47 protein-coding genes and 1 pseudogene (2 of these 48 cut by a window edge) are annotated in these 57671 nt (G+C 65.7%); 2 read left to right on the top strand and 46 right to left on the bottom strand.

The features are described from left to right. The 19 genes from ABID97_RS09030 to ABID97_RS08940 form a co-directional block, all read right to left on the bottom strand. Positions 1 to 374: the 5' portion of a type VI secretion system protein TssA gene (locus tag ABID97_RS09030; RefSeq protein ID WP_354398176.1), read on the bottom strand. 712 nt of this gene lie to the left of the window's left edge; 374 of the gene's 1086 nt are visible here — the first part of the coding sequence; its start codon is at positions 372 to 374; the stop codon falls past the left edge of the window. Positions 375 to 397: 23 nt separating this feature from the next. Continuing rightward, positions 398 to 1564 (bottom strand): type VI secretion system baseplate subunit TssG, encoded by a 1167-nt coding sequence (tssG, locus tag ABID97_RS09025; RefSeq protein ID WP_354398175.1) that lies wholly within the window; start codon positions 1562 to 1564, stop codon positions 398 to 400. After that, complete coding sequence (gene tssF, locus ABID97_RS09020) at positions 1564 to 3444, bottom strand: type VI secretion system baseplate subunit TssF (RefSeq protein WP_354398174.1); 1881 nt, start codon at positions 3442 to 3444, stop codon at positions 1564 to 1566. The genes tssG and tssF overlap by 1 nt, the downstream gene beginning before the upstream one ends. A gap of 33 nt (positions 3445 to 3477) precedes the next feature. Beyond that, complete coding sequence (gene tssE, locus ABID97_RS09015; RefSeq protein ID WP_354401709.1) at positions 3478 to 3975, bottom strand: type VI secretion system baseplate subunit TssE; 498 nt, start codon at positions 3973 to 3975, stop codon at positions 3478 to 3480. 97 nt (positions 3976 to 4072) lie between these two features. Then, a complete protein-coding gene (locus tag ABID97_RS09010) occupies positions 4073 to 4867 on the bottom strand; it encodes a type VI secretion system accessory protein TagJ (protein ID WP_354398173.1) in 795 nt (264 codons plus the stop codon). An 80-nt stretch (positions 4868 to 4947) separates the two neighbouring features. After that, positions 4948 to 6057, bottom strand: a complete 1110-nt coding sequence (locus tag ABID97_RS09005) for a TagK domain-containing protein (protein ID WP_354398172.1) — start codon at positions 6055 to 6057, stop codon at positions 4948 to 4950. 99 nt (positions 6058 to 6156) lie between these two features. Beyond that, a complete protein-coding gene (tssM, locus tag ABID97_RS09000; RefSeq protein WP_354398171.1) occupies positions 6157 to 10347 on the bottom strand; it encodes a type VI secretion system membrane subunit TssM in 4191 nt (1396 codons plus the stop codon). A 22-nt stretch (positions 10348 to 10369) separates the two neighbouring features. Beyond that, the gene (gene tssL, locus ABID97_RS08995; RefSeq protein WP_354398170.1) at positions 10370 to 11722 is read right to left on the bottom strand and encodes a type VI secretion system protein TssL, long form; all 1353 of its coding nucleotides are present in this window, start codon (positions 11720 to 11722) and stop codon (positions 10370 to 10372) included. A gap of 128 nt (positions 11723 to 11850) precedes the next feature. Next, on the bottom strand, positions 11851 to 13989 hold the full coding sequence (locus ABID97_RS08990) for a T6SS phospholipase effector Tle1-like catalytic domain-containing protein (RefSeq protein ID WP_354398169.1): 2139 nt from the start codon (positions 13987 to 13989) through the stop codon (positions 11851 to 11853). Then, positions 13989 to 14564, bottom strand: a complete 576-nt coding sequence (gene tli1a, locus ABID97_RS08985; protein ID WP_354398168.1) for a Tli1a family immunity protein — start codon at positions 14562 to 14564, stop codon at positions 13989 to 13991. The genes ABID97_RS08990 and tli1a overlap by 1 nt, the downstream gene beginning before the upstream one ends. Continuing rightward, positions 14561 to 15844 (bottom strand): hypothetical protein, encoded by a 1284-nt coding sequence (locus tag ABID97_RS08980; protein WP_354398167.1) that lies wholly within the window; start codon positions 15842 to 15844, stop codon positions 14561 to 14563. Before ABID97_RS08980 ends, tli1a begins: the two co-directional genes overlap by 4 nt. An 84-nt stretch (positions 15845 to 15928) precedes the next feature. Continuing rightward, a complete protein-coding gene (locus tag ABID97_RS08975; protein WP_354398166.1) occupies positions 15929 to 16867 on the bottom strand; it encodes a DUF4123 domain-containing protein in 939 nt (312 codons plus the stop codon). Next, the gene (locus ABID97_RS08970) at positions 16867 to 19446 is read right to left on the bottom strand and encodes a type VI secretion system Vgr family protein (protein WP_354398165.1); all 2580 of its coding nucleotides are present in this window, start codon (positions 19444 to 19446) and stop codon (positions 16867 to 16869) included. Before ABID97_RS08970 ends, ABID97_RS08975 begins: the two co-directional genes overlap by 1 nt. A gap of 79 nt (positions 19447 to 19525) precedes the next feature. After that, positions 19526 to 20881 carry a type VI secretion system baseplate subunit TssK gene (tssK, locus tag ABID97_RS08965; RefSeq protein ID WP_354401708.1) on the bottom strand — a complete coding sequence of 452 codons (1356 nt, stop codon included), beginning with the start codon at positions 20879 to 20881 and terminating at the stop codon, positions 19526 to 19528. Positions 20882 to 21009: 128 nt separating this feature from the next. Further along, entirely contained in the window at positions 21010 to 21495 is a 486-nt protein-coding gene (locus ABID97_RS08960; RefSeq protein WP_354398164.1) for an Hcp family type VI secretion system effector, read from the bottom strand. 129 nt (positions 21496 to 21624) lie between these two features. Continuing rightward, positions 21625 to 23121, bottom strand: a complete 1497-nt coding sequence (gene tssC / locus ABID97_RS08955; protein WP_354398163.1) for a type VI secretion system contractile sheath large subunit — start codon at positions 23119 to 23121, stop codon at positions 21625 to 21627. 43 nt (positions 23122 to 23164) lie between these two features. Further along, positions 23165 to 23701 (bottom strand): type VI secretion system contractile sheath small subunit, encoded by a 537-nt coding sequence (tssB, locus tag ABID97_RS08950; protein WP_354398162.1) that lies wholly within the window; start codon positions 23699 to 23701, stop codon positions 23165 to 23167. 144 nt (positions 23702 to 23845) lie between these two features. After that, positions 23846 to 26560: a type VI secretion system ATPase TssH gene (tssH, locus tag ABID97_RS08945; protein WP_354398161.1), complete on the bottom strand. Its 2715-nt coding sequence runs from the start codon at positions 26558 to 26560 to the stop codon at positions 23846 to 23848. A gap of 398 nt (positions 26561 to 26958) precedes the next feature. Further along, positions 26959 to 27219 carry a hypothetical protein gene (locus ABID97_RS08940; RefSeq protein WP_354401854.1) on the bottom strand — a complete coding sequence of 87 codons (261 nt, stop codon included), beginning with the start codon at positions 27217 to 27219 and terminating at the stop codon, positions 26959 to 26961. Here ABID97_RS08940 and tssJ point away from each other — a divergent pair. Next, positions 27173 to 27856, top strand: coding sequence for a type VI secretion system lipoprotein TssJ (gene tssJ / locus ABID97_RS08935; protein ID WP_354401707.1), 684 nt, complete (start codon positions 27173 to 27175; stop codon positions 27854 to 27856). The genes ABID97_RS08940 and tssJ overlap by 47 nt on opposite strands. A 32-nt stretch (positions 27857 to 27888) precedes the next feature. On the opposite strand, the gene ABID97_RS08930 is transcribed toward tssJ, so the two are convergent. The 22 genes and pseudogenes from ABID97_RS08930 to ABID97_RS08825 form a co-directional block, all read right to left on the bottom strand. Continuing rightward, positions 27889 to 28353, bottom strand: a complete 465-nt coding sequence (locus ABID97_RS08930) for an acyl-CoA thioesterase (protein WP_354398160.1) — start codon at positions 28351 to 28353, stop codon at positions 27889 to 27891. A 2-nt stretch (positions 28354 to 28355) separates the two neighbouring features. Next, positions 28356 to 28883 carry a MarR family winged helix-turn-helix transcriptional regulator gene (locus ABID97_RS08925; protein ID WP_354398159.1) on the bottom strand — a complete coding sequence of 176 codons (528 nt, stop codon included), beginning with the start codon at positions 28881 to 28883 and terminating at the stop codon, positions 28356 to 28358. Continuing rightward, positions 28883 to 29659 (bottom strand): SDR family NAD(P)-dependent oxidoreductase, encoded by a 777-nt coding sequence (locus tag ABID97_RS08920; protein ID WP_354398158.1) that lies wholly within the window; start codon positions 29657 to 29659, stop codon positions 28883 to 28885. The genes ABID97_RS08925 and ABID97_RS08920 overlap by 1 nt, the downstream gene beginning before the upstream one ends. Positions 29660 to 29747: 88 nt before the next feature. Beyond that, a complete protein-coding gene (locus tag ABID97_RS08915; RefSeq protein ID WP_354398157.1) occupies positions 29748 to 31349 on the bottom strand; it encodes an ATP-dependent acyl-CoA ligase in 1602 nt (533 codons plus the stop codon). Next, positions 31339 to 32070 (bottom strand): ABC transporter ATP-binding protein, encoded by a 732-nt coding sequence (locus tag ABID97_RS08910; protein ID WP_354398156.1) that lies wholly within the window; start codon positions 32068 to 32070, stop codon positions 31339 to 31341. The genes ABID97_RS08915 and ABID97_RS08910 overlap by 11 nt, the downstream gene beginning before the upstream one ends. 82 nt (positions 32071 to 32152) lie before the next feature. After that, positions 32153 to 33952 (bottom strand): branched-chain amino acid ABC transporter ATP-binding protein/permease, encoded by a 1800-nt coding sequence (locus tag ABID97_RS08905; RefSeq protein ID WP_354398155.1) that lies wholly within the window; start codon positions 33950 to 33952, stop codon positions 32153 to 32155. After that, positions 33949 to 35004, bottom strand: a complete 1056-nt coding sequence (locus tag ABID97_RS08900) for a branched-chain amino acid ABC transporter permease (RefSeq protein ID WP_354398154.1) — start codon at positions 35002 to 35004, stop codon at positions 33949 to 33951. Before ABID97_RS08900 ends, ABID97_RS08905 begins: the two co-directional genes overlap by 4 nt. Positions 35005 to 35047: 43 nt before the next feature. Next, positions 35048 to 36211, bottom strand: coding sequence for an ABC transporter substrate-binding protein (locus ABID97_RS08895; protein ID WP_354398153.1), 1164 nt, complete (start codon positions 36209 to 36211; stop codon positions 35048 to 35050). Between the two features lie 40 nt (positions 36212 to 36251). Further along, positions 36252 to 36719, bottom strand: a complete 468-nt coding sequence (locus ABID97_RS08890) for an aromatic-ring-hydroxylating dioxygenase subunit beta (protein ID WP_354398152.1) — start codon at positions 36717 to 36719, stop codon at positions 36252 to 36254. Beyond that, a complete protein-coding gene (locus ABID97_RS08885) occupies positions 36716 to 38041 on the bottom strand; it encodes an aromatic ring-hydroxylating dioxygenase subunit alpha (RefSeq protein ID WP_354398151.1) in 1326 nt (441 codons plus the stop codon). Before ABID97_RS08885 ends, ABID97_RS08890 begins: the two co-directional genes overlap by 4 nt. 19 nt (positions 38042 to 38060) lie before the next feature. Next, positions 38061 to 39203, bottom strand: coding sequence for an ABC transporter substrate-binding protein (locus ABID97_RS08880; RefSeq protein ID WP_354398150.1), 1143 nt, complete (start codon positions 39201 to 39203; stop codon positions 38061 to 38063). Position 39204: 1 nt separating this feature from the next. Beyond that, on the bottom strand, positions 39205 to 40374 hold the full coding sequence (locus ABID97_RS08875) for an ABC transporter substrate-binding protein (RefSeq protein ID WP_354398149.1): 1170 nt from the start codon (positions 40372 to 40374) through the stop codon (positions 39205 to 39207). Positions 40375 to 40420: 46 nt separating this feature from the next. Then, complete coding sequence (locus ABID97_RS08870) at positions 40421 to 41152, bottom strand: SDR family oxidoreductase (RefSeq protein ID WP_354398148.1); 732 nt, start codon at positions 41150 to 41152, stop codon at positions 40421 to 40423. Continuing rightward, a pseudogene (locus tag ABID97_RS08865) lies at positions 41149 to 41962 on the bottom strand (cyclase family protein). Before ABID97_RS08865 ends, ABID97_RS08870 begins: the two are co-directional and overlap by 4 nt. A 16-nt stretch (positions 41963 to 41978) precedes the next feature. Next, a complete protein-coding gene (locus ABID97_RS08860; RefSeq protein WP_354398147.1) occupies positions 41979 to 43232 on the bottom strand; it encodes an SDR family NAD(P)-dependent oxidoreductase in 1254 nt (417 codons plus the stop codon). Next, entirely contained in the window at positions 43229 to 44401 is a 1173-nt protein-coding gene (locus tag ABID97_RS08855; protein WP_354398146.1) for a thiolase family protein, read from the bottom strand. Before ABID97_RS08855 ends, ABID97_RS08860 begins: the two co-directional genes overlap by 4 nt. Further along, on the bottom strand, positions 44398 to 46035 hold the full coding sequence (locus ABID97_RS08850) for an AMP-binding protein (RefSeq protein WP_354398145.1): 1638 nt from the start codon (positions 46033 to 46035) through the stop codon (positions 44398 to 44400). Before ABID97_RS08850 ends, ABID97_RS08855 begins: the two co-directional genes overlap by 4 nt. Before the next feature lie 7 nt (positions 46036 to 46042). After that, positions 46043 to 46531 carry an aromatic-ring-hydroxylating dioxygenase subunit beta gene (locus tag ABID97_RS08845; protein WP_354398144.1) on the bottom strand — a complete coding sequence of 163 codons (489 nt, stop codon included), beginning with the start codon at positions 46529 to 46531 and terminating at the stop codon, positions 46043 to 46045. Beyond that, the gene (locus ABID97_RS08840; RefSeq protein WP_354398143.1) at positions 46531 to 47844 is read right to left on the bottom strand and encodes an aromatic ring-hydroxylating dioxygenase subunit alpha; all 1314 of its coding nucleotides are present in this window, start codon (positions 47842 to 47844) and stop codon (positions 46531 to 46533) included. Before ABID97_RS08840 ends, ABID97_RS08845 begins: the two co-directional genes overlap by 1 nt. A 20-nt stretch (positions 47845 to 47864) precedes the next feature. Continuing rightward, positions 47865 to 48857: a PDR/VanB family oxidoreductase gene (locus tag ABID97_RS08835; protein ID WP_354398142.1), complete on the bottom strand. Its 993-nt coding sequence runs from the start codon at positions 48855 to 48857 to the stop codon at positions 47865 to 47867. 13 nt (positions 48858 to 48870) lie between these two features. Beyond that, positions 48871 to 50379 (bottom strand): indolepyruvate oxidoreductase subunit beta family protein, encoded by a 1509-nt coding sequence (locus tag ABID97_RS08830; RefSeq protein WP_354398141.1) that lies wholly within the window; start codon positions 50377 to 50379, stop codon positions 48871 to 48873. A 4-nt stretch (positions 50380 to 50383) separates the two neighbouring features. Further along, entirely contained in the window at positions 50384 to 52576 is a 2193-nt protein-coding gene (locus ABID97_RS08825) for a thiamine pyrophosphate-dependent enzyme (protein WP_354398140.1), read from the bottom strand. Positions 52577 to 52735: 159 nt separating this feature from the next. On the opposite strand from ABID97_RS08825, the gene ABID97_RS08820 reads away from it, so the two are divergent. After that, the gene (locus ABID97_RS08820) at positions 52736 to 53212 is read left to right on the top strand and encodes a MarR family winged helix-turn-helix transcriptional regulator (RefSeq protein ID WP_354398139.1); all 477 of its coding nucleotides are present in this window, start codon (positions 52736 to 52738) and stop codon (positions 53210 to 53212) included. Here ABID97_RS08820 and ABID97_RS08815 read toward each other — a convergent pair. The 5 genes from ABID97_RS08815 to ABID97_RS08795 form a co-directional block, all read right to left on the bottom strand. Continuing rightward, positions 53209 to 54087, bottom strand: coding sequence for a quinone oxidoreductase family protein (locus ABID97_RS08815; protein WP_354398138.1), 879 nt, complete (start codon positions 54085 to 54087; stop codon positions 53209 to 53211). The genes ABID97_RS08820 and ABID97_RS08815 overlap by 4 nt on opposite strands. Then, positions 54084 to 54884, bottom strand: coding sequence for an alpha/beta fold hydrolase (locus ABID97_RS08810; protein ID WP_354398137.1), 801 nt, complete (start codon positions 54882 to 54884; stop codon positions 54084 to 54086). Before ABID97_RS08810 ends, ABID97_RS08815 begins: the two co-directional genes overlap by 4 nt. Further along, positions 54881 to 55885: a 3-hydroxybutyryl-CoA dehydrogenase gene (locus ABID97_RS08805; protein WP_354398136.1), complete on the bottom strand. Its 1005-nt coding sequence runs from the start codon at positions 55883 to 55885 to the stop codon at positions 54881 to 54883. Before ABID97_RS08805 ends, ABID97_RS08810 begins: the two co-directional genes overlap by 4 nt. Next, entirely contained in the window at positions 55875 to 56948 is a 1074-nt protein-coding gene (locus tag ABID97_RS08800; protein ID WP_354398135.1) for an NAD/NADP octopine/nopaline dehydrogenase family protein, read from the bottom strand. Before ABID97_RS08800 ends, ABID97_RS08805 begins: the two co-directional genes overlap by 11 nt. Before the next feature lie 217 nt (positions 56949 to 57165). Then, positions 57166 to 57671 carry the 3' portion of a DEAD/DEAH box helicase gene (locus ABID97_RS08795; RefSeq protein WP_354398134.1) on the bottom strand. 1432 nt of this gene lie beyond the right edge of the window, so the window shows 506 of its 1938 coding nt (coding positions 1433-1938); its start codon lies off the right edge, out of view — the gene reads right to left on this strand; its stop codon occupies positions 57166 to 57168.

The raw sequence follows: 57671 nt of genomic DNA, 5'->3' as shown, positions 1-57671 counted from the left end.
TGAATGGCTGCAGGCCATGCTTGCAGCACGTCCGCAAGGATGGCCAGCACCTGCACCAGCCCGGCGGCCTGCGCGAGCCGGGTGCGGGCACGGCACAGCCACAGATAGAGGTTGATGTCCTTGGTACGCAGCAACAGGCGGCGGCAATCGCGCTCGATCTCCGCCCAGTTGGGCATCTCGGATGTGCCGACGAACTTGCCATATTGCGCTTCACCGCGCGGCGTCATGCTCGAAAGAAGCACGGCGTATTCCGCGTCGTATTCGAGGCTGGCGCCGCAAGGCTCCTCGTCGCTGATGGGCAGGAGCCAGTCGGGCGTGGGACCCGCTGACAGACGAAAATCACAAGATGGGATGGGACGGGCAATGTGGGTCATAGTCGCAAAGGTATGAAGCGGATTCAACAAGCGGCTGTTCGGGCTGCGGCACTGGTGCGGTAGCGCGTGCCCATGTATTCCTCGGGCTCGAACACCATGCCCACGGCATAGTCGCGGGCATTCGCGGCTGGCCGCCTTGCATCCACGCCCAAGCCTGCGCTTTGGGAACCGCCCAGCCAGGTCGACCACCCGAGCTTCTCCTTGTCATCCAGGCGCGCCGGTGGCGCGCTGTCGTTGCGCACGCGCAACTCGACCTCCCAGACGAACTCGTAGCCGACGAAGCCGCGCACCCATTCGACCAGCAGCGGAAGGTCTTTGCCCTGTGGCGTGAAGCGCAGGTATTGGTCGAGATGAAGCGGCCCGAGCACGAGCCGGAACTTGTTCTGCCGGTCGGGCACTACTTCACCGGCAATCGCGCCCACGCCCATCACGCTGGAGGTGCGTGCCTTCCCCAGATGGCTCTGGTCTTCGTCATCGATGCGAATCCAATGCATCACGAATTCCTGCAACTGCACAGGCACCGCGAAGAAACGCGCCAGCGTGGCGGCCAGGCCATCGGGGTTGCGCGCCTCGCGGCTCAGATGGGTCGACGCAGCCAGCCGTGCATGCGAAGGCAGCACGGAATCGTGGATTTCCAGCGGGTCATGGCCCGTCAGGCGCGCAATGTAGCGGCTGAAGGTCTCGTCATCCTTGCGGTCGAGCCCGGCCGCGGCCTGACTTTGCGCCCACGCGCGGTACATGTGCGTGAGGTAACGGTGATGAAAGATGTCTAGAAAGTCGGCGAGCGTGCTGTCGTGATGGTTCTCGGTGCGATCGCGCACCAGCTCCGTGTAATGCAGCGGCAGCGGCCCGTTGGGGCCGAGCAGACCAAGCCCAAAAAGACGCACTGTCGGGACCCGCGGGTTGTTGCCGTGCCGGGCCGGTGGGCTGCCGGTGCCCGGCGAAGGAACGGTCTCGCCGGGCAACACCGCTTCCGCAATCTCACGCGGCGCAAAGGTGAGCGCGGCCGTCTGGCCCAGTCGAAACGCCTCTTGCTGCGGCCGGCTTGCAAGGCCGATGCGCGGTTGCGCCGTGTGCAATGCGCCAAGCCGCCGCATCAGCACCGTGAAGCCGAAATTCCACGGCGCCTTGCGCAAGCGAACCAGCAGTACCTGCAAGCCGAATGCGGCAGTTTCGCGATCGCGCTTCATCAGGCAATTCCCCGGCCACCCATGCGCACCGGCCAGCGCGCCACGGTGCCCCGCTGCATGGACTCCAGCACAGTCTGGGTAAAGACGTTGATGCTCACGTGCCGGGCGAGGTAGTGCTCCAGCACCAGGCCGAACAGGTAGGGACTGGTACCGGAGAAGCCTTCTTCGTCCACGCTCAGCGTGCATTGCACACCGCGGCCGTAGATCAGCGGACCCGCGCCAGGCAGGCGCCGCGTGGCAGGCGTGATGCGCGAGCCCACCAGGCTCTCGATCTGCCGCAATTGCACGTCGTTGTCGGTGGTGACGAACAGACGCAGCATGTCGCGCAGTGCCTGCGCGCCCGGACGATGCGGCATGTCGGCCAGTGGCAGGTGGTTGAAGCCGAGCTGGCGAATCAGGCGCCAGGCGATTTCACGTTGCGCGAAGGGCGACTTTGGCGTGCTCGGCGGACGGATCAGGCCGACACCGGAAACGGGGATCGAATCGGCTACGGCCAGATCGGTCTTGCCATTGCGCGGCACCAAGCAAGGCAGATCGCGATTCGTCAGAAGCGCTTTCACCGACAGATAGCGGATGGTGTCGGCATAGGGCGCCTCGTTCTGGTCTACCAGCGAGACGAACACCTCGGTCCCGATGTAAGGCGTCCGTGTCCCATATTTGCGTGCGGTGTCGGAGGCCAGGCGTGGCTCGCGGCGCACCGAGAAGTAGCGGCCGTAGTTGCCTTCGTCTTCGTTGAGCGTCTGATAGAGCGGGCGAAACTCCATGGCGGCGGTGGTCTGCGACTGTTGCCCCGACAGGGCTTTGACCGCATACACCTCGAAGTCGAGCGGGCGCGAGCGGTCGGGCACCATGTGGAACTCCGGCTGTGCGGTGTCGAGTTCGATGCGATCGGTGCGGCGCTCGAAAAGGTTGACGACCGGCGTGCAGAACAACGCAAACTGCCCGACGTCGACCAGGCCGCCAAGCGGACCAGGCGGCTTGGTCAACAGAATCAGAATCTCGGCCTCCTTGCCGGCCACGCGCGACAGGCCGGCTGCCAGTTGCGTCAGCGTGAAGAAATAGAAGCGTTCGGGGCAGGCAAAGTACTCGTGCAGCAGGTTGTGACCATGGAAGGTGTTCCACTCCAGCGGCAGCAGGCCCTGCCCGGGCGCCAGCCCCTCGTGCACCAGCGCGCCCTCGGTCACCACGTGTGGCCGATGCATCAGGTTGCCCGGCTCGCCTGTGAAGGTGGCAACCGCGGAGGTGTGCAGCAGCTCGAACAGGTGGGAGGCCACCTGCTCATTGCCTTGCAGGTACACCGGCACGCGGTCGAGCCCCACCAACGCGCTGAAGTTCAGCTCGCCCATGGTACGCAGCCGCAAGCGCAGTGCGCCCGTGACCTGCACGTGCGGCGGCACGTAACGTTCGAGCGCAGGAATGTCTGGCGGCGCACCCGTCAGCCTGGCGTCGACGATTTCGATCGGCCACATCATGACGTCCTGGCTCGAGCGGAACTCGCAAGGCGTCTGCTCGCCGGCCGGCACTCGCGCATGAAAGGCCGTGTCGCGCGGGACCACGAAACCGCGCGTGAAATCGCCCTCCTTCACGCTCGGGTTCAATTGCGCCACCGCCATCGATGGCGTCGGGCTCAGGTAGTTTGGGTACAGCACCTCGAGCAGGCGCTGCGTGAAGCGCGGGAACTCGGCATCGAGCTTGATCTGCATGCGTGCAGAAAGAAAGCTGAACGATTCGATCAGCCGCTCTACGTAAGGATCGTCGACCTCGATACCGCGCATGCCCAGCCGGCGCGCGATCTTGGGATGCGAGGCGGCAAACTCGCCCGCCATTTCGCGCATGTAGACCAGCTCTTTGTTGTAGTAGGCGAGAAGTTGAGGATCCATGGAAAGCCTTTTTGAGACGTGCGGCGCGGTGGGTCAGCGCAGCGCGCGGGTCGGCCCCCGCGACATGCGGGTGATGTTCATGCGGTTGGTCTCCAGATCGACCGAGCTTTGCACCGTAAGCTCCAGCGGATAAGGCCTTAGATTGATCATGGCTCGGATCTCGAACAGCAAGACGTTGTACTCATCGCTCGCGCTCTCCCTCATCAGCGGCCGCACGGTGACGGTGTCGGGCAGCAGGCGCGGCTCATAGTCTGTGATGGCGCGGCGAATGATGCGTTCGATGTCCGCCCACTTGCGCTCCGACAGGTAGCTGCCCGCCAGCGGCTTCACGCCAAAATTCACGGTCGATGAAGCGGCCTCGGGATACCGCTCGCGGTCGATCAGGTCTTCAGCGTTGGTGGTGTTCAGCAGAAAAGCCAGATCGCGCTGGATGATGTCGCGCAATTGCGAAGGCGAAACGGTGTATTCGGACGGCGCCTCGTTGGCGCGGCCAGGCGCCTCGTCCAGAAGGCGGTCGAATAGCGTTGGCATCAGTTGCGCATTGGCGCGTTGCACGTTCTCGTCCACCGGCCGGGGCGACCGGATGCCGGCGTAGACGCCATGCGGTGCTGCGCCGGAATCGATTGCTTCAGCCTGCGACATGGGGCTGGAACTCGCAGTGGCGCACATCGAGCAACGCAATGTCGCCGCTGTCGGTCGTCCACATCTTCTGACCACGCGCCGTCACACCCGTACGGCCGACGTCGGTCCAGACCGTTTCGCGTGCCATCAGCAGGGCATCGCGATCGCCCACATGCACGGGGTAGCGCACTGGCATGTAGCCCTTGAGAGCCGTGCCGTCGCGAAGCACCAGATCAACCTGCGCCCAGACCAGGTCGAGCAGCCCGGCCGGCGCCGCCTTGGTCACGCTCGCCAGATCGGCAAGCGCCAGCCACCGGTAGGCACCGATCAGGAAGACCTCGCACACGGGGCCGAGGCGCGAGTCGGAATCGGTGATCCATGCGAAGGTCTGCGGTCCGCACCTGCCGGGCGTGTCCGGCGCTTGCGCAAGCGCTGCTTCGCGCGCCAGATCGCTCGCTTCGAGGGACTCCACTGCGCCTGGCCCGCTCGCACTGCCCAATTTCAATGCTTCGCTCAAACCCGAAATCCATGAAGATGCCTGCATCGAGTCGGCCGTGACGGTCGCGGGATCAGCACGACCTGCGAACACTTCAATGCGCTGGTGCTCGCCGCGGATCAAACCGCGCATCACATGCGCCGTTCCGTCGTTGTCCTTGGAGAGCTCGGCCCATGTCTGCAATTGCTTGAGAGCGCGCTCCCATTGGCCGAGGATGCACAGCAGTTCGAACAGCAGCCAGCGCGCCGATGCCTTCTGCGGCTCTGCTCGCACTGTGGCTTCGCTGCGCGCCAGTGCCTCGCTCAACGGCCTGGCATGGGCCCAGTCTCGAAAGGATTGGCCGGTGCTTGGAGGGAGCCCTGGGCCAGTGGGTGTTCCGGGTGAGCTCATCGTGATACGTCCTCGTCCCTGGAATAGGCCCCGCCCATCTGGACGTGACTGTCGGGTGAAAGCTCATGGTGTTCGCGCCGCGTCAAGCTGGGGACGGAGACCCTGGTATTGCGGGCAACTTCGGGCGCGAACAAGCGCAGCACGTCGCCGGGTTCATCGACGTCGAGCAGATTCGACCTGCCAAGCGGATCGAAATCATCGATCACCTGGTCGATGTCTTCGCCCATCGGCAAGATGCCCTGCAGCAACCGGCAGAGGCTTCCCGCCTTCCGGCTCGACTCCTCCCCGTCTGCAGTCCGTTCTCCGCCGGGCGCCAGAAACCCTTCCCAGTCGGTCCGCCCGGCAAGTTGTGTCGGATCACGTACGACGCGTTCGAACTCGTCGTGCAGCTCGTCGAACAACGCCGCGTCGGAGTGCTTCGGATGGCGAGCGATCCTCCCCCAACCTGCATGCACACGCGGAATCGGAAGCGCAGGCGCCTCTTCCAACAGCCCCGACAGGATCTCGGTCGGAGGCCGGGCCCCGGCGCCATCGATATCGAGTATGGCGAAAGGGTCTTCCTGCGTACTCAACAGCTGCTCTTCAAGATCGGTCCGAGGAACCAGGTCACGCAGATCGAAGAAGGCATCGTCGCCCGCGCTGCCGCTCGGCTGAAACGGCAGTCGGTCCGGAGGGTCGGCGAGGGAGCCACTGTGGTGGGGTGCATCTCGACGCTCCCTGCCGGCGAACTCACTTTCTTCGGCCGCTTCAACTACGAATCGGAGAAGTCCCAACTCCAAGACGTCACCAGGCGCGATGTTCACAGGGCCATGGGGCATGACCCGGGCGCCGTTCAGCGCGCAAACGAGCGTTCGGCTGCCATTCGAGAGTTGCCAGCTGTTGCCGAGGCCTTGCCAAGCGATGCGGCAGAGGTTGACGGCGCGCCATTGCATGTCATTCAGCCGCTCGCCGCCGAGTTCGAGAGCATCGGCCATGCCCACACCGCCCGCGGCGAGCTGAAGGACCCCGTCCCGTGCATTGCCATGACTGCGGACCAGCCGCAGCTGCAGCGGCACCATGCCATTGGCGCGATGGCGTGCGCCAGTTGAAGAATCTTCAGGCGTCACGGCGAGCTACCCCACAATGTCTGCAACCCGCTGGCCGCGTGGATGAAACCACCGTCGGTATCCTGCTGAGCGATGAATTGACGAGCATGCAAAAGCCAATCAACCAGCCCGGCCCGGGCAGCGAAATCCCCTCAGCAGATCGCTATTGAGGGGGTTCGGTTGAGTGCCGGAACTGATGTCGACAAGCGCCTTGCGCCCATCGAAGCTGTATTCGATGGTCTGCCGCCCCGGTGTGGCGGTATCTATCGCACGACCTTTGTCGAACATGCGGAACAGCGCCCAGGGCCCGACCGCGGTCACGCTGGAGGTGGCACTCGAAATGCGCGGTATGGCACCGAGTTCGGCCATCGAGCCGCCGCGGGGGCCCGGCCAGTTGACGGTGATCGGCTGCACCGGGCCGTGGATGTAGCGCTGTCCCTGGCCATCGATGTCGATCATCAACTCGTTGATGGTCGGATCGAGGTCGAGCACTCTCATTTCCATCTTCCACGCGAGCTTCTTGCCGCCCGCCTCGCGAAAGAACAAATCGCGGATCTGGCGCGCCCTGTAGAACGCCTCGAGATTGGGTCCGTTCTGCGTCAACAACTTGAGCAACTCGCCCAGCAGGGTGGGACCGGTGGTTGCGGGCGCCGGTGCGACGCCCAGCGCGACACTCTCGGCGCCAACCATGGCACTGGCAGAGTCGGGGCTCTTGTAGCGCCAGGGGCGAACGCTCGTGTCGACAAAGGGCATGAGGTACCTGGTGAAAAACTCATCCGCCGCCCCGCCCACCGCGAACACCAAGGTGAAGTCTTCCACCGAGGCATCCTGGGCGACTGCTGCCAGCGGATACCTGCCCTCGAGACCCCGCTTGCACGGCTCACTCACCTGCATGGCCATCAGGCCCATGATGCGGTCCAGCTGCAGTTGCGCCTGCTTGCGCAGAATATCGGTCGAGCCCTGACCGACCTTGTCGCCGCCGCTGGCGGCCAGTGCACTCAACACCTCGCGAAAAGGCGCCGGCAACTTGCCTGCCTCCAGTTTGAGCTTGGCGCCGACCTCGGCGCCGCCCGGCGGAAGACTTCCGGCCTGAAGGGCCGTATCAGCGACCACTAACAGGGTATAGAACTCGTTGAGCAGCCCCGATATGGCTTCCAGACCGGGCTTGGCGCCCGCTGCGCCTGCACTCCCCAGTGCGATGTCGGGCTGCCCCGTGACGACTTCACGCAAGGCGGCGAAGCGGTTGTCGACAATCTGCCTTTCAAGACGTTCTTCGGGACGGATGCCGAAGTTCTTGCCGATCGCGGCGGTCTGATTGTTCAGCTCGTCCGTCGCCTTGTCCAGAAAGCTCTTGTCCTGTTGCGAGCGCGTGACCAAAGGTCGCGACAGCGTGGTCTCCCGCGCCGCTGCACGCGCCAGGCGCGCCAGAGGCGAGTCTGGCGCGGCGAGCTGGCGAAGCACGTTCAGGTCGAACCCAAGGCTGGCGCCGGTTGTGTCCGCCCCGCCCACCGTGCGCACCGAATCAAGAAAGCTTTCCCATTGCTGCGCATACTCGGTCAGGTACTGACGACGGATGTCCTCAAGCAATGGATCGCTTTGAAGCTTGCGCGCCGCGTCATCCAGCAGCGTTTTTTTTTGATCGACGCCTCCCAAGCGACCACCGCGTCCCATGACCCAGGCATCGTCTTCGAGTGCGCTGTTCACGAATTCGGGCAGTCGTTTGTTGAAAAGATCGTGGTAGCCCTCATAGGTGAACAAGCCCGGCACGCCTTTTTCCAACGGCAATCCGTCAACGCGGGAGAAGACCGTGCCCACTTGCGGGCCGACCGCACGCACCAGGGTGAACTCCTGCGGCGCCTCGGGCAGCATGGCTGTCTTGGCGCGCTCGTAGACACGCTGGGTCGAGGTATTGCTATTGAGGAAATGCTGCGCATCGCGCACCAGAGCCTCTTTGGGTAGCGACGCGGATTGCACTGGCCTTGCGCCTGAAAACAGTGCCTCCACGTGGCCCACCATGGAGGCACGGCCGCCGAACACCGCGGCGCTGTCGGCCGTCTCCCAGTCCTTGAACACCCAGTTGCGTACATCGCGGGCGCCACCGTCCTTCATGTAGCGTTCCTTGTCGTGCAGGAGCTTGTAGGCCCGCAAAGTCTCGTAGGATGTTTTGGCATCGCGCGCTTGCAGGCTTTGGGTCAGCACCGCCTCCATGCGTTGCAGGATGGGCGGCAGCAGCATGTGCTCCTGCAATTGCGCATAGGTTTCGGCGGAGGCATTCAGGATAGGCGGCGCGGTGTAGAGCCCGTACCGAAAGCTCACTGGCGGGTTGTCGATGTCCAGCCCCGCATAGCCCGGCAACTCGCGCGCACCATTGAGCACATCGGGTACGCCCGTGGGCTTGAAGTTGACGAACAAGCCGCGCACCTGCGCAGTCAAAGCCTCGGCGCGCTGGCCCACGGTGGCAAGGTATTGCCGGTTGTTGTCAAAGCTCAGTACCAGCGCAAAAGCCAGCCATACGAAGACCACCACCGCCAACGAATGCCCCAGCAGCAACAACAGGCGATTGCGGTGTATCCAGCGCAGATTGGGCCGGACCAGATGCGCCTCCGGAATGATGACCTTGGTCAGCAAGTCCTGAATGAAGAAGCCTTGCTGACCGCGGTTCGGCGACGTGTCGACTCCCTCTATGGCAGCGACTTGGGCTTTTGCCACCGAAACTATGGGCTGCTCAGCATCGGCCGCGACCTCGGAAGGCGCGCGCCCCTTGGGCTGCTGCGCCAATTCGCTGGGAACCGATGCCGGGGAGCCTCGGACCGCGTCCGTGTTCCTGGCACTACGGTCGGGCGCGCCGCCGGGCTGCGAAATGCACAGGCTGCGCCACAAGCGCTGCACCAGCGTGTCTAGGTTGGCCGGCAGATCGACATCGGCCTGGGCACCGCTGGTGAAATACACACCGCGAAGGGTGTTGTGCCGTTGGGTGTCGTCGAAACGCGAATCGAGAAACACCTCGTCGAGCACTTGTTCCAATGGCGTCGCCAAGCCGGCAAGCTCCTGGGGCAATGCGAAAAGCCTGCGCCGGCGATCGACGTCGAACTCTTCGCACAGGCGCGCACGCAAACCGGCGGCAAGCCGATGCTTGAGCAGCGCGAGTTCGGTTCCCACTCGTACACGCAGCGTTTCGCGATTCGCCGCGATGTCGGCCTCGCGGCCGCTCTTCATTCCATCCGACGGCAGGGTGAACCCCCAGACCTGGGTCCGCCCCTCGCTCGTGAGTGAACTGAAATATTCGCCGAAGCCGCGCAGCAGGTCCATCTTGGTGACCACCACGTAAACCGGGAAGCGAATGCCAAGTTCCTCCCGCAACTCGGCCAGCCTGTCGCGGACCATGCCGGCATGCGCGGTGCGTGCAGCCGGGTCCATGGTCAACAGTTCTTCCGCGCTGATCGCAACGATGACACCGTTGACGGGTGTGCGGGCGCGGTGCTTGCGGAGCAAGCCGAGGAAGCCGGTCCATTCGGCAGGGTCAGCGGCGGAATTTTTTTCCTGCGCGACGTAGCGGCCAGCGGTGTCGATCAACACCGCGTCGTTGGTGAACCACCAGTCACAATGAACGGTTCCGTCCTCTGCGCCAAGGGTCGTGCTGCGCGGCGCATTGCCCATCTTGCGGGCCACGGGAAATTGCAGGCCGGAGTTTCGCACTGCCGTCGTCTTGCCCGCTTCGGAAGTGCCGACGATCATGTACCAGGGCAGTTCGTACAAGTAGCGCTTGCCCTCGAACAGGCGACCCAGTCCGCCGCGGGCACGCAGGCTCTTCAGTTGCTCGAGTGCGCGGTCGACGGCCGCTGCGACTGTCTTGAGTTGCGCCCGGGCCGGCTCTTCCTTGGCGGGGTCCTTGCCGAAGCTCAGATACTTGTCCAGAAAGTTCTGGTTTTCTTGCATGGCCTTGAGCAGCCGATAGAGCCAGTACGCCGTGTACGCCAGCACCAGCGTCGCGATGACCGCAGCACGGATCCACGCCGGTGCAAGCGGCCTGGCCGCGCCCACCGCCAGCAGCGGGCCGGCATGCCACACAAGCAGGCATGCCGCGGCCAAGGCCACCGGGGTGAGACGCCACGACAGGAGCCACAACACGCTCAATGCCAGCAGCAGCACGATGAATGTCACCCGCACGCTGACGGATGCCAGCGGCCGCAGGCCGTTCACGCCAAGCAGCGGCCCCACGAACCAGATCACGAGGCACAGCAAGGCGACCGCGAGAAAGACCAGCATCTGCCGCGAGAAAACAAAGGCCAAGAACTCTTTGAGGTATTGCATGAAATTTCCTGAACTGCCGCACTCAGCGGCCGGCGGCATGCGCGGCTGGCGCGGAAGTAACGCCGCCTTGCGTGACGACGATATCCACGCGGCGATTGCGCGCACGTGCGGCGGCCGTCTTGCCGTCGTCCAACGGTGCGGTGTCGCCGCGCCCCTCGACCTTCATGCGCGAGGCTGCCACGCCCTTGTCTTGCAGAATCTGCGCCGCTGCGGCCGCCCGCTTCTCGCTCAGAACCTGGTTGTTCGGAAACTCGCGGGTCTTGATGGGCTGGTTGTCGGAATGCCCCGTGATCCGCACCGTGCCGGTGACCTGATTGATCTCGTCCGCCACCTTGGCGAGCACGGGCAGGATCTTCGGATTGAGTCGGGCTTGGCCGGGCACGAACATATCGTCGCCCTTGAAGGTCACGGCGCTCTGGTGATCGTCTTCCTCCACCCTCACGGTACCGCGGGCGATCTCTGCGCTCAGGAGTTCCTTGAGGCGCAGTGGCTTGGCGGCGGGCGATGGTGGCGCGCGCAGGCGCCCGATGGCGGCAATACGCTGCTCCACATCGGCACTGGCGCTGAGCAGCTGGTATTTGTACCAGGCGAAAAGCCCCACGAGCACAAGCGCCAGAACCGAGGCGGTCACCCATACCGGGAGACTGCGCAGCAGACTGGATTTTTCTGCTCCGGCACCCTTCCAATGGGGTGACAGGTCGGTGGGCACTTCGCCACGCGCGGATGCCAGCAAGGCGAGAAGGCGATGCCGGATGGTTTCGAGTTGGCGGCGCCCGTCTTTAGCCGTGCTGTAGCGGCCCTCGAAACCCAGGCCGAGAATCTGGTACATGAGCTCCAGCAGATCGGTGTGCTCCTGCGGGCTGGCCGCAATGCGCCCTACAAGCAGGAAGAACTTGTCTCCGCCCTTGGTATCGCCGTGGAACTGCGCCGCCAGCTGCTGGTTCGACCAGACACCCGCTTCGCTGCCCTTGCCCCCACCCCATGGCGTGCTGTTGGCCGCCTCGTCCAGCGCGGTGCACAGCGAATAGCTCGCCGCCACCACATGCTCGTTCCTGATCTGCGCAATGTTCCCAAGCGATTGGAAGGCCAGGACCTCGCGCGCCAGCAGGTTGTGGAAGACCTTGATGCCGTCATAGTCGAGTGTGGCTGGCATGTCTGCCAGCGCGCGCAGCAGCGGCTGCGCAGCTTCGAGCAAGGGATTCTGGGCAGTCCTGATCGCGGCCAGCCGCTCTTGGGTCGATGGTTCGGGCGCCAGTTGCACGCCTGCAGGCAAGTCACCCAGGGGCGGGGTATGCCGAAAACTGCTCTCGGCATCGGCCTGCGGGGCTGCCTCGGTTGCATCGGGCTTTTCACCGGATGCGTTTGTTTCAAGCATGGGGATCCAGGAGTAAAGGGAACTGGAAGAGGCGCCATTTGTCGTGGCCCCGGATGATCTGAAGAGAACTCATGAAAAGTAGAAGGAGCGGGAGAAGGAAAAGGAGCAATTGCGATGGCGAAGATCGATCAGCGCTTCCAGACCAGCTGCGTACGCTGGAACTCCCTGGACTCGGCCTCCCACTGCTTCTTCTGCCTGGCCAGGGCCTCTTCGGCAGGCCTGGCCTGCCTGGCCAGGGCCTTCTCGGCGGGGCTGGCAACCTGCGCAGGGGTTGCGGCCCGTTCGATCGTCGCGTCCACCCCTGCGCTCCGGTTGAACACGTCCCGGTAGCAAACATGCCCGCCCAGTTCGCGGCGCGTCTTGCGCGTGACCGCCCGCACCGCGAGGGAGGTTTCGGTGTTCTCCATTTCAAGCAGCTGATCTCGGTCCGCATCGGTTACCAGCGGATAGATGCCCAAGAGGTTGCCCTTGTCGTCCTTGCTGTCCGGCTGCTTCTGGATTTCGTAGATCCGGCGCTCCAGGTCCGACAGCGTCCACACCACGTCCTCCCGCGTGAACACCTTGCGCTTGCCGTGCATGGCAGCAACGTTGCCCATCTTCAGGCGCGTGGCTTCGAGTTTCTTATCGATCTGCTTGATCTTTTCCTGGCGATCGAACTCGGTCACCGGCCCGGCCATGTAGAACGAGCCGTGGGAGTCGTGGACCATCTCGTCGAAGAAGCGGTCCACCAGCGGCGGAACCCTGCCCGACTCCTTGAGCTTGAAGTCACGCAGCACCTTCAGAAAATCGTGCCGCGCCTGCGTCATCGAAGGCAGCCCCGCATTGGGGTCGATGGACGGATCCAAGCCCATGACCTTGGTTTCCGCGGCCGCCTGCAACCCCTCGGCCTGCTGCCAGTCGGAAAGAAAGTCGCCGTTGCTCTCCCAGAGGTCGATCTGGTCTTGCCGCAGTGCCAGCGCGTAGCTGGGCAGCTTGTGAATGCCATTGGCATGCTGGATGCGCCAGCGCCAGTAGTAGCGCATGTGGGCCTGCAGCGTCTTCTCCACGTTGCCCGCCGCCGCAGCGGGCATGGCCCAGGCGCGGTAGGCGTTGAACAGGTCGGCGCATTCGGGGGCGATGTCGAGATCGGCGACCACCTTGGTGCCGCCATCTACCTTGGATAGCTCGATCTCACTCAGCAGCGGCACCTTGCTTGCCCGCGCCTCGTCGTACATGTCGCGCAAGGGTATCTGCGACAGCAGCGTTCTGCGACCGTTGATGCTCTTGCCCTGGTCGCGCGGCGCATAGCCGCCGCCCACGTTCGAATGGGCGCCGGGGTAAACCTTTTCCACCGCGTTGGAGGGGTACTTGTTGCCGATGCGCACCGTCGACGAGGGGAAGTTGGTGCGTATCTCATGCGCCGCGCACAGGTGCACGGTGCGCTCCACGCAGTCCACGATCTCCTGCGTGCCATTGGCCCAGCCACCCAGGCCCTTGAAGCCCGGCGTGGCGTTGGCCAGCCCGACCGAGGCCACGCTGTCGAAGAGGCCCAGAAACTGCAACCGAAAGGGCACGCCCGCCAGGGTATAGCCTTGGCCGCCTTCGCCGCGCTTGAGCAATAGCTGCTGCACGAAGTAGCAAAAAGCGCGTGCCTGCGCCGAGCCGCGCGAGAAGCCAAAGACGGAGACATTGACCAGCGTCAGCTTCTTGGGCGGGCGCGACTTCAGGGCGACCTCCAGCCGGTCCAGCAACCCGCTGGCAATGAAGTACTGCTGCTTGCCCGGGAGGTTGGCCGTCGTGACCCCGGAATCCGTGTCCCTGTGCATGGGGCCGTTCTTGACGTCGATCTTGGCTTGTTCGTCGGAGACGAGGCGTTCTCCCACTATGCTTCTATGCATCGCATTGAGCATCTGAATCAACGCCCAGTTGATGCGCGCATCGCCACCGGTGGCCTTACTTTTGCCATCAGCCGTCTCGGTTTTCTCGCCGATGGCCTCGAACTTGGTCCCTACACCCGGAACATAAAACCGGTAGTAGCCGTTACCCGGCTCATTTTTGTAGGCGTCATGCAGCACAACCACATTGCTGTGGCCTAGCTTGGGCCGATCGCGCTCCATGTTGTTATTGGTGCCGTCGAAGAAGATGCCAACATGGACGTGGCTATCGCACAAGGTGTGCTTGTCGGTGCGGTCGATACACGCGGTGGCGTCCGAACGCTGGATCTTCTCCCTCACGCTCAGCGGGCGCGAGCCGGCAAGGATCACTTCGGGGATTGCTTCTACAGCCATCATTGCTCCTTGGGATCGGGGTTCTTGGGATAGGCCATCCCGGAAGGATGTTTCTCATGGCCAAGGTCGTAGTTGCTGACCCACACCTTGATTTCGTCGTTGGGCAGAAAGAACACCTGCAGTCCGCCGCCTTCAGGGTCATAGCGCTCTATGGGGACGGTTTTGGAGAGGGTGCGCTCGGCCGAGCAGCACGCAATTTGCTCTCTTATGGGCAGGTGTTTTCTGCTCTCGTAAGGGGTCGTCCATCGGCCCATCGTCCAATCGATCTTGGCGACCAGGCCAGGGCGCCAGTGCTTTAGCACGTTGACGCAGCACGTCGTACCGCCGCCTCCGCCATACGGCGGTAGGTTCGAGCCCCATTGGCCGTTGACGTAGAACTCCTGCACGCCCTCCGACGTGAAGTTGTAGCCGGTGATGCCTGCGGCGTAGGACGCGGGCTTGGCCGGTTCGGTGAGTTCCGCCGGCTGGCACGCGCTGGCAAGCGCCAGCAGCGCAAGAGCCATCGCAAGCTGCAGCAAGCGGCCGAACATCTGGCCAAGAGACACGGCTCGGCGCATGGGGTCGATTGCCATCATTTCCCCTGCGGATTGGTTGGGCAGAGCACCAAACGAAGCGCTGCGCCGCTTCTCAGCCTCTCTGGCGTGTCATCCTTGATGCCAACAGACGGAAAGTAGGGATGATCCTTGGCTGCCAACGCGTTAACACGGGAACGCTCACTCCGTAAAAACGCATTGCAAGCTTCCTTTCTTGCTTCGCCCTCCTCTTCCAGCTTCACCAGAACCGTGGCCAGCTTTACGATTTCTTCGGGGTGATCGACGTTATCCAGTTGTCGAGTCCACTGAGCTGCCCGCTCGACAAGTACAGGCTGGAAACGTGCCGCGCGGGGATCGAGGGAGACGGGAATGGGAGCACGCACGTCGACGCCAGACTCCACCACACGCTCCAGAATCTCCGCGGATTCGATGGTATTGCGTACCACCCGGAACTGCAGCGGCGTGAATGTGAATCCGGCCTCCAACCACGCCGTAACTCCGCTATCCTTCCACCCGCGAAAAACCTGTTCGACAAGGGTTGCCTGGCTATATGTCGAACAACCGTCACCGTAATTGAGCCCGCCCACCCATTCCGTATCGAGCATGAGTGTCTCGGCCCCGCCCAGTACGGCTTTGCGCCACAACGCCAGCCAATCGACTAGCAGGCCGACATCCCCCTCCACATTCCGATCCGCCAATACCACCAATGTGGCGAACATGATCACCTGCTTCTGCCTGATCGAAATGTCCGTTTCAGTGGCCAACTCCGCGAAAAGCAACATGCCAGCGGCGTTCAAAGCCCGTGGCGAACGTGAGTTGCCGTACTCATCGCTCTGTAGGTTGCCCAATTTGCAAACAAGCTCCGCCTCGACGGGAGGTTTGGCCAACGCCTCGCGTAGTGGCTCACGGTCGCCGGCCGCAACGAGCCGAGCAATGGCAGCAGCGCGCTGAGCAATGGCAGCCCTCTCCCGATCGTTTTGTGCCGAGATGGCCTGCTGCTTTGATTGCTCCATTTCATCGATGGCTCCATAGACAAAACCGGAAAGTGGCACTCCCAATAGAAGCCCAGAGAGGCTTGCCCGGACCGTCTTGGTACACGCGCCAATGATCGAAGCGGCGATCACCCCGATAAACAACGCCCCACCAAACAAAATCGGCAGGGCTGCTGCCATGGCGTAGGCTGCGCCTCCGGACGGATTGGCCGTCGCAATCCGCCAGGTCACCACGGGCAGATAGGCAGCCCATGCGAACAAAGCTATTAGCGATGCCTTCTTGCTGGTCGTGGCAGAAGCCGGCTCGATGGGGTGTGGAGAGTCAGTCATCAACAGTCTTTCCTCGTGAAGTCGGCGCGACGGGGCTTTGACGCTGTGCACCGACCCGACCTTTGCAATTCGGCCTTGCGCACTTCAGCCTTGCGCCTCGCGTTGCGTGAGCACTTCGATGGCGTGCCATTGCGCATCAGTCCATTGCTGGCGCAGTAAGGTCAGCGAGACGCCGCCCTGGCGCAACGCCTCCCAGGTCGAGGCCAGTTCCGGCAGGTTCTCGAAGGTCTCGGAGTTCCACCGGGCAATGCGCGTGAACTCGACCTGGTCTGGGAACTGGCTGGCGCCCTTGGTCCGGGCACGTTCCAGGGTGTTGGTGAACCATTCATGAGCGGATACCGCCTGCACGCCCGCGCCGATGAATTCAGGGTCGGCCCGGCACAGTTCGGCGTGCAGCATGTCGGGCAGGCATGCCGACAGGATGCTGTTGTAGGCACTGTTGTCGAGCACGATGCTGTTTGCGGTTGATGGCACTTCCGGGCCGGACCTGGTAGCAACCAGCGGCAGCGGCGCCAGTCGGCCCGCACGGTCCGTTGCGGCCCACGCTGTGACGCAGCGCTTGAGCCGCGCCATTTGCTGCACCGTCAGGTTGGCCAATGCGGGTGCCAGCACGCGGGAGTCACCGATGCGCAGGTACAACTGCAATCCGTCCGTGGTGGTCGCGCCAGCCAGCCACGCGAGGGCGTCGCCGGTCGGTCCTGCCGGCATCGATGTGGCGATGAAGCTGACCGCCGGCACTGTCGTCAATTCGCTCAGGAGCGCGCCTGCATCGTCGCGCTCCAGCAATGACGCCAGCGGCCACAGAAAAAGGCCCAGTTCGTCATAAGCATGGAGATGCGTCGCCTCGAAGGCATGGACAGGATCGCCATAGGCTGCCGAGAGATGCAGGATGCGTTCGGCCCCGGCAAGTGCGCCGTCGACCAGTGCCCAGCACGAGTCGCCGCCCATCGCTTCTTGCCAGCGCACAAGCTGCTGGGCAAACTCGGGCGCGAATGCTTCCTGCAGATAAGTAGAGCTGCTCATCAGCGGGTTCCAAATGCGGCGGCCGCCGCCTGCGCCTTGAGCAGGCATTCCTTGCACACCGGCTCAGGAAAATTGGAGTCCGGCACGGGCAGGCTCTTGGGCCCGACCATGCTGTGGATGCTGGCATGCTCCCGCCAGAGCCCCTGTGTGCCGTGCTCGATGCCGGCGTTGTTCCAGCGGCTGTAGCTGGTGCCGCCGTTGATCTGTACCTCTTCCTTGGCGGTGATGGTGATCTTGTTGGCGGTGTGCGTGATGTCCAGCTTGGCCAGCAAGTGGATGTTCTTCTTCAGTGCCTTGATGTCGACGTCGGCATTGGCGGCCACAAGCTTGATGCCGGCCTTAAAGGCGAACAGGCGAATGGCTTCCTTGGCGCTCGCCAGCAGGCTCTTGCCCGCCGAGATGCTGGTGTGCCCGCCGCTGGTGAGCGCGTTGTGCTCGAGGCTGGCAATGTGTGTCGATTGGGCGGTGGTGGTTTCGATGCCCGCCGGGCTTGCGAGCACCAGGTGCGGCTCGGCCAGTTCGGGGAACCGGCCTTCGGCCTTGCTGCCACCTTGCCCCTTGATCGCATCGGTCTGCGTCTTGATCACCTTTGCGACCTCGTCCTGATCGCCGGCTTCATGGGCCTCGGCCTGCTTCGCCGCTGTGGACAGATCCTCGTGCTGATCGCAGCCCTGCGTCAGGCGCGCCACGGTCTCGCCCATGTCCTTGGCGTGACGGAGGGCATTGCCGCGCGGCTCGGTGCTGATCAGCATGCCCTCGCCGGCGCGCAGCACGCCGTGGCCGTCCGTGCGCAGCTCATAGCCCTCGCCGCGCGGGTCCTTGCGCCCTGCGTTGTCCTCGATGCGCGTGATGTGCCCCAGGCTCAGCTGGCTGTGCTGGTGGTCGCTCTTGAGCTGCACCTGGATCTTCGATTCGGTGTCATCGAGGATCAGGTGATTGCTGCGGCCCGCAGCGCTGTTGCCGCCTTCCTTGGTGAGTTCCCTCGAGCGGAAGCCCGACAACGCACTCTGCCCCGGCAGCGCCCAGGGCGGCAGGTTGCTCTGGTTGTGCACCCGCCCCGTGCACACCGGCAGGTCCGGGTCCCCGCCGATGCAGTCGACGATCACCTCCTGGCCGATGCGCGGCAGCTGCACGCCGCCCAGCTGGTTGCCGGCCCATGGGCTGGCAACGCGCAGCCAGCAGGTGCTGTGCTGGTTCTTCTGGCCGATGCGGTCCCAGGGAAACTGCACCTTGATGCGGCCGAGCTCGTCGGTCCACAGGTTCTGGCCTTCGGGGCCGACCACCAGCGCGGTCTGCGGGCCGTGGGTGAAGGGCTTGGCCTGCGTGAGCGCTGGGCGCAGCGGCTCGGACATCGGATGGGCGGTGAAGTCGACCTCGACCTTCCAGTGCTGCTTGCGGCCGTCGGCCGCCTCCCGGATCTGGCTGTCCTGCGCGACGTCCTCGATCATCAGGCGGGTGTCCAGGATCAGGTACTCGGCGTTGGCCTGCTGGCGCGGATGCTTCTGAAGCCTGAAGGTGCAGCCCGGGACCATGCCGCGCAGGTTGCCGCTGGCCTGGGCGCGGGCGCCATGGGTGCGCAGGGCCTGCATGCGCAAGAGGGCGAGCTGGCGGCCTTCGGCCTGGGGGTCGTTGGCCTGGGCGCTGCCGGCCTTGGGCTGGGCGTAGTGGCTGCCAGCCTGCCCTGCATGCCACTGGTAGACCTCGGCGTCGGCCTGGCCGGTCGGGCGCGGGTCCTTGCGGCCCTGAGTCAGGTCGGCCTTGGGCCGGGTGTAGTCGTAGTCGCGGCTGGCATACTGGCCGCTGGTCAGGTGGTTCGCGGGGACGAAGCTGTGCAGATATTCGGCATCGGTCTTCCAGCCCGGGGCGTGGTATTGGACCTCGCGGTAGGCGGCGCTGTCGTTGTGCTTGTACGCGCCCATGTTGTCGATGAGCACGAGCCGGTGCTTGCCGGGACCGGAGGCCCCTTCGGTCGCGGAATGCTCGAAGAAGTAGCTGATGCCCCATTCCTGGGTGAGGCGGCTGAAGAACGCGAAGTCGCTCTCGTTGAACTGGGTCTGGTAGTCGCGGCTGGGGTAGGTCTCGATGAGGCGCTTGTCGACCGGGAACGCATAGTCGGCCAGCAGTTCGTCCAGGATGTGGATGGCGCTCTTGTTCTGGAAGATCCTGCAGTCGGTGCTCAGGGTGGCCAGGTGCAGCCAGGGGCGCAGGGTGAGCTTGTACTGCACATGGCGGCCCTCCTCGCCCCAGACGCAGGCGCCGGTGACGAGGGCGTTGATGTGGCGCTCGCCGGCGCCCAGGTGGTCGACGGAGGCGCCGACGGCCCCGGGCAGGAACTCGCCCATGCCGTCCAGCTGGATGGTGCAGCTGATCTCGCGGCCGATGAAGCTGTCCAGGTCCCAGTCGGCCGCGCCGCTGGCGCCGAGGTTCAGGTCATCGGGGGTCTTCAGGAAGAGGTCGTACGCGAACAGGCTGTTCAGGCCTTCGCGGCCGGACAGGCGCACCGGTTCGAGCGCCGGGCGGCCCAGGACAACGGGAATTGCGGGGGACTCCACGCGCAGGGTTCGGCTGGTCAGCAGCATGGCTGCTCCTTCAATGAACAATGACGGTTGATCGAACGGGCGCGCGAGCATGCGTGCGCCGCGCGAGTTGCCTGGGAATTCATTTCTCCCTCACTCCCCACAACTCCATGCGCAGTCCGGGGAATTCCCCGGCCACATGCAATGCGAGCCCGCCGTGCTTGACCATGTGCTCCCACAGCGGTCCGCGAGGATCGAGCTGGAAGTACACAAAGCCGGCGTTGAAAGGGATCTGTCGCGGAGGCACAGGCAGGGTCTGCAAAGGGATTCCGGGCAAGTGCGACCGAATGAGTTCGCTTAATCGATCACTCGGTCCCACCTTGCAGCGCGCCGGAAATTGCGTAGCGAGTTGATCGAGTGGCACATGCGCCGCGACCGCAAACACCAGACTTGAGAAGGCCTGAAGTTCCGACGGCTCGGCGCTGGCCACGCGCACGCCATTGGCGCGATTGGCCAACGGAATACTTTGCGCACTGCGCACCAGCACGTCATTGAGCAGCGATTGCACATCGCCAATCAGTTCCTTGAATGACAAGTAAGGGTTGGCGTGTTCGTAGGCAGGATGCGGCCGCGGACGCCGGGTACTGGCCCGCACGAAGGTTGCAAGCTCTCCACTCAAGGTACGCAGCGCTGTGTAGAGTTGCTCGGGCGACGTGTCGCCGACACGCAGCCAATGCTCGAACAAGGGTTCGTAGCGGTTGAGGATTTGCAGCAGCAGAAAGTCGGAAACTTCGGCCGCCTCGCTCGACTTTCCATCGTTGCCGCTCAACCGGGCGGCGAGCGATTCGGCGCGAAGCCGGCACAGGCCGTGCAGGTTGGTAAGCCAGTCTTTCAACAGCGTACTGCCGGCATAACCTGCAACGGGCGGAATGAGCGTGGTGTCCAAGGCTATGCTGCCATCCGAACGCAGTGTGGTCACCCTGGTAAGAGGAAGACCGATCCAAGCGTCGGTCAGTTCGCGCTGCGGCAGAAGGCGCAGGCGCAGGCGAGACAACTGAACCGTCTTCGATCCCTGTCCAATGGAGTTGGCATCGCGCAACTCGGTATCGAACACAGAGAAGCGCGCCAAAGACGCGGTAGCCGCCCCCGGCTCGTCGAAGCTGGTCTCTTCGCCGTTGGGCGTGCGGATCGGCACCGCGAGATGAATGATCTGCTCCAGATGCTCAGGGAGAATCGTGAGCGGCGCCGGTGGCGGCGTTTGTCCGGGCGTGTCGAACGGTGTTCCGTCGGCAAAGATGCCGGCCGCGCTGGCGAGCACGACCTTGCCGAGCGACAGAGATTCGGCATCGATGGCGAAATGGCTGAAGCCCCAGTAGAACGGACTGAGCGCAGCCGCACGTTTGTGCGAGAGATGCTCCAGATACCGCTCCTGCTGCTGAAACAACTGCGGTCGCAGAAACAGGCCTTCGCTCCAGGCGACCTTGTTGTACCAACTCATGTATGAAACCGCCGCTGAATAAGTGGAAAGGAAAGACGCTTGGCAAGCGCGCCAGACCTCGAATGCAGCCGTCTGCGCATCGAGGCCCGGCTTCAATGCCCGGAAGAGGCTCATGAGAGCCTCACAGATCAGGACTCCTTGTTGCCCTTGATGTCGTAGCCCGCGGTGACGGCACCGCCGCTTCCACCCTGTGCGTTCTGCACGGCGTATTCCTGCTTGATCTTAGAGAACGACAGGCGCACGCGTTCCTTGACTCGCAGTTCATCCGAGTTGGAACCGAAGGGCTGGATGCTCGTGATGATGACGTCGGTGAACGTGAACTTGAGGTACTCCAGCGGGTTGCCGCCGGCCTTGCGCACCGTGAGCTTGGCTTCCTGCACGTGCTTTCCGGTAAGGCAATACTTCATCAAGTTGGGGCTGGCGCGATCGACGAAATGTTCGAACTCCAGATCCTCCACAGTCGCCTTGCCGGCGCCGCCGCCAGAGCCCGCGTGCATGGTCGACTCTTGCAGCGCGCGCCAATTGAAGGCCAGCACCTCGATCTCGTTCTTGTGCGCCGAGTCGAGCGACTCGCCTTCGATTCCGTTGATCTTGAGAAAGATATCCTGAGACATATAAAAACTCCCTTGCGTTGAAAAAACCTGTCGGCCAAGTTGACGTTGGGACGCCGTTGCATCCAAAAACGCTGTGCCGAGCGGCGTCTGAGTGCCACTTCGGCCAAACCTGCATTGGGCGACCTCGTATCAGGCGGCTTCCTTCAGCGATGGCAGCTTGGCCACCAACCGCAATGAAACCGTGAGGCCTTCGAGTTGGAAGTGCGGACGAAGGAAGAACTTCGCGCTATAGAAGCCGGGATTGCCTTCGATGTCTTCGACCACCACTTCCGCGGCGGCCAGCGGACGACGTGCCTTGGTATCCTGCGACGAGTTGGTGGGGTCGGCATCGACGTAATGCATGATCCATTCGTTGAGCCAACGCTGCATGTCGTCGCGCTCCTTGAACGTGCCGATCTTGTCGCGCACGATGCACTTGAGGTAGTGCGCAAAACGGGTGCTAGCGAAGAGATACGGCAGCCGCGCCGACAAGTTGGCGTTGGCTGTCGCGTCGAGGTCCATGTACTCCTGCGGCTTTTGCATCGACTGCGCGCCAATGAAGGCGGCGTGGTCGGTGTTCTTTCGATGCACCAGCGGAATCAAGCCCGCCTTGGCGAGTTCGGCTTCACGGCGATCCGAGATTGCGATCTCGGTCGGGCACTTCATGTCGAAGCCGCCGTCATCGGTGGGGAAGGTATGGCAAGGCAGGTTCTCCACCGTGCCGCCCGACTCCACGCCACGGATCATCGTGCACCAGCCGTAGAGCTTGAAGCTGCGGTTGATGTTGACGGCCATTGCGTAGGCCGCGTTGTTCCATACGTAGTTCTTGTGATCGGCGCCGTCGGTTTCTTCTTCGAAATCGAACTCGTCGACAGGGTTGGTCTTCACGCCATAGGGCAGGCGCGCGAGGAAGCGCGGCATGGCAAGGCCCACGTAACGCGAGTCTTCGGTGTCACGCAGCGAATTCCAGGGGGCGTGCTCGAGGTTCGATGTGATCTTTGCAAGGTCGCGTGGATTGGCCAGTTCCTGCCACGACTCCATGCCCAGCAGCGACGGGGCCGAACCGGCGATGAAAGGAGCGTGCGAGGCTGCCGAGATCTTGGCGATCGCGCCCAGCAATTCGACGTCGGCGGGCGTGTGATCGAAGTAGTAGTCGGCGACGAGGCAACCGTAGGGTTCTCCGCCCAGCTGGCCGTACTCTTCTTCGTAGATGCGCTTGAACACCGGGCTCTGGTCCCAGGCGATGCCTTTGTGGCGGCGCATCGTGCGGCGCAACTCGTCCTTGGATACGTCCATGAAGCGGATCTTGAGCTTCTCGTCGGTCTCCGTGTTGGACACCAGGTGATGCATGCCGCGCCAGGCAGATTCGAGCTTCTGGAACTCTTCCTTGTGCAGCACGAGGTTGATCTGCTCCGAGAGCTTGCGATCAATCTCGGCAATGATGGCTTCGATGCTGCTGTAGGCATCGTCTGTCATGGTGGAGGCGTTGACCAGTGCCTGCTCGGCCAGCGTGCGAACGGCGGCTTCCACAGCACCGCGGGCTTCTTCAGTCTTGGGCTTGAACTCCTTGTCGAGCAACAAGGAAAAGTCCGAAGCGTCCGCAATTTGCGTCGAAACGGATGCGGCCTGTTTGGTGTTTGATCTCATGAGTATTCCTTCCCTTTGATTTGAGGAGCAATCGACCCTGAGGTCATGCCGCAGCTGCTTCTGAGCCATCCTTGTCCGCGACAGACTCCGGCTTCGGCGCCGCGGCCAGCGACTTCATCAGCGCAGGGTCCTGCATGAGCTTGTTGATGAGGCTTTCGGCGCCGGCCTTTCCGTCCATATAGGTTTGAAGGTTGGACAGTTGCGTGCGCGCCTCCAGCAGGCGCTGCAGCGGCTCGACCTTGCGAGCCACGGCGGCCGGCGAGAAGTCGTCGATGCTTTCGAACGTGATGTCGACCATCAGCTGGCCCTCACCTGAAAGCGTGTTCGGCACGGCGAAAGCCACGCGCGGCTGGATCGCCTTCATGCGCTCGTCGAAGTTGTCGATATCGAGGTCGAGAAACTTGCGTTCGCTGACCGAGGGCAAGGACTGAACCGGCTTTCCCGACAGGTCCGCCAGCACGCCCATCACGAAGGGAAGCTCTATCTTTTTCTCCGAGCCGTAGATCTCCACGTCGTACTCGATCTGCACGCGGGGTGCCCGGTTGCGGGCGATGAATTTTTGGCTGCTGTTGTTGATCATGGAAGTCCCAACTGGATGGCAAGAAAGTGGATGACGAGAACCGAAAGTAAAAAATGCCGCTTCAATCCAGCGGCGGCGACGGACAGCACTCGCGCCCGTGCGGAGAACGGCGGTAGCGCCGGTCAGCCGGCAGATCACAGGAGGTCATGCGTATTCGATCTGACAGGCGATGGCATCTCCTCCCTCGGAAGCCTGGAGCGAGCCGTGCTCGGATGCGGTATCCCCTGCATCCGCATTGATCCGGACGATCTGGCGCTTGCCTTGCAGGGCTTCCAGCCAGTGGCGCGCAAGCACAGGGAGCAATCGCTGCTCGATGAACCCGATCAGGCGGCGGGCACCGGTTTCGTGGGTGCCGCATTGGGCGATGATGTGCGCCGCCAAAGCGGGTGTGCAGGTCAATGCGATGCCGTGCTGCTCTCTCATGCGCGCCACCACACGCCCCAGATGAAGGGCAACGATCTGCGCGAGCGCGGCCTCTTCCAAGGGCAGGTACGGAACGACCGAGAGCCGGCCAATGAAAGCCGCGGGGAACACTTTGCGCAACAATGGCTGCAACGCCTCGCGCAAGCCCGCGGTATCGGGAATCAAGGCCGGATCCTCGCAAAGGTTCGCAATCAACTCCGAGCCCGTGTTGCTGGTCAGGAGAATCGTGCTATTGCGAAAATCGATGCGGCGTCCTTCACCGTCTTCCATCCAGCCTTTGTCGAAGACTTGGTAGAAGATTTCATGCACATCGGGATGCGCCTTCTCGACCTCATCGAGCAGGATCACGCTATAGGGCTTGCGGCGCACGGCCTCGGTTAGCACGCCGCCCTCTCCGTAACCGACATACCCGGGCGGGGATCCCTTGAGCGTGGATACGGTGTGCGCCTCCTGAAACTCGCTCATGTTGATGGTGATCAGGTTCTGCTCGCCGCCATACATCGCTTCGGCCAAGGCGAGTGCGGTCTCCGTCTTGCCGACCCCTGAGGGCCCAACCAACAGAAAAACCCCAACCGGCTTGCCGGGATCGGTGAGACGCGCACGTGCCGTCTGCACGCGCTCGGCAATGGCTGCCAACGCAGTTCCCTGCCCGATCACACGGCGGTCGAGCGTGGCGTGAAGCTCGAAAACCGCCGCGACCTCGTCCCTGACCATGCGTCCTACCGGCACGCCGGTCCAGTCCGCGATGATGGAAGCGACGACCGCCTCGTCCACCTGCGGAAAGATCAATGGATGATCCTGCTGGCGCTCGATCAGCGCCGCTTCAAGCGCCGCCAGTTCAGCCGAGGGAGCAGGGCTGGGGTTGCGTTCTTGATTTTTGATCGCACCGTCGTTTTCGAGCACCCGCTGCACCAGTATTTGCTGGACCAGCGAGAGCTCGTCCTGCCATCGGGCCTCCTGGATTTCGAGATCGGCGCGCGTCTGGTCCATTCGCGCTGCGGCAGCGGCAACACGCTCCGAACGCTCCGAGGCCCCATGGGCGACCACGCCCTCCTGCGCCAGAAGTTCCAGCTCGGTCAGCAGGCCCGCCAAGCGCTGGCGTAGGTTTTCAACGGCAAGGGGCGGCGTATGCAATGACATCGCCACGCGGGCGCATGCGGTGTCCAACAGGCTGATGGCCTTGTCAGGAAGTTGGCGGCTGGGAATGTACCGGTGCGACAGAACGACGGCTGCCCGCACTGCTTCGTCCAGCACCGCAACCCCGTGATGCCGCATGAAGGTCGGCACCAACCCCCGCACCATTTCCACCGCCGAAGCTTCTTCCGGCTCCATGACCTGCAGCACTTGAAAACGCCGCGTGAGTGCCGGATCCTTTTCGATGTGGCGCTTGTATTCTGTCCAGGTGGTGGCGCCCACAGTACGCAGCGTGCCGCGCGCCAATGCAGGCTTGAGCAGATTGGCGGCATCGCCGGTGCCGGCCTGTCCGCCTGCCCCGACCAGCGCGTGGACCTCGTCCACGAAGAGGATGATCGGCTCGGGCGATTGCTCCGCCTCGGTCAGCAAACTTTTGAGCCGCGCTTCGAATTCGCCGCGCATGCTCGCCCCCGCCAACAGGGCCCCTACGTCCAGGCTCAAAAGTCGAACTTTGCGCAGCGCCGGGGGCACCTCGCTGGCCGCAATGGCCAGCGCAAGGCCCTCCACCACCGCCGTCTTGCCCACGCCAGCTTCACCGGTGAGCAGTGGATTGTTCTGACGGCGCCGCAGCAAGATGTCGACCATCGTGCGAATCTCGTACGCGCGACCAATCACCGGGTCAATCTTTCCCGAACGGGCACGTTCGGTCAGATCGACGCAGTACTTGGTGAGCGCTGACCCCTCTTGCGACGCGTCCGAGACTGCACCGCTCGCCTCGCCCGGCACGGCGGCACCCAAGCCCGCCCCCTCATAAGGCCCCTCGCGTTCTTCAGGCGATCCTGCAATGACGGCGGCCAGTGCATCCGACGCCTGATCGGCGGGGATTTTTCGGAACTGCGGCGATATGCCGATCAAGACCGCGCGCAGCTCAGGCGTTTGCGCCAAAGCTGTCAGCAACCACGCACCGCGAATGTGGTTGTCGCCAAACTCCAGGCTGGAGAGAATCCATGCCCGCTCGACTGCTGACGCGATGTGATGCGAGAAATCACTCAACGAAGTGGCGCCTGCAGGCAGTGCCGACAGCGCCAGGGCCAGATCCCGTTCCATGGCCTGCGCTTCGATTTGGTAGTAGCGGCAGATCCGGTGGAAATCGCTGTCGCTAAGCTGCCAAAGCTGATGAATCCAGTGCGTGAGCTCGACGTATGGATTACCGCGCAGCTTTGCGAATGCAGTTGCCGACTCGGCGGCGCGAAAAAGTGTGGGGTTGAGCTTGCCGAACAAGACTCTTCGAGCGATGGCCACCTCACCCAACCAGATCGCACATTTGTGACGGGTTGTGGCGCCCCCAACTACCTCCCGGAACGCGTGGCTCACACGGTGACATCGCACCTGTTGTCATGGAAAGTCTGCCGCAAGCCATTAGAGAACTCCCTGTCCGCCATTTAGTTGCTCGGCATTCTGCTTCACCGTCAATAACAAAAGCGACGGCCCGCATCCCAATTTTCAATATTTGATTTTAAATCGTGACTTCTCTCCGTGAGTCGCTCGCCCAAGAAATCCAAAGTATTACTTTGATCTAACAATGGCTGACAATCCTCAAAATAATTCTAATTTACGTTGGCTAATTGAATTGATCTTTGTCAAATATCAAGACACATTCGCACCCGAAAACACTTCAGCTTAGTGTCGTGTTTTTTCAGTCAGACAACCTGAAAGTTGGTGTTGTAATTGAATCTTCGAGCAGCACCAAACATCAGGGAATCCATGCCGAACACCCATGCAAGTGAGTCGAACTTTTGCCACGAGCCAACCAGCCGACGAGAAGCCCCTTTCAACTCGGCGGCCGCAAGCTCACGAGCAAAAAAACGTGTCGCCTCGTTCAATCGGGATGCAAGCAAAACAGTTCTCGCCCTCTTGTCGCCATTGGTCTTGGCAGCTTGTGGCAGCTTGTCAGCAGGCAACTCCCCCCCACAGAAGGAGCAAGCACGCCTGGAGATCTCAATCGAGGCCAATCGCGACTTGAATCTGGATCTGAAAGGTCGGGGCGCCCCCATGCTGCTTCGGGTCTACGAACTGAAATCCGACGTCGCTTTTCAGGATGCCGATTTCTTCGCTCTTCAGAATTCAGACAAAGCGGCTCTCGGTGCTGACTTGCTTGCAGTCGACCAATTCGTGATCCGCCCAGGAGAAAAACGCGAGATCCGGCGAAAGTCGAATCCTGAAACCACTGCCATCGGTTTTTTCGCGGGCTATCGAGATCTACCGAACGCAGTGTGGCGGGTCATTCATAAGCTGCCCGCTGCGCCCGAATCGAGCTGGTATCGGGTGGTGATTCCGGCTAACAAGGCGAAGCTCAAAGTCGGCCTTCAATCCAACGCCATCTTGTTGACTGATGAAGAGGCGGGGCAAAGGCCCGTTCAATACGCGAATGAGTCGGCAAAGGGGTTGGACCAAAACCCTTCAGACGGCAAGAAGCATCCGCTCCGCGGGTCACTCAATCCGGAGAGCAGCGGCACACAATTGCCGAGCAAACCTGCATTGGGAGACCTTGGAAAAGGCTCGATTAGAGGAATTGAAAACCCCCCAATGCCGCCGTGACCTCGCATGAACCGTTCTGGGTCCGCTTGTCCTCAAGCGCGCAACGGAGCGGCACCGCGCAGCATGGCCGCACGCATATCCTGCGGAATCTCGACGGCGCGATGGCTCTCCAGCGAAGTGGTCACGAGCACCTGCTTCACCTGCATGCGCAGTTCGCCGCTGGCCGCATCGAAGCAGCGCAGCGCGAGCGTCATGGAGCGCGAGCCCAGCCGCTCCACGGCCAGGCCGAGCACGACGCGGTCGCCCATGCGGCTCACGGCGCGAAAGTCGGCCTCGAGCCGCACCGTCGGCAAGCCGATGCGCCGCTCGCTGATGAACGCGTGGTAGTCGATGCCCAGCCCTTCGCTCACCCAGTCTTCCACCAGGCCGTTGAGCATGACGAAGTACTGCGGATAGAAGACGATGCCGGCGGGGTCGCAATCGGAAAAGCGGATCATCCGCGGGCGCTGGAACTCGGCGCCCGAGGCTTGTTGCGGCTGCGCTGCCGGACCCGTCATGTTCAGCCCTCCTCGCCCGAAGGCTCGCCGCGCATCACGTGCACGCGCAGCTGGCCGAGCTGCGTGTGCATCTGCTTGACGATCTTCATGTCCAGGCCCGAGAACATCTCGAGGATCCATTGCTCATGTTCCTTGGCCATGGTCTCGAAGCTTGCGCGGCCCTTGGGCGTGAGGCTCACGATCCACGAGCGCCGGTCGTCGGGGCTGTGTGCGCGCGCCACCAGGCCGTCGCGCTCAAGCTCGTCCGTCAAGCCGGTGACGTTGCCGCCGGTCACCATCAGGTAGCGCGACAGCACGCGCATCTTGAGGCCTTCTTCATAGCGGTAGAGCTGGGCCATGTAGTCGAAGCGCGCGAGCGAGATGCCGAAGCGCTCGCGCAGCCGGCGCCGGATCTCGGCTTCGATCTGCGTGGTGCTGGCAAGCATGCGCAGCCAGAGGCGGAGCATGGCGTGGTCTTCGCGGCCGGCGCGGGCCTCGTGGCCGAGTTCTTCGGCGTCGCTGAGCGCGGCGTGCGAGGCGTCGTTGCGCATCACATCACCTCCCCGCCCGACACCGAGACGGATTGCCCGGTCACCGACGCCGCACCATCGCCGCAGAGCCAGCGCACCGCATCGGCCACCTCGGCCGGCTGCACGATGCGGCGCTGCGGATTGACGCTGGAGAACTCGGCCAGCGCATCAGCCTCGCTGCGCCCCGTCTTGCCCACCACATTGGCCACGCTCGCGCGCAGGATGTCGGTGTCGGTATAGCCGGGGCACACCGCGTTCACCGTGATGCCCTTGCGCGCCACTTCGAGCGCGAGCGAGCGCGTGAGCCCGATGACGCCTTGCTTGGCCGCCGAATAGGCCGCCACATAGGCATAGCCTTTCTGGCCCGCGGTGCTGGCGATGTTGACGATGCGGCCCCAGCCGCCTTCGAGCATGTCCGGCAGCGCCGCCTGCGCGCACAGAAAGCTGCCGGTCAGGTTCACCGACAGCATGCGCTGCCAGAGCTCGACCGAGGTCTTGAGAAACGGCGCGCTCTCGGCCGCGCCGGCGTTGTTGACGAGGATGGCGACCGGTCCGCGCTCGGCGCGGGCCGCCGCAAAGGCGGACTGCACCGCCTGCGCGTCGGCCACGTCGGCAGCGGCAACACCGTGGCCCTGGCCCGCGAGCGTGCCGGCCACGCGCCGGAGCGCATCGGCGTCGCGCCCCAGCAAGGTCAGCGTGGCGCCCTCCGCGGCCAGGGTGCGGGCAATCTCGGCGCCGATGCCGCGCGCGGCACCGGTGACGAGGGCATGGCGGCCGGTCAGTGAATTTGCGTACATACCTGAAATGTTTAGTTCTGAACGATTTTAGCGATTGTGACCTATCGCCTCGTCGACCGGCGAACGCGCTGCAAGCGTGCGGACGAACTCATGCCTTGGCCGGCGAACGAGCGGCGGGCCCGCGGTCCCAGGTCTGCGTGCCGACCCCGCGCTCGCGCAGCTTGAACTTCTGGACCTTGCCGTTCTCGGTGCGCGGCAGGTCTTGCAGCACGTCGATGTATCGCGGCACGGCAAAGTAAGGCAGCCGGCCTTCGCAGAATCGAACCAGCTCGGCGGGGTCGATGCGCTCGCCATCGCGCGGCACCAGCGCGGCCATCACCTCGTCTTCGGCCAGCTCGGATTGCACCGGGTACACCGCGCACGACGCGACGCCGGGGTGGCTCAGCAGTACCTGCTCGACTTCGAAAGAGGAGATGTTTTCGCCGCGCCGGCGGATCGCATCCTTGATGCGGTCGACAAAGCGAAAGGCGCCGTCGGCGTCGCGCACCACGCGATCGCCGGTGTGGAACCAGAGGTTGCGCCAGGCCTCGACCGTCTTGTCGGGCATGTTGAAGTAACCGCTCGCAAAGGCATGAGGCTCGTCGGCGCGCAGCAGCAGCTCGCCGGCCTCTCCGGCGGGCAGCGCCACGTCGCTGTCGTCGGCCACGCGCGCCTGGAATCCGGGCCGAAGCCATCCCATGACGCCGCCACGCGGCGAATGGGGCGCGGTGGCAATCGCAAAGTTGGTTTCGGTGGAGCCGTAGCCTTCGAGCAGGCGGACGCCGGTGCGTTCGAAGAACGCCCTGCCCGCAGCCTCCGGCACGCCAGGGCCGAGCCCGGTGCGCACGCGGTGATTGCGCTCCGCCTCGCCCGCGGGCTGCGCAAGCAGGATCGGCACCATGGCGCCCAGCAGATAGACCACGGTGGCGCCGTTCGCATGCATCGAAGGCCAGAAGCCCGAAGCCGAGAAACGCGTTTCGAAGACCACCTCGGCACCCATGAGCGAGGCCTGCGCAAAGGTGTTGAGCGCGTTGATGTGGAACAGCGGCAAGGTGGTGCACAGCACGTCGTCCGCGCCCACGCCCAGCACCTCCGCGCTGTTCACGCCCCACCAGAAATACTGCGCATGCGGGCAGATCACGCCCTTGGCCGGGCCGGTGGTCCCGGAGGTGTACAGGATCGCGAGCGGGTCGCCGGGCTGAACCCGAGCGGACGCAATGGCTGCTCCGCCCGGTGGATAGGCGCGCATGCGCACACCGGCTGGCGGCTGCCATGCGGCAGGCTCATCGCCGATGACCCAGATCTCTTCGAGCTTCGTCTGCGCGAGCTCCGTCGTCTGCAGGCGGCCCAGAAAGCCCGCTTCGATCACCAGTAGCCTGGCCTCGCTGTGCGCGAGGAAGTAGCCGATCTGGGGCCCCATGGACGCGGTGTTGACCGGCACCGTGGCAGCGCCAAGCCAACCCGCACCCAAAAAGGTTTCGAGAAACTCGATGCGATTGCCGCACATCACGGCGATGCGGTCGCCGCGCCGCACGCCGGCCTGGGCCAGCGCGCCGGCGCGCACGCCCGCGGCTTCAGCCGCATCGGCATGCGACCAGCGCCGGCCCGCAACGCGCAGCAGCGGGCGCGAGCCGAACAGCGCCGCCTGCCGCCGCAGCATGTCGGGCAAGGTGCGCTCGGCGGCCGCAACGGTGCGCGGGCTACTCGTCATCGTGCGTGCCCCCGCCGAGGTAGGTGGCCTGCACACGCGGATCGTTCGCGAGTTCGCCCGAAGCGCCCGAGAGCGCGATCTCGCCGGTTTCGAGCACGTAGCCGTGGTCCGACGTTTCGAGCGCGGCGCGTGCGTTCTGCTCCACCAGCAGGATCGACACACCATCGTCGCGCAGCTTGCGCACGATCGAAAGAATGTCGCGCACGATGAGCGGCGCCAGGCCGAGGCTCGGCTCGTCGAGCATCAAGAGGCGCGGCGCGGACATGAGCGCGCGGCCCACCGCAAGCATCTGCCGCTCGCCGCCCGAGAGCGTGTCGGCACGCTGCGAGCGGCGCTCGGCGAGGCGCGGAAAGCGGTCGTACACCGATTGCAGCTGCCGCTTCATCGCATCGCTGCGCAGCCGCTTGGCATAGGCACCGAGCTGCAGGTTGTCGAGCACCGTGAGCTCGCCGAACAGCTCGCGCTTCTCGGGCACGAGGCACAGGCCGCGCTCCACGCGCGCCTCGACGTCGAGCCCTTGAAGGTCCTCGCCCTCGAAGCGGAGCTGGCCTTTGCAAGGCAGGAGGCCCATGGCCGCCGCGAGCAGCGTCGTCTTGCCCGCGCCGTTGGGCCCGATCACCGAGATGATCTGGCCCGGCTGCAGTTCGAGCGACACGCCGCGCACGGCCTCGACCTGCCCATAGGACACATGCAGGTCGCCGATCTCCAGCATCGCGGTCATTTCGTCACCCCCAGGCTTGTCACTTCGTGTACTTCGCGCACCCCCTGAAGGGGGCCCGCGCCTTCGGGCGGCCGTGCGGCGCTCATACAACGCTCCCCAGGTAGGCCGCCTGCACGCGCTCGTCGGCACGCACCGCTGCGGGCGCGCCCTCCACGAGCTTGGAGCCGAAGTTCATCACCACCAGCCGGTCCACCAGTTTCATCACGAAGTCCATGTCATGTTCGACGATGAGGATGGTCACGCCCTCCTCGCGCAGCTTGCGCAGCAGGTCGCCGAGCGCCATCTTTTCCTTGCGGCGCAGGCCCGCCGCGGGTTCGTCGAGCACCAGCAGCACCGGGTCGGCGGCCAGCGCGCGCGCAATCTCGAGAATGCGCTGCGTCCCCAGCGGCAGGCTGCCCGCGAGTTCGTGCGCGCGGTCGCCCAGGCCGATGCGGTCCAGCTGCCGCTGCGCCTCCTGCAGGATCTGCCTTTCTTCCGTGCGGTCGAGCCGCAGGCCCGCCTTGAGGATGCCCGAGCGCGTGCGCGAGTGCGCACCCAGCGCCACGTTGTCCAGCAGGCTCATGTGCGGGCGCAGCTTCACGTGCTGGAAAGTGCGCGCCAGCCCGAGCCGCGCGACCTGCCGCTGCGGCATGCCGGCGATGTCGTGCGCCAGGAATCGCACCTGCCCCGAGGTCATCGGCAGCGTGCAGGTCAGCAGGTTGAACATGGTCGACTTGCCCGCGCCGTTGGGCCCGATCAGCCCGACGATCTCGCCCGCGTTGACCTCGAAGCTCACGTCGTTGACCGCCACCAGGCCGCCGAAGCGCTTGACCGCACCCTTCACCGACAGCACCTGCGTGCCGCGCTCCGGCAGCTGGCGATGCGGCAGCGGATCGACCGCAGGCGGCTGGTAGCGCGATGCGCCCGGCACGCCGGCACGGCGGCGCGTCCAACGGCGCAGCAGGCCCATGAGCCCGCCGCGCGCAAAGTGCAGCAGGAGGATGAAGAGCGCCGCAAAAGCCACGGCCTCCAGCTGCCCCGCGCGCTGCGTGAGCATCGGCAGCACGTCTTGCAGTCCGTTCTTCAGCACCAGAACCAGCGCCGCACCCACCAGCGCGCCCGCCAGCTGCCCCAGCCCGCCGGCCACCGCCATCAGCAGGTACTCGATGCTCGCGCGCACATCGAACGGCGAGGGGCTCACGAACCGGTTCATGTGCGCATAGAGCCAGCCCGCGAGCCCCGCGAAGAGCGCGGCCGTGACGAACAGCGTGAGCCGCACGCGGTAAGCGTCGGCACCGACGCTGGCCAGCAGCGTGGCACCGCCGCGCAGCCCGCGGATTGCCCGGCCCGGCCGCGATTGCAGCAGGTTGTGGCTGAACAGGCAGGCCAGCCCGACCACCGCCCAGATCAGGTAGTACATCGAACGCGGATCGGCCAGCGACCAACCCGCGATGCGCAGCGCCGGAATGTTCGACAGGCCCGTGTGCCGCCCGAGCGCGTCGACGTTGCCGAACAGCATGGCGATCGACAGCCCCCACGCGATGGTGCTGAGCGGCAGGAAGTGCCCGCCCAGCCGCAGCGTGAGCATGCCGATGGCCAGTGCCGACAGGCCCGTGAGCAGCAGCGCGAACAGCAGCCCGATCCATGGCGACATGCCCTGCGTGGTGGTGAGCCATGCCGTGGCGTAGGCCGCAATGCCCACGAACGCGGCCTGGCCGAACGAGGTGGCGCCGCCCACGCCGGTGAGCAGCACCAGCCCGAGCGCCACCAGCGCGCCGATGCCGATGTCGTTGAGCAGCGAGACCGTGAAGCTGCCCGCCACGGCCGGCACCAGCGCCAGCACGGCGACCACGGCGGCAATCCAGGCCATGCGCTTGCGATCGATGTTGTTGTTGTCGTTCATTGGTCCACCTCGTCTTCTTCCTCTTCGGCGTGGGCCGCAAGAAAGGAGCGCAGCATGAGCACGGGGATCAGCAGGCTGAATACGATCACGTCCTTCAGCGCGCCGCTCCAGAACGAGGCGAAGCTCTCGACCACGCCGACCGCCAGCGCGCCCAACGCCGTCATCGGGTAGCTCACGAGCCCGCCGATGATGGCGGCCACGAAGGCCTTCAGTCCGATGATGAAGCCCGAGTCGTAGTACATGGTCGTCACCGGCGCGATCAGCACGCCGATCAGTCCGGCCAGCAGCGAGGCACAGCCATACGCCAGCAGTGCCGTGCGCACCGGCCGGATGCCGACCAGCCGCGCACCGATGCGGTTCACCGCCGTGGCGCGCAGCGCCTTGCCCGCCACCGTGCGCTCGAACACCAGGAAGAAGAGCCCGCTCAGCACGATGGCCGCCCCCACCATCAGCACCACCTGGCCGCTGACCGTGAAGCCGTCGCCCAGCGTGAACACGGCGCTCGTGAGCGGCGTGGTGCGCGAGCCCTCGGGCCCGAAGAACAGCAGGCCGAGGCCCGACAGGAGAAAGTGCAGTGCGAGGGACACGATCAGCAGCACCAGCACCGAGGCATCGGCGATCGGCTGGAACACCACCCGCGCGAGCAGCGGCGCAATGGGCACCACCAGCAGCACGGCCACCGCAATGTGCACCGCCACCGGCACACCCGGCCGCGCCGCAAGCCACGCAAGCAGGCACGGAATCGCGGGCAGCACGCCCCACATGAGCACCGCCTTGGGAATGCGGGAGGCTTCACCGCGCCGCAGCAGGCTGCCGACCTCCGTGGCCAACGCCAGTGCGGCGAGCACCGCCACCATGCCGATGGTCGCGGGCACGCGGCCGGTTTCGAAGGCCGCCAGCGACAGGGCCGCGAAGGCCGCGATGTCGCCGAACGGGACGAACACCACCCGGGTGACGGAAAAGATCAACACCAGCCCGAGGCCGGCCAGCAGATAGACGGCACCGTTGGCAAGGCCATCGGTGACGAGAATCAGCGCCACGTCCCATGTCATAGAAAAGCCTCTGGCGGAGTCGTTGTCGTCGGCATGAAGCGGTTCAAGGTGCGAGCTTCCATTGGCCGTTGTCGAGCTTGACGATCACGCGGGCCCGTTCGTCCACGCCATAGAGGCTGCCGGGCTTGAAGCTGTAGACGCCGTGCGTGCCCACCACCTCCTTGGTGCTGAAGATGGCGTCGCGCAATGCCACGCGGAATTCCGCCGTACCCGGCTCGGCCTTCTTCATCGCGCGCGACGCGGCATCGGCAAACACCAGCCAGCCATCGAAGGAGTAGGCCGAGAAGGCATCGCTGGTCGGCGCGTTGTTGACCTTCTGGAACACCGCGCGGAAGTCGGTCGCGATCTTCTTGGTCGGGTAGTTGTCCGGCAGCTGCTCGGCGACGATCACCGGCCCCGTGGGCATCAGCGCGTTCTGTCCCGAAGCGCTCACCACGCGCACGAAGTCGGGGTTGATCAGCCCGTGCTGGCCATACACCCCACCCTTGTAGCCGCGCTCCTGCAGCGCGAGAAACGGCAATGCGCCCGGGGTGCCGGCGCCGCCGGTCATCACCGCGTCGGGCCGCAGGGCCACGATCTTCAGCACCTGCCCGGTCACCGAGGCATCGGCCCGCGCATAGCGCTCGTTGCTCACCACCTTGATGCCGGCCTCGGGCGCGGCCTTCATGAGCGCGTTGTAGACCAGGTCGCCCCAGGCATCGGTGAAGCCGATGTAGCCGACGGTCTTCACGTTGTTGCGCTTCATGCGCTCGACGACCGCATCGATCATGAGCTGCGTGGGCTGCGCCACCGTCATGACCCATGGGTTCTCGGCCGGATCGAGCAGGATGGGCGTGAGCCCGATCATCGGCACCTTGGCCTCCTTGCCCACCTGCGCCATGGCAATGGCGGCGGGCACGCCCGAGGTGCCCATGAGCACGTCGACCTTGTCTTCCTCGATGAGCTTGCGCGCATTGCGCCCGGCGGTGGTCGGGTCGGAGCCGTCGTCCAGCACGATGAGCTGCACCTTGCGGCCGTCGATCTCGGGCTTGTAGGCGAGCGCGGCCTGCATGCCCTTGGCATAGGGCACGCCCAGCGAGGAGTTGGGCCCCGAGAGCGACACGCTCAGGCCGACCTTCAGGTCGGCCGCGAACGCGCTCGCAACACCACAGGCGGTCAGCGCCGCGGCAAGGGCACCGCGCGTCAAGGTCTGCATCAGGCTCTTCATGTCGTAGCTCCAGTGAGGAAGGATGAAAGGAACGGGAAACTCAGATGAACAACTGGATCGCCGGCAACGCGCGGGGAGCCTCGAGCAGGTCGATGCGCTTCTCGCGAATGGCCCAGCCCGCGGGCGTGCGCACCAGGTGGTGGCGCGCGGTGCCGGTCAGCAAGACCTGGCTTCCGCCGCGCGACTCGATGTAGATGAAGGGGGTGCGCAAGCGCGCTTCGCCATCGGACTGGTGCTCGATGCGCGAAGGCTGCAGCACATGCTGGCTGTGGCTGGCCGGGTGCTGCGAATGCGCGCGCGGATTCTTCAGCCGATCGACCCGCAGCTGGAGCAGCAAGCGGTCTTCGTAGGCCAGCGAGTTGTGCGAAAAGGGATCGGCCTGCGCCGCGCCGAGCAGCGGCACCCAGTAGTGGCCGTCTTCGGCGAACAGCGCCAGCCAGTCGTCGTAACGCCGCTCGTCGAGCAGCGCCGCCTCGTGTGCTGCAAAATCGCGCGGGTCGGCGTTCATGGCGCGGCCTCCACGCCCACCGCCATCGCCTTGGCCCAGGCGCGGAACTGGTTGCGCATGAGCAGTTCGTTGGTGCCGTTGGTGGTCACGGTCTCCTGCGCGCATTCGGCCGGGTCGTAGTTGCGGTGCAGGCTGACCCATTGGTTGCCGCCGGCCCGCAGGCCCTGCTGGATGCTCTCGAACAGGTGGACGTCGTCGTGCGCGACCACCGACATCGGCGAGAACACCAGCCGGTTGTAGCTCATCGCGCGCTCGAACAGCAGTTCGGGCGCGCCCGCCGCGCGAAAGCTCCAGGCCTCGATGAGCGTGCGGTTCGCGGCCAGCGGCCGGATCACGCGGATGGCCTGCGGAGAGCCCTTCACCGACAGGCTCGGATACAGCACCGAGTTCTGCGGCGAGCGCTGCAGGATCTCGGCCGCGCGCTCTTCGCCGTGCGCGGCGCGCATCGCGGCCTCGTAGTCGGGCAGCTGCGCATAGTTGGAGTGGATGCTGAAGTTGACGCCCAGCACGCTGTGGCCGTTGGCGAACACCCGCCCGCCCATCTTGTCGAAGAATTCATAGCTCGAGCCGAAGGGCAGGATCTGCTCCATCGCCATCGGCTTGGGATCGGTCGGCGCATGGCCGTCCCACAGCGCCTCGGCCGCCTTGGTGGCGGACTCGTGCGTCGACATCGGATGCACCGTGTCGTTGATGTTCTCGAGGTACATCTTCCAGTTGCAGTGGACGATGTTGCGCAACACGCCGCCGCCCACGGCCAGCTTGCCCTCGGGCGAACGGTCGACCATGTTGTCGATGGCCCCGAGCACCTCGCCGAAGTAGTCCTCGAACGAAGGGCCGGTGTCGGAGAGCCGCACGAACACGAAGTCGCGGTACACCTTCACATGCTTCACCACCGACAGCCCCTGCCCCGACTCGCAGGCCTTGAGCCGCGTGCCCTCGTAGCCGTTCTTCAGCGGCAGCCCGAGCGGCGCGCCGTCGAGCTTGTAGGTCCAGGCGTGGTACGGGCAGCGGAAGAAGCGGCCGGTGTTGCCGCACTCGTCGGTCACCAGTTGCGTGCCCTTGTGGGCACAGCGGTTGTAGAGCACATGCACCGCGCCATCGGGCTGCCGCACCATGAGCAAAGGCCGGCCCGCGATGTCCTGCGCCACGAAGTCGCCCGCCTCCGGCACTTGGCTCGCATGGCCGAGAAACACCCAGGTGTTCGCGAACAGGCGCTCCTGTTCGAGCGCGAAGATCTCGTCCGAGAGGTACAGGTCGCGGTGCACGCGGTCTTCCTGCACCAGGGCGGCGATCCGGTCCGGATGGTGGCGGTAGCTGGTCATCTTCTGGCTCTGGCTCTTTTCAGGGCACCAGCTTCCACTTGCCCTTGGTCATCTGCACGATCACCACGCCGCGCTGGTCGGACCCGTAGCGGTCGTCGGGCTTGAAGGTGTAGATGCCGTGCGTGCCCACCAGCTCGCGGGTGGCCACGATGGCGTCGCGCAGCGCGGTGCGGTACTGCGGCGTGCCCGGCTCGCCCTTGGCGCGCGAAGCGGCATCGGCCAGCAGCAGGTAGGCGTCGTAGGTGTAGGACGAGAAGGCATCCGTCGGCACCGCACCGTTCACCTTCTGGTAGGCGTTGCGGAAGGCCATCGACACCTTCTTGATCGGGTTGCTGTCGGGCAGCTGGTCGGCCACCAGCACCGGGCCGCTGGGCACCTGGAGGCCTTCGATGGACGCACCGCCCACGCGCACGAAGTCGGCATTGATGAGCCCGTGCGTGCCGTAGATCCTGCCCTTGTAGCCACGTTCCGCCAGCGCGATATAGGGCAGCGCGCCCGGCGTGCCGGAGTTGCCGGCAAACACCGCGTCGGGGCGGCTGGCGACGATCTTCAGCACCTGCCCGGCCACCGAGGAGTCGCTGCGCGCATAGCGCTCGTTGGCCACCACCGTGATGCCCGCCTTGTCGGCGCTCTTCACCAGCGAGTCGTAGGCCAGGTCGCCCAGCGCGTCCGAGAAGCCGATGAAGGCCACCGTCTTCACGCCCGACTTCTGCATGCGGTCGACCACGCCCGCGACCATCAACGGGAACGGCTGCGACACCGTCACCGTCCATGCCCCTTCGGGGCCCGGGATGGTGACCGGCGTCGGCGAGATCAGCGGCGTGTTGAGTTCGCGCGCCACCGAGGCAATGGCCATCGCGCCCGGCACGCCAGACGTACCGATGAGCACGTCGACCTTGTCTTCGGTCACCAGCTTGCGCGCATTGCGCCCCGCGGTGGTGGGATCCGACGCGTCGTCGAGCACGATCAGCTGCACTTTGCGGCCGCCGATCTCCGGATGCTCGGCAATGGCCGCGCGAATGCCCTTCTCGTACGGCACGCCGAGAGCGGCCACCGGCCCGGAGAGCGAGCTGATGAAGCCGATCTTCAGATCGGCCGCCATGGCTTGGGCGGCAGCCAGTGCGACGGCTGTCGCGCCCAGGATGCGAGTGAGATTTTTCATGTCAGGGAACCAGCTTCCATTGGCCTTTTTCAAGCTTCACGACCACGCGCGAACGCTCGTCCGACCCGTACCGATCGGTCGGCTTGAAGTTGTAGACGCTGTGCGTGCCCACGAGCTCCTTGGTGCTCACGATCGCGTCGCGCAGCGCCAGGCGGAACTGCGGTGTGCCGGGCTCGGCCTTGGTGGCCAGCGCGCGCTGTGCCGCGTCCAGGTACAGGAGCCACGCGTCGAAGCTGTAGGCAGAGAAGGCATCGGTCGGCGGTGCGCCGTTGGCCTTCTGGTAGGCCGCGCGGAAGTCCATCGACACCTTGCGGATCGGGTTCTCGTTGGGCAGCTGCTCGGCCACGATCACCGGGCCGGTGGGGGCGAGCAGGCCTTCGACCGAGGCTCCGCCCACGCGCACGAAGTCCGGGTTGATGAGCGCATGCATGCCGTAGATCTGGCCCTTGTAGCCGCGCTCCGCAAGCGCCAGGTAGGGCAGCGCGCCGGGCGTGCCCGAGGTGCCGGTGATCACCGCATCGGGGCGCAGCGCCACGATCTTCAGCACCTGGCCCGTCACCGACGAATCGGCGCGCGCGTAGCGTTCGTTCGAGACGATCTTGATACCCGCGGGCTCCGCGCTCTTTTGCAGCGCGTCGTACACCAGGTCGCCCCAGGCATCGGAGAAGCCGATGTAGCCGACCGTCTTGACGCCCGACTTCTTCATGCGATCGACCACCGCGCTCACCATCAGCGGCGCCGGCTGCGGCAGCGTGACCATCCACGCACCCTCTTCGCCCGGCAGGTTGGCGTTGGCGATGGAAATCAGCGGCGTCTTGGTTTCGCGCGCCACGCCGGCAATGGCCAGCGCGCCAGGCGATCCTGCCGTGCCGATGATGACGTCGACCTTGTCCTCGTCGATCATCTTGCGGGCGTTGCGCGCGGCGGTCGAAGGGTCCGACGCATCGTCCAGCTGCACCAGCTGGATCTTGCGCCCGCCCACTTCCGACTTGTACGCGATGGCTGCCTTCATGCCCTTCTCGTAGGGAATGCCGAGCGACGACACCGGGCCCGACAGCGACGTGATGAAACCGACCTTGAGATCGGCCGCCCACGAGACGCCCGCGGCGCCCAGCGCGCCCAGGCCCATGGCAATGCCTGCAAGGGCACGGATTCGGTTGAGGACTTTCATGGCGATGCTCCAGAAGTAAGGGATGAACGAAACGAACGCTGAATGGCTAGAGAGCGAGGCTGCCGACGCTGGTGCCGCCGCAGACGTAGAGGACCTGTCCGGTGATGAAGCTGCTGGACGGGTCGGCAAAGAAGCGCACCGCGCGCGCCACGTCGGCCGATTCACCGAGGCGCTTGACCGGCACGGAGACCGCGAGCGCGCGTTCCTTCTCGCTGCCGGCCTCGACCACGTCGTAGAACATGTCGGTGCGAATGGGGCCGGGTGCCACCACGTTCACCGTGATGCCATCCGCCGCGAGCTCGAGCGCCCAGGTGCGCGCCATGCCCAGCATGCCGGCCTTGGTCGCGGAGTAGCTGGTGCGCGTGGCAAGCCCCAGCGCGGCGCGCGACGACAGCAGCACCACGCGGCCGAAGCGCTGTGCGCGCATCGCTGGCAATGCGGCCTGCACGAGCTGGATCGCGCAACCCAGGTGCAGGTCGACCAGCGCATCGAGGTCGTCGAGCTTCACTTCAGGCAGCAGCGCGGCGCGGATCACGCCCGCGTTGTGGACGATGGTGGTCGGCGCAAAGCGCCCGACCAGTTCGCGCATCGCTTCGCCGGTGGCCGCGCGGTCGCTCAGGTCGACCTCGATGCTGTGCAGCTTCGGATGATCGATCTCAGCCTTGCGGCGTGCGAGCGAGACCACCTCGTAGCCCTGGGCGAGCAGGTCTTCGCAGATCGCCTTGCCGATGCCGGCGCTGCCGCCGGTGACGGCTGCGACTTTGGGCGTATCGCTCACAGCGAAGCTCCCACCAGGGCCAGCACACGCAGCGGACTCCCGCTGCCCTTCTCGATCTTGAGCGGCGGGCAGATCAGCACCGCACCCGACGGCGGCAGCAGGTCGAGGTTGCTCAGGCACTGCAGTCCATAGCGGCCCGCACCGTGCATGTAGTAGTGGCAGGGGTACGGCGGGCGCAGGTGATAGCCCTGCCCCGCATCGGTGCCGATGGCTTCGGAGCCGAAGCCCAGCACGTCGCGCTGCTCCACCAGGAAGCGCACGGCCTCGGTGCTCGGGCCCGGCGTGTGCTGGCCGGTCTCGTCGAAGTTCTGGTACGCCGCCGGATCGCTGCGCTTGGACCAGTCGGTGCGCATCAGCACCCAGGCGCCCTTCGGGATGCGGCCATGCGCAGCCTCGTAGCGCTCGATGTCGGCCACGCTCAGCAGGTAGTCGTCGTTGGCCTGCACGTCGGCCGAGCAGTCGATCACGCAGGCCGGTGCCACGAAGTGCTGCACCCGGGATCGTGTCGACCGAGTTGTTCGGCAGGTCGCGTCCGGAGATCCAGTGGATCGGCGCGTCGAAGTGCGTGCCCGTGTGCTCGCCGCAGGAAAAGTTGTTCCAGTACCAGGCCGGCCCGCGTTCGTCGTACTTCGAGACTTCCTCGATGCGGAAGGGCCAGCACTGGCCCATCTCGGGCGGCAATGCGATCTGCGGAAACTCGGGCGTCAGCGTCTGCGTGAGGTCGATCACGCGGATGCGGCCGCTGGCCATCGCGGTCACCAGGCCGCCGAGGATTTCGGCGGTGGACATCAGTTCGGTGGTTGTCGTCATCGTATGGCTCCTGTTCTCAGCCGCCTGCGGCCAGTTCGCGTTCGAGCACCTTGGGGTTTTCGCGCCAACGCTCCAGCCATTCCTGCGCCACGTCGCCGGGGTACACGTCCTCGACGCCATCGCGCAGCGCCTTGACGATGGCGTTCGCCAACGCGGTGGGCGCCAGCTTGGGCGGCGGCGTGTGCTGGTTCCATTCGTCGTCGATGGGGCCCGGAAACACGTTGATCACGCGGATGCCCGCGGGCCGCATTTCGGCGCGGAGACACTGGGCGAGCGAATGCGCCGCCGCCTTCGAGGCACTGAAGGTGCCGTGCGGCGGAAAGTTGCTGAGCGCATAGATCGACAGCAGGTTGACCCAGGCCGTGGCGCCCGTCGCGCCATCGGCCGAGCGGCCCTTGAGCGCCGGGCCGAACTCCTGCGCGAGGCGCAGCAGGCCGAAGTAGTTGATGTCCATCTCGGCCTTGGCCACGTCGGTGCCGCGGCGCGAACCGATGCCGAAGGTGCGGTGCACCTCGGCGTTGTTGATCACGATGTCGACCTTGCCACTGATGGAGCCCGCCAGCTCGGTCACCTGGCGGCCATTGGTCAGGTCGAGCGGCACCAGCGTGACCTGCGGCAGCGCCGAGATGTCGTCCAGCCCGTCGCCGAGCTTCTTCCAGGGCTCGGCGTGGCCGACCCAGACGATGTCGGCGCCGGCCTTCACCAGCGCACGCACCAGGGCCTGGCCCACTTCGGTCTTGCCGTCGGTCACCAGCGCCTTGCGGAACTTGGGGTCGCTGGTCATTTCACGGAGCATCTTGTCGTCGGCCATATGGGCACTCCCTTCGTTCGGAAAACCAATGAGGACGGCCTGCCCCGCACGGTCGAGCCGGGCACCGACGCGCACGCGCTGCGGTGCATTGCCGACCTCGCCATGCAGGTGGACCATGAGCGTGGGCCCGGCATCCAGGTGCACCAGTCCCAGGCGCCAGGGCAGCCGCTCGCGAAAGAACAGGTCGTTGCTGTGGTGCAGCGTGGTGCTGCCCAGCAGCTCGCCCTCGCCGCTCTGCCGGCGCCAGCGCAATGCGGCGGAGAGGCACTTGTGGCAGACCTCGCGCGGCGGGTACTGCACGGTGCCGCAGTTGTCGCAGGCCTGCAGCTCGAAGCGGCCTTCGGCGGCAGCGGCCGTGAGGCCCAGCGCCACGCGTCCACGCGCGCCGGGCGGCAGGTTCATCTGCCGGGTGCGCAGCACCGGGTTCTTGCGCGGGGGGCGCATCAGGGGCATGGTCATGCCGGTCTCCCCAAGATGACCGCGCCTGTACAGAGGCAGCGGTCGTAAGTGACCATCCCGAAACCGGCGACGAGGCCGAGCTGCGCGTCGGGCACTGCACGCTTTTCGGCCTGGTCCGTCAACTGCCGAATGGCCTCGACCATGCCGAGGAAGCCGCCTGCGGCACCGGCCTGTCCTGCGGACAGCTGTCCGCCGCTGGTGTTGTTCGGAAAGCTGCCGTCGAAGGTCATGGTGTGCGACTGCACGAAGGCCGAGCCTTCGCCCTTTTCGCAGAAGCCCAGGTCTTCGAACTGCATCATCACGATCACCGGGTAGTCGTCGTAGGTCTGCACGAAGTCGAGCGCGGAAGGCTGCACGCCGGCCTGCGCATAGAGGTCGTCGCGGTCCTTGCGCCAGCCGCCCTGCACCATCACCGGATCCTCGGCATAGGCGTTGTGGCGTTCGATGGCGCCGCGGATCACGGCGTGCGCCAGGCCCAGGTCGCGCGCGCGCTCCTCGCTCATCACCAGGAACGCATCGGCACCCGCGCAGGGCATCACGCAATCGAACAGGTGGATCGGGTCCGAGATCGGCCGCGCGGCCATGTACTCCTCGAGCGTCAGCGGCTTCTTGAACATCGCGTTCGCATTGCCGAGCGCGTTGGTTCGCTGGTCGACGCAGATGCGCCCGAAGTCTTCGCGCTTGGCGCCATAGGTGCGCATGTAGTTGGCGGTGATGAAGGCGAAGATCGAGTTGGGTCCGCCCGAGCCATAGGGGTAGCTCGCATCGCGCGCAAAGTTGCTGAAGCTGCCGAGCGTCTGGCGGAAGGAATCGACGTGGTTGGTATCCGCACCCACGCAAGCCACGATGTCGGCATCGCCCGCCTGCACGGCGCGTGCGGCGCGGCGAAGGCACATCACACCGGAGGCGCCGCCGGTGGGCACGTGGTCGAGCCAGCGCGGCGACAGGCCCAGGTGCTGCGTCACGCCCACGGCCGTGTCGGGCGCAAGCGAGAAGCTGCTGAGGCACAGGCCATCGATCTGCTCCTTGGCGACGCCGCTGGCCTGGACCAGCGCCTCGATGGCCTGGCCGATGAACCAGTGCGCGGTGCGCGTGGAGTAGCGCACGTAAGGCACGGTGACAGGCACTGCGACCGCAACGCCTTCGTAGGAAAGTCGTTGCTTCGTCATGCCTGCCCCACCTGTTGTCTTTTCTTCATCGACCGGGTGTCGATGCAATGGGCCTGTCCCGGCAATGCCAGCGCCATGTCGCGCAGTTGCCCGCGCTGGATCTTCTGCGACGGCGTGAGCGGCAGCGCGTCGACGAAAGCCACGTAGCCCGGCGCCTTGTAGTAGGCGAGCTGTGCAAGCGCGTGTTGCACGATGCTGGCGGCCATCTGCTCGCGCTGCGATGCCTCTGTGCCTTCGCGCAGCACGATGCAGGCCAGCACTTCGTCGCCGCGCACCGGGTCCGGCGTCGCGGCCACGGCGGAGGCCTTCACGGCCGGATGCTGGTTGAGCACGCTCTCGACCTCCACGGCCGAGATGTTCTCGCCGCTGCGGCGGATCACGTTCTTCTTGCGATCGACGAAGAAGAAATTGCCGCCCGCGTCGCGCCGCACCAGGTCGCCGGTGTGGAACCAGCCACCGGCCCAGGCCTCGCGCGTGGCTTCCTCGTCCTTGAGGTAGCCCGAGAAGAAATAGCGCTTCGGGTCGTCGCCCGCCGAGCGCACGAGCAGTTCGCCCGGGGCATCGGCGCCCGCCTCGCTGCCGTCATCGGCCACGAGGCGGATCTGCACGAAGTCTTCCTGCCGCCCGAAACAGCTGGTGCCCACGAGGCGCGGTTCGCGGTTGGCCATGATGCAGGCGGCTGCGCCGGTCTCGGTCATGGCCCAGGCCTCGACGAGCGGAAAGCCGAAGCGCTCCTCGAACGGTGCGTGATTCTTGCGATCGACACCCGCGCCGAAGCCCCAGCGGATCGCATGGTCGCGGTCGGCCGGCGATGCGGGGGCCGACAGCAGCATCGCGGGCATCACGCCAAGGTAGTGCGCAATGGTCGCGCCGCTCTCTCGCGCGCTGGCCAGCCAGGTCTTCGGATGGAAGCGGTCGAGCTGCACCAGGCAGCCGCCCGCCACCAGCACCACCATGGTGGAGAAGGCCATCGCGTTCATGTGGTTGAGCGGCAGCGGCGTGATGACGCGCTCGGCATCGCGGCGGATGCTGCACACACCGTCGAGCGCGGCATACCACTCGCCGGCACGAAGGAAGTAGGCGTTGCCCAGGATGCAGCCCTTGGGGCGGCCGGTGGTGCCGGAGGTGTAGAGCAGGCCGCATTCGGTGTCGGCGCCCACAGGCTCGTGGGCGCGTGGCGCGGGCGTCTTGGCGCTCGGCACCGTATCGCCAGGTCCCATCGCCTGGAACGGCACGCCGGCTTCCTGCGCTGCTGCACGCAGGTCGTTCGCACGTTCGGGCAGCGTCACGGCCAGGCCGATCTCGCTGTGGCCGATCAGATACGCCAGCTCGGCCGAACGCATCTCGGCATTGATGGGCACCACGCTCACGCCCAGCGCATTGAGCGCGAACCAGTGGAAGAGAAAGTCGGGCCGGTTTTCCAGCAGCAGCCCGACGCGGTGCCCATGCCCGTAGCCGGCCTCGGCATAGGCCGAGCGCAGGCGTTCGACCTCGGCCGCGGCCTCGCGCCAGCGGATGGCGCCAGCCGCGATGCCGTAGGCGGCCGCGGTGACCGATTCGGTGAACAGGAACTCGGCCTCGGGCGTGCGCGACGCGGTGGCCGCGAAGACCTGGTGGACGGTGGAGTGTTGCATCGCGTCCCTAGATGAAGAGCTGCACGGCCGGCAGGGCCGCGTCGCAGTTGAGCAGGTTCACGCGCTTGAGCGTCATGCGAAGCGCACCGTCCTGCACCGTGAGGTGATGAAAGAAGGTGCCGACGTAGAACTGGAGTTCGTCACCCTGCGACTCGGTGTAGTGGAACCCGGTGCGCACCACATGGCTGTTTCGTTCGGCGTCGAACTGTTCGACCACGGGCACCTGCAGCAGGTGGTGGCAGCGGCTCGGCGGCTGCTGCGAAAACGCGCGCGGGCTCTTGAGCCGCTCGATGCGCAGTTCGCGCAGCAGCTTGTCCTCGTAGAGGTGCGAGGTGTGGTTCAGGCCGTCTTCCTGGTCGGGCACGAGCGGCACCCAGTAGAAGGCGTCGTCGGTGAAGAGCGCGTTCCACTCCTCGTAGCGGCGCGTGTCGAGCAGGCGCGCTTCGTTCACGACGAAATCGATCAGGTCCTGGCGGGTGACTTCGGCGGGTGCCATCACATCGTCTCCGTCATGCGCTGCACCCAGCTGCGGTACTGGTTGCGCATCGGCAGTTCGTTGGTGCCGCCGGTGGTGATCTCGCCGCCCGCAAGTTCCGAATCGTCGTAGTTGCGGTGCAGGCTGACCCAATCGTTCCCGCTCGCGTGCAGCCCGGCCTGCATGCCCCGGTACGCCTGCAGGTCGTCGTGGCCCACCACGGAAAACGGCGAATTGATGAGCCGGTTGTACATGGTGGTGCGCTGCAGCAGTTCGGGCGGTGCGCCTTTCAGGCGGAAGGTCCAGCTCTCGATCAGCGTCCTGTCGGCCGAGATCGGCTTGACCACGCGGATCGCCTGGATCGCACCCTTGATCGTGAGGTTCGGGTAGTACACCGTGTTGTGCCGCGCCATGCCGAGGATCTGCGCGGTCTTTTCCTCGCCGTAGCGCGCCTTCATCGCGTCGTCGTACGCCGGAATCGCCTTGTACTTGCTGTGGATGCTGAAGTGCACGCCCGTGAAGCTGTGGCCGTGGTCGTAGGTGCGGATGCCCATGTCCTCGAAGAACTTGTAGTCCGACATGAAGGGCGCGAACTGCTCCACGGCCATGGGCTTGGGCTCGTCTTCGGGCTTGTCGGCCCACATGCGCTTGGCGGTTCCGGCCGATGACTCGTGCGCCACCATCGGGTGCATGGTGTCGTTGAGGTTCTCCACGAACATCTTCCAGTTGCACTGGTGCATGAAACGCAGGCACCCGCCCGCGATCTCGAGTTCGCCTTCCGGCGAGCGGTCGGCCATGTTGTCGATGGAGCTCAGCGAATCGCCGAAGTAGTCGTCGAAGTCCGGCCCTGCATCGTTGATCTTCACGAAGATGAACCCGCGGTAGCTGCGCACGTGCTTCAGCGTGACCAGCCCCTTGGCCGATTCGCATTCGTGCAGCGCCGTGTTCTCGTAGCCGGTCTTGAGCGGAATGGCCAGCAGCGCGCCGTCGGTCTTGAAGGTCCAGGCGTGGTAGGGGCAGCGAAAGAACTTGCCGGTGTTGCCGCAGGGCCCGCTCACGAGGCGCGAGCCCTTGTGGGCGCATCGGTTCATCATGGCGCGCACGCTGCCGTCGGTGTGGCGCACCACGATCAACGGCCGGCCGGCAATTTCGTTGCTGATCCAGTCGCCGGGCTTCGGTAGCTGGCTCTCGTGGCCCACGTAGTTCCAGGTGTTGGCGAAGAAGTGCTCCTGCTCCAGCTCGAACAGCTCCTGGCTGATGTACAGGTCGCGGTGCACGCGGTCGTTCTGCACCAGCGCGCGGACCGCTTCGGGGTTGTCTCGGTACGAGGTCATGGTTCTGGTGGCTCCTTGCTTCAGATGTCGAGCACCAGGCGCGGCCCCTTGGCGCGCGAGATGCAGATCTGCATGACGGTGCCTTCGGCCTTCTCGCGCGCAGTCAGCACGTAGTCGCGGTGGTCGATTTCGCCCTCGAGCACAGGCACCACGCACACGCCGCACTCGCCACGCTTGCAATCGAACATCGGATCGCAGCCGTGGTCGATCAGGCAATCGAGGATGCTCTGGTCGGCCGCCACGGTGAAGCGCTGGCCCGACTGGGCAAGCTCCACCTCGAAGGGCTGGTCGCCCTCTTCCACGACGGGTTCCGTGAACAGCTCGAAGTGCACGCGGTCGTGTTCCCAGCCGCGCGCCTGGGTGCGGGCGAGCACGGCGTCGAGCATGACCTTGGGGCCGCAAACGTAGAGGCGGTCGCCGGCGGGCACGCCGTCGAGCAGCGCATCGATGTCGAGCGGCGCACCGGCCTTGGCATCCTCATGCACGTGCAGGTCGTCCCCCAGCAGTGCTTGCAGCTCGGGCAGGAAGGCCATCAGCTCGCGGCTGCGGCCGGCGTAGTGCATGCGCACCGCAGCGCCTTCCGCGCGGCGCCGCGCCGCCATGCTCGCAAGCGGCGTGACGCCGATGCCGCCGGCGACGAGCACCGTTCCGCCGGGCCCCGTGTGCAGCGGGAAGTCGTTCTTGGGCGATTCGATGGTGAGCGTGTCGCCCTCTTTCAGCTGCTCGTGCATGAAGCGCGATCCGCCGCGGCCTTCGGCCTCCTTGCGCACGGCGATCACGTAGTCGGCCGGCGCGTTGGTGGCGTTGCGCTCGGTTGCGAAGTTGATCAGCGAGTAGTGGCGCCAGCCGGTCTCGCCGCCGGGCAGCGACACCTTGACGCGGATGTGGGCGCCGGCCGCGAAGCCGGGCAACGCGCGGCCGTCTTCGGCACGCAGCCGCAGCATGCGGATCAGCGGATTCAGTTCGCGCACCTCGGCAATGCGCAGCTGGAGGATGACGGGTTGGGCGGTCATGGGTGTCTCTTCATCAGGCGAGTGCGTGCTGGGCCAGCGCGGCCTGCAGCTTGTGGCCGTGTTCGTCGGCCAGCGCCGCGTCGCGCAGCTCGCGCAGGGTGGCGGGCGCCAGCGTCCCGCCGGCGCGCTCGACGGCACGCATCACGGTGTCGTAGTTGCGGATGCCGCGTTCATGCGTGTCGCTGTAGCCCTTGACCAGCCGCTGGCACTGCGCAAGCTCGACGGCGAGCTCGGGGTTGCGTTGCGCGGTGGCCGCGATGCGCTGCAGCCATTCCTCGATGCGGCGGTTTTCTTCCGCGTAGCGCATCGTCGAGCGGCGCCAGCGCTTGCAGGCCGCCACCATGCGCAGCATCAGGTAGCCGTGCAGGGAACTGGTCTGGACCACGCGGCCGTGGTGCGTGAAGCGTTCGACCATCTTCCTGGGCAGGTTGGAATTCATCAGCCAGCGGCCCATGCCGCCCGGCAGCGTCTCGCAGATTTCCTGCAGGCGCGGGTGCATGTATTCGTTGATGGCGAGCACCTGGCCCGCTTGCACGCGGGCCTCGCCGCGCACGCGCTCGAAGCGGGTGGCACGGGTCTTGAGCGCGGCGACGCGGGCGGTGTCTTCGTACGACATCCAGAGCGCGAGATGGCGCGCGGTCTCGCGCAGCAGGCGATAGGAGCCGTCGTCCGGAAGTGCCGCCACGGCCGCCATGCGGTCGAGGTACAGCCCGGCGTAGTCCGGGTCCTGGTAGTCGATGAGCCGCCGCACGCCTTCGAGCAGCAGGTCTTGCGCCGCGGCCGGAAAGCCGCGCTGCACGCGTTCGACCAGGGCGCGCACCGCCGGATGGCGCGGCTGCGGTGCCGGCGCGGCCACCACCGGCTCCGGCGGTGTCTCGCCGTCGTCGCCGGCCTGGGCCCGCGCAAAGGCCGCACCAAAGGCCTTGAGGCTGGGCTTGACGCCCACGCCGCCGCGTTCGATGGTCGCCTCGAACTGCGCGCGGCTGAACGGCAGCACGCCCGAGCCCGCCAGCGCGCCGAACAGCACGGCACTGATCACGCTGCCCGAAGCCTCGGCGGCCTGCGCCATGTCGAAGCGGATGAAGCGCTTGGCCGCCCTGGCGGTGTGCGCGAGCAACTGGGCGCTGTCGACGCGGCCATCGCCGAGCGCGCTTTTCTCGGCGATGGAGAACACGCGGTGCGTCGATGCGATGAGCGTGGTGCGGTCGCGCGTGACCAGCCCGCGCTGCACGGCACGGCCGGCTTCCATGAGCTCGGACGCCAGCACCACGTCGACGTCGCCCGGCAGCGGCATGAGCGCCAGCACCGGGTGCCCGCCGTCGGCTTGCGCCTGCGCCTCGGGATACAGCTCGACGTAATAGATGGTGGCGCCGGTGCGCTGCGCCACGCCGGGAACCGAGGTGGTCTGCGCCACATAGCCGTTGGCCTCGCCCATGTCGACGACCCAGTCGGCCAGCACGCCGCCGCCCTCCCCGCCCATGGCGAGGATGGCGATCTTGATCGGTTGTGGCTTGTTCGTCATTGCTTCAGAACGCATAGGCTTCGCGGCGGCGCGCTTCGCCGCGCTGCAGCCAGCCGATGACGGCGGCGCGCACGCGGTCGCGCAGCAGGTCCCAGCGGCTCGGGTTGCTGACGATCTGCGCCTTGTAGAACGAAGGGCACAGCACCGCCGCGTGCGAGACCTCGCCGCAGACGCCGCAGCCCACGCAGCTGTCGAGCACGGTGGCGACCGGGTCGGTGCGCAGCGGATCGGGGTTGGGCTTGATCGAGAGCGAGGGGCAGCCCGAGAGGCGGATGCACGAGTGGTCCCCGGTGCAGGTGTCGGAGTCGACGCCGAACTTCTCGCGCACCATGCGCTTGCCGTCGGCAATGGCCTTGCGCACCAGCGGCTTTTCGCGGCGCTGCTTGTTGAGCATGCACTCCGACTGCGCGATCAGGACCTTGGGGCCCTTTGTCGTGGTGGTGAGCGCGTCCTTGAGCGCATCGCGCACGCCGGCGACGTCGTAGGTGCGGCGCAGCGTCTTCACCCACTCCACGCCCACGCCGCGCACCGCGCGCTCGATCTCGTGGCCGGTGCTGCGCGTCTTGTTGACGGCGTTCGACGAGAGGATGTCCTGCCCGCCCGTGGCCGAGGTGTAGTTGTTGTCGACGACGATGGTGAGGTTGTCGCTCTTGTTGAAGACCGCATTGGCCACGCCGCTGGTGAGGCCGTTGTGCCAGAACCCGCCGTCGCCCATCATCGAGATCGCACGCTTGCCGGCCGGCGCATTGAGTGCCGCCGCGCCGGCTCCGCCCAGGCCGTAGCCCATGGTGGTATTGCCGATGTTGAAGGGCGGCAGGATGGAGAACAGGTGGCAGCCGATGTCGGCGCTCACGTGGTGCGGGCCCAGTTCGCGTTCCACCAGCTTCATCGCACTGAAGATCGGCCGCTCGGGGCAGCCGGTGCAGAACCCCGGCGGACGCGCGTGCACGACTTCGCCCAGGGACATGGACGGCAATGCCGGCTCCGGCGCGGCATCGACGCCGATGGCCGCCACTTCCTTGAGCGGGATCACCTTGCGCTCGGCCGCCTTGACGGGCAGCGGCGCCAGGCGCTCGTAGCGCTCGCAGAAAGTGCGTGCGCCCTTCAGCAGTTCGGACGCGGTGTACTCGCCGGCCACCGGCAGCATGTCCTTGCCGTGCAGCGCGGTGGCCGAGCCGGCCTGGCGCAGGATGGTCGCAAGGTTCTGCTCGACGAAGTTGGGCTGGCCCTCTTCCACGATCAGCACCGCGCGCTTGCCTTCGCAGAAGCGGATCACCTCGCTCTCGATGACGGGGTAGGCCACGTTCATCACGTACAGCGGCACCCGGGTGTTGCCGTACACGTCGGCCAGGTCGAGCCGCTCCAGGGCGCGCAGCAGCGTGTTGTAGCTGCCGCCCTGCACGATGATGCCGATATCGTCGGCGTCTTCCGAGAAGAACTCGTTGAGCTGGCGTTCCTCGATGAAGCGCACCGCGGCGGGCCAGCGGTCGTTCACCTTCTCCTGCTCGTGCACGAAGCTCGCGGGCGGCAGCACGATGCGGCCGACGTCGCGTTGCGGGTTCTCGAGCGCGTCTTTCAGCGTGAACTTGGCGCGCTTGTTGTCGCCGGCAATGAAATGGCCGTGCACGTGGCAGGCGCGGATGCGCAGCTGCAGCATCACGGGCGTGTGGCTGGCTTCCGAAAGATCGAAGCCCGTCTTCACGGCGTCGACGATGCTCGGCAGGTTGGGCCGCGGATCGAGCAGCCAGATCTGCGACTTCATCGCGAACGCATGGCTGCGCTCCTGCATGATCGACGAGCCCTCGCCATAGTCCTCGCCCACGATGATGAGCGCGCCGCCGGTCACGCCGCCCGAGGCGAGGTTGGCCAGTGCATCGGAAGCCACGTTGGTGCCGACGGTGGCCTTGAAGGTGACGGCGCCGCGCAGCGGATAGTTGACCGATGCGGCCAGCGTGGCGGCGGCGGTGGCTTCGCTCGCGCTGTTCTCGAAGCGGATGCCCTGCTCCGCAAGAATGTCCTGCGCATCGGCCAGCACGTCCATCAGGTGCGAGATCGGCGCGCCCTGATAGCCGGCCACGTAGGAAACCCCCGATTCGAGCAGGGCCTTGGTGACCGCCAGAATGCCTTCACCGCGGAACACCTCGCCTCCGGAAAGGCGCAGTTTCTTGACTTCTTCGACGAACGAACGCTCAGCCATGTGGGTCCTTGTTCTCTCTCGTGGGACGATGCGCGCATGCTGCTGCACCGCGGTTTCTATAATGTTGACAAATGAATGTATCCACAATCATGAATTACCCTAGACATGCAAGCCGCGTGCCCGCCTTCGGCACGTGCCGCCTGGCCATGAGGTGCCTTCATGGCTGAGCAGTTGCCCGGGACGCATCGCTTCGTCGACGACTACCTGCCTGCATTGCTGGCGCAGGCCAGCCAGCTGATCTCCTCGGAATTCCACGAGGTGGCGCGGCAGCAGGGTTTCTCGGTGTCGGAGTGGCGCGTGATGGCATCGCTCGCGGGCAGCGAGCCCATCAGCATCGGCCAGCTCGCGCAGCTGACCGTGACCAAGCAGCCGACGGTGACGCGCCTGCTCGACCGCATGGAAGCACGCGGACAGGTCGAGCGGCTGCCCCATGAGAGTGATCGCCGCATCACGCTGGTGCGGATCACGCGCAAGGGGCTGAAGGCGGTGGAGCACCTGATGGAACTCGCGCGCGACCACGAGCGGCGCGTGCTCGAACCCTTCGGCCTCCGGCGCGCCGAAGAGCTGAAGCACACGCTGCGGCAGATGATCGACTTGCACGTGCATGTGCCGGTCGAGGCGCCGGACGAAGACTAGGGCACCAGCACCGCGCGGCCGCGATGGCCGCGCTGCGCGATCCAGTCGAGCGCCGCAGCCGCCTCGGCGAGCGCGAAGCTGTGCACCTCGAGATGCAGGCGGCCATCGGCCAGGCGCGCGAGCAGGCCGGGTACCGCCGCGCGGCCGGCGGCTTCGCGCCTGAACATGTTGAGCGGCAGCAGCGCCACGTCGCGCTGCAGGAAATGCGCGATGTCGAGCTGCAGCGCCTGGCCCGCCGTGTAGCCGATGAGCACGGCCCGCCCGCCGGGTCGAACGGCGGGCAGCGCTGCCGAGAGAACAGCGCCGCCGACCGTGTCGATCAAGAGGTCCGCACTCGCGGTCGCCGGCGCCTCGGCCTGCGGATCGACCGCTTCCACGATGCAGCCGAACTCGCGCGCCAGCTGCACCGCGAGCGAACCCACGGCGCCGCTCGCACCCGTCACCAGCACCCGCTCGCCGGCTTGCAGCCTGGCGACCTCATGCAGCGCCACCCAGGCCGAAGTGGTGGGCGAAAAGAATGCGGCGCCCAGCGCCATGGGAAATTCATCGGGCAGGAGGCCGAGCGCTTCGTCGGGTGCATCGACCTGCTCGCACCAGGTGCCATCGAACAGCGTGCCCAGGCCGCTGCCGCGCAGCCACACGCGCTGCCCCGGCGCGTAGCGTTCGCTCGCGACAACGATGCCCGCGGCCTCCACGCCCGGCGTGTAGGGCAGCGGCGGATGGCGCAGGAAGCTGCCGCGCCACACGGTGCGGTCGATGTGGCCGACCGTGGCGGCCTGCATGCGGACAATGGTGCGGCCGGGCCGCGACACGGGGTCGGGCACGTCCTCCAGCACGGGCACCGCATCGAAGCCGTGGATTCGAATGGCTTTCATGGCAAGGCCGAAAGAAAGTCGAGCACCGCCTCTGCGAAGGCTTCGGGCATCTGGTCGGGCAAGGGCACCATGCCGCCTTCGATGTCGACGATGCGTGCCTGCGGCAGATGGTGCTGCAGCTCCGTGGCGTGCGGCGCGGCGAAGGGGTCGGCGGTGGCGCGGATGATGAGCGCCGGCTGCGTCACGCGGCCGATGCGCTCTTCCATGCGGTAGGAAGCGACGGCGCGATGCCCTTCTTCCACGCGATGGCCGACCTTCAGCGCATCGCGCACGAAGGCCTCGAGCAGGTCGGGGCGGCCCGGCGGATAGAAGCCTTGGCGCCTTTGCCAGAGCGCGGCAAGGTGGCTTCCATCTTCGCTGGGCGCCACCTCGTCGATGGGTGGCCGCTGGGCGCGGGCGATCCGAAAGGCTTCGCCGGTGTACGGCGTGGACGACAGCGCGAGGCCGCGCACCCGATGGGGAAACGCGGCAGCCAGCTCGATCGCCACCACGCCGCCGGTGTGATGGCCGACCACGTCGGTCTGTCGGATGTTCAGCGCATCGAGCAGCTCGCACGCCACGCGCGCCCATTGCGCGATGCTCGCCGGCACGCCGCCGTCCGACGAATCGCCGAAGCCGGCAGTGTCCATGGCGATGGCCCGATAGCACGTGCCGAGCAGCGGCAGCACCTCGCGGTATTCGGCCCAGCTGCGCGGCGACTGGTGCAGCAGCAGCACGGCCGGCGCACCGCGGTCGCCGCATTGCGCGTAGTGCACCTGCCCCACCGACAGGTCGGCAAAGGCGCGGTGGATTTTCATGCGCGCGTCTCGTCGGCGGGTGCGCGCCACAGCCCCGCGTGCTTGAGCTCACCAAGCGTACGCGACAGCACGTCGCGGCGGTAGGCGGCAACGTCGCGGCCGGCGTAGTCATAGAAGCCGCTGCCGCTCTTGAGGCCGAGCCGCCCTTCCCCGACCATGCGATCGACGATCGCCGGCGCCGTGTAGCGCCCCTTGTCGATCGAGGCCGACATTTCGCGGCTCGCATGGTGCAGGATGTCGCAGCCGCCGAAGTCGATGAACTCGACCACGCCGAGCGCCGCGAAGCGCAGCCCCAGTCCGTAGCGCGTGGCCTTGTCGATTTCCTCGGCGGTGGCGGCGCCCTCCTCGATCATGCGGGCCGCCTCGTTCATCACCAGCGCCTGCAGGCGCGGCACGATGTAGCCCGGCGATGCGCCGCAGACCACGGGCAGCTTGCCGATCTCTTCCATCAGCGCCTTGGTGCGCGCGAGCACGGCGGCATCGGTGCCGGCGTGGCAGCTGAGCTCCACCACCGGGATCACATAGGCCGGATTGAGCCAGTGCATGTTGAGAAAGCGCCCGGGCAGGCGCACCAGCGCCGCGAGCTGCGTCACGAGGATGCTGCTGGTGGTCGAGGTCAGGATGGCGTCGTCGCGGCAATGGCGGTTGAGCTGTTCGAAAGCCTCGCGCTTGGCTTCCATGGTCTCGGGCACGCCTTCGAACACCAGTTCGGCGGCGGCGAGCGCCTGCGGTGCCGATGCGGCATTGACGAAGCTCACGCGTTCGGCAATGGCCTGGCCCTGCTGCGCATCGATCACGCCGAGCTGCGCCAGCCCCGCAAGGCTGGCTTCGATCTCGGCCTTGGCTTCGGCCTGCAGGCGCTGCCAGGCTTCGTCCCCGCGCTGGCGCAGGTCGACGAGCGAGATCCGGTGGCCCGCATAGGCGAAGGCGATGGCGATGCCGCGCCCCATTCGGCCGGCGCCGACGGCGGCGAACCGCGGCAGCGGCTGCTCATTCGCCATCGTGCAGCCGTTGCTTGAGCTGCGCCGCGCTCAGGTCGGCAAGGCCCAGGCTTTCGAAGGTGCGCGAGCCGTAGCGAAGCTCGCGGCCCAGGAAGCCGCCGACGATGGCCAACAGGCCATGCGCAATGGGCGCATCCACGCCGGCGTGGCGCGCGGCCGACGCGAGGAAGGCCAGCCCGAGTTCGGTGTCTTCGGTGATGTAGCGGTGCGTGTGCAGGTCGATGTTCTCGCGCCAGTCACCCGACTTGACGAGCTGCTTGTGCGCATCGCCGTACATCCAGCGGTCGTTGTCGTAGTGGTCGGCCAGCGGATAGTGCGGCGCCCCCTGGCCGAAGGCTTCACGCACCGCGATGCGCTCGCGGTCGAGCCGGTCGGTCACGTCGCGCACGGCGCGCTGGGTGCCTTCGTTGTGGATGTCCCAGCGCTCGAAGTGCTGCAGGGGGGCGGCGTTCATCACCATCAGCGGCGGGTGGATGACCGGGCCGGCATTCATGAGCGCACCGGAGAGCGCGTCGCCGCAGGCATGCACGGCCGGGTAGGCCCTGCGGATGACCTCGATGGCACCGGCCTCCTTGCGCGCCGGATAGACACCCGTCGGCAGGCGGATGGCGCGGATGGTGACGTTCACTTCGCGCTCGCCGTGCTTGCGTGCGAGATAGGGCAAGGTGCCGGTCTCGGCCCAGGCCACGTCGGCGTGGTTGCCCGCCTGCTTCACGGTCCTTGCCATCACGTAGCTGCCGAAGGTGCCCGGCGGCAGGAAGACGACCTGCCCATCGACCAGGTGCGGCGCCATGGCCAGCGCGATGTCGTGCTGCGCGATGGCGGGCGTGGGAACGACGATCAGTTCGGCGCCCTTGAGCGCGGCGGCGATGTCGGCGGTGGCCAGCGCAAGCGGCACCTCGCGCGCGCCATCGGCGTCCTTCAGCGTGATGGCGCCGGCCTTCACGAGCGGCGCGAGCGCAGCCGCGTCGCGGCGCCACAGTCGCACCTCGTGGCCGGCTTCGGACAGGTCCGCGGCGGCGGCATAGGCACCATGGCCACCCCCAAGAATCGCAATTTTCATGGTCGAGATTTGAAAACAGATGTCGATGAACCGGCAGCCGCGGCGCGGACCCGGGGGAAGCAATGCGGCTATTACATTACTTTTCATCAGTTCATGTGTCAATCAAATTCCGCGACGAAGAACCCCTCGGAAACCCGCAATGGAAAAAGCCCGCGCTTCTTGCGAAGCGCGGGCTTTGTCCTGGTGCGAGGCGGCCAATCGGCCGCTTCGGAATGGATCAGCGCGTGGGCTTGAACGCACGCTTTTGGGCGTCGCGGGGCACGAACACCTTGCCCGGGCCGCCATGGCCTGCGCCATTGCCGCGCGGTGCGAAGCCTTCGCGCGGTGCAAAGCCTTCACGGGGCGCGAAGCCGCCGTCGCCTCGGCCGCCGCCATGGCCATGGCCATGGCCGCCGCGCGGAGCGCTATCGCCCCAGCCCGGCTTGCGGCCGTAGCCACCGCCGCCGCCATTGCCGCCGTCGTCACGGCCGCCGCCGAAGCCGGCGTTGTTGCCGCCCTGGAAGCCGCGCGGGCCCTGGTGGCCCTGGCTGGGCGCCGGACCGCGTGCATTGCGGTCGTTGAAGCCGCTGGCACCGGCATAGCCGCCGCTGTTGCCGCCGCGGTAGCCACCGCCGCCGCCCGCACCGCCATTGCCGAACTTGCGGTCGCGCGACTGGTTGTCGCCGCGGCCGCCGCGGTACTCGCCCATGGGCGGGCGCGATTGCGGCATGCGCTGCTGCGGCT

The organism is Variovorax sp. OAS795 (assembly GCF_040546685.1).
Lineage (GTDB): Bacteria > Pseudomonadota > Gammaproteobacteria > Burkholderiales > Burkholderiaceae_C > Variovorax.
The sequence above is the reverse complement of the archived record's forward strand: the minus strand, read 5'-3'. Positions and strand labels throughout refer to the sequence as shown.

What these genes read in the sequence shown, in the direction of transcription:
- tssG (WP_354398175.1), bottom strand. Translation starts at nt 1,564, where the DNA reads ATGAAGCGCGATCGCGAAACTGCCGCATTCGGCTTGCAGGTACTGCTG.
- tssF (WP_354398174.1), bottom strand. Translation starts at nt 3,444, where the DNA reads ATGGATCCTCAACTTCTCGCCTACTACAACAAAGAGCTGGTCTACATG.
- tssE (WP_354401709.1), bottom strand. Translation starts at nt 3,975, where the DNA reads ATGCCAACGCTATTCGACCGCCTTCTGGACGAGGCGCCTGGCCGCGCC.
- tssM (WP_354398171.1), bottom strand. Translation starts at nt 10,347, where the DNA reads ATGCAATACCTCAAAGAGTTCTTGGCCTTTGTTTTCTCGCGGCAGATG.
- tssL (WP_354398170.1), bottom strand. Translation starts at nt 11,722, where the DNA reads ATGCTTGAAACAAACGCATCCGGTGAAAAGCCCGATGCAACCGAGGCA.
- ABID97_RS08990 (WP_354398169.1), bottom strand. Translation starts at nt 13,989, where the DNA reads ATGGCTGTAGAAGCAATCCCCGAAGTGATCCTTGCCGGCTCGCGCCCG.
- tli1a (WP_354398168.1), bottom strand. Translation starts at nt 14,564, where the DNA reads ATGATGGCAATCGACCCCATGCGCCGAGCCGTGTCTCTTGGCCAGATG.
- ABID97_RS08980 (WP_354398167.1), bottom strand. Translation starts at nt 15,844, where the DNA reads ATGACTGACTCTCCACACCCCATCGAGCCGGCTTCTGCCACGACCAGC.
- ABID97_RS08975 (WP_354398166.1), bottom strand. Translation starts at nt 16,867, where the DNA reads ATGAGCAGCTCTACTTATCTGCAGGAAGCATTCGCGCCCGAGTTTGCC.
- ABID97_RS08970 (WP_354398165.1), bottom strand. Translation starts at nt 19,446, where the DNA reads ATGCTGCTGACCAGCCGAACCCTGCGCGTGGAGTCCCCCGCAATTCCC.
- tssK (WP_354401708.1), bottom strand. Translation starts at nt 20,881, where the DNA reads ATGAGTTGGTACAACAAGGTCGCCTGGAGCGAAGGCCTGTTTCTGCGA.
- ABID97_RS08960 (WP_354398164.1), bottom strand. Translation starts at nt 21,495, where the DNA reads ATGTCTCAGGATATCTTTCTCAAGATCAACGGAATCGAAGGCGAGTCG.
- tssC (WP_354398163.1), bottom strand. Translation starts at nt 23,121, where the DNA reads ATGAGATCAAACACCAAACAGGCCGCATCCGTTTCGACGCAAATTGCG.
- tssB (WP_354398162.1), bottom strand. Translation starts at nt 23,701, where the DNA reads ATGATCAACAACAGCAGCCAAAAATTCATCGCCCGCAACCGGGCACCC.
- ABID97_RS08930 (WP_354398160.1), bottom strand. Translation starts at nt 28,353, where the DNA reads ATGACGGGTCCGGCAGCGCAGCCGCAACAAGCCTCGGGCGCCGAGTTC.
- ABID97_RS08925 (WP_354398159.1), bottom strand. Translation starts at nt 28,883, where the DNA reads ATGCGCAACGACGCCTCGCACGCCGCGCTCAGCGACGCCGAAGAACTC.
- ABID97_RS08920 (WP_354398158.1), bottom strand. Translation starts at nt 29,659, where the DNA reads ATGTACGCAAATTCACTGACCGGCCGCCATGCCCTCGTCACCGGTGCC.
- ABID97_RS08915 (WP_354398157.1), bottom strand. Translation starts at nt 31,349, where the DNA reads ATGACGAGTAGCCCGCGCACCGTTGCGGCCGCCGAGCGCACCTTGCCC.
- ABID97_RS08910 (WP_354398156.1), bottom strand. Translation starts at nt 32,070, where the DNA reads ATGACCGCGATGCTGGAGATCGGCGACCTGCATGTGTCCTATGGGCAG.
- ABID97_RS08905 (WP_354398155.1), bottom strand. Translation starts at nt 33,952, where the DNA reads ATGAACGACAACAACAACATCGATCGCAAGCGCATGGCCTGGATTGCC.
- ABID97_RS08900 (WP_354398154.1), bottom strand. Translation starts at nt 35,004, where the DNA reads ATGACATGGGACGTGGCGCTGATTCTCGTCACCGATGGCCTTGCCAAC.
- ABID97_RS08895 (WP_354398153.1), bottom strand. Translation starts at nt 36,211, where the DNA reads ATGAAGAGCCTGATGCAGACCTTGACGCGCGGTGCCCTTGCCGCGGCG.
- ABID97_RS08890 (WP_354398152.1), bottom strand. Translation starts at nt 36,719, where the DNA reads ATGAACGCCGACCCGCGCGATTTTGCAGCACACGAGGCGGCGCTGCTC.
- ABID97_RS08885 (WP_354398151.1), bottom strand. Translation starts at nt 38,041, where the DNA reads ATGACCAGCTACCGCCACCATCCGGACCGGATCGCCGCCCTGGTGCAG.
- ABID97_RS08880 (WP_354398150.1), bottom strand. Translation starts at nt 39,203, where the DNA reads ATGAAAAATCTCACTCGCATCCTGGGCGCGACAGCCGTCGCACTGGCT.
- ABID97_RS08875 (WP_354398149.1), bottom strand. Translation starts at nt 40,374, where the DNA reads ATGAAAGTCCTCAACCGAATCCGTGCCCTTGCAGGCATTGCCATGGGC.
- ABID97_RS08860 (WP_354398147.1), bottom strand. Translation starts at nt 43,232, where the DNA reads ATGACCATGCCCCTGATGCGCCCCCCGCGCAAGAACCCGGTGCTGCGC.
- ABID97_RS08855 (WP_354398146.1), bottom strand. Translation starts at nt 44,401, where the DNA reads ATGACGAAGCAACGACTTTCCTACGAAGGCGTTGCGGTCGCAGTGCCT.
- ABID97_RS08850 (WP_354398145.1), bottom strand. Translation starts at nt 46,035, where the DNA reads ATGCAACACTCCACCGTCCACCAGGTCTTCGCGGCCACCGCGTCGCGC.
- ABID97_RS08845 (WP_354398144.1), bottom strand. Translation starts at nt 46,531, where the DNA reads ATGGCACCCGCCGAAGTCACCCGCCAGGACCTGATCGATTTCGTCGTG.
- ABID97_RS08840 (WP_354398143.1), bottom strand. Translation starts at nt 47,844, where the DNA reads ATGACCTCGTACCGAGACAACCCCGAAGCGGTCCGCGCGCTGGTGCAG.
- ABID97_RS08835 (WP_354398142.1), bottom strand. Translation starts at nt 48,857, where the DNA reads ATGACCGCCCAACCCGTCATCCTCCAGCTGCGCATTGCCGAGGTGCGC.
- ABID97_RS08830 (WP_354398141.1), bottom strand. Translation starts at nt 50,379, where the DNA reads ATGACGAACAAGCCACAACCGATCAAGATCGCCATCCTCGCCATGGGC.
- ABID97_RS08825 (WP_354398140.1), bottom strand. Translation starts at nt 52,576, where the DNA reads ATGGCTGAGCGTTCGTTCGTCGAAGAAGTCAAGAAACTGCGCCTTTCC.
- ABID97_RS08820 (WP_354398139.1), top strand. Translation starts at nt 52,736, where the DNA reads ATGGCTGAGCAGTTGCCCGGGACGCATCGCTTCGTCGACGACTACCTG.
- ABID97_RS08815 (WP_354398138.1), bottom strand. Translation starts at nt 54,087, where the DNA reads ATGAAAGCCATTCGAATCCACGGCTTCGATGCGGTGCCCGTGCTGGAG.
- ABID97_RS08810 (WP_354398137.1), bottom strand. Translation starts at nt 54,884, where the DNA reads ATGAAAATCCACCGCGCCTTTGCCGACCTGTCGGTGGGGCAGGTGCAC.
- ABID97_RS08805 (WP_354398136.1), bottom strand. Translation starts at nt 55,885, where the DNA reads ATGGCGAATGAGCAGCCGCTGCCGCGGTTCGCCGCCGTCGGCGCCGGC.
- ABID97_RS08800 (WP_354398135.1), bottom strand. Translation starts at nt 56,948, where the DNA reads ATGAAAATTGCGATTCTTGGGGGTGGCCATGGTGCCTATGCCGCCGCC.